The following is a 57,671-nucleotide window of genomic DNA, read 5'->3' on the forward strand; positions in this document are numbered from 1 at the left end:
TCATTATGCAATTACTTTAACTTTATATCGTCAGAAGGTATCTTACATAAAAAGAGCAGCACTCACCAAAATTTTAGTGAATGCTGCTCTTTCAGATTTAAATATTCTTCTCATTATTTTATTTCACCATTCATCTCACGTGTTTTATAGACAATTTTACGAATACTGTCCATCGATAGATTATAGGTTTGTTCCAATTCCTCAAATGAACGGCCTTCTCTGTATAATCGATAGATCTCCTCGTTTCTTTTGTCTAGGGCGATACGCGACCCGTTGGCTTCTCCCCATCCTGCACGCTGACTGGTTTGTTTTGGAATATAGATAAGCTCTCCTTGAATATATTTCTGGAGCTCCTTCAACAAATGAGGCGGAAGCACCTCTTTTCCATTTTTATATGACAAGCAAGAACATCCTTTCTATGAAGATGTATGTGTCGATCTTGCATTATTTTCTCATTCATCATTAAAACTCCTCTCATTTTAATTTATTTTACGAAAGCCTTTTCACTATTAGTATACATTAATTTGGGAAAGAAAAGGAGACCGCAATTTAAATGCGGCCCCGTGTTTTATGATTTCCGCTATGCGGAAATCACCTCATATTTTGTGATCAATTTAAATCAGCCTCCTTTCCGAAATATTATCGGTCCGACACCCTTATTAACTCATATATCCCCTGCCCGAACAAGGGGAAGAACGATTATAATTATTTTTTACCACTAGTAATTACCCGTTATAAGTAAGGATAGATTTACGATTAACAGCACTTAAAAAAGGGTATATAATATGCAATACATTATGAACTATAACATTATAATGACGAAAGCGAGTGATGGACACAAATGAATAAGTGGACAAAAATACTTGTTGCCTTAACGATGATAATCACAATTAACATGGGACTTACACTCACGGCATTTGCGGAGAATCAGATGAACGATATACATATTGAAGTAGAACTGCAGGAAGATGGCTCAGGAGTTGTTACTGAACATCGTCAAATGAATATAGATAATGGTACGGAGTTTTTCATCGATATGACCAATCTTGAGGAATCAGAAGTATTGGATTTTTCCGTTGAAGGATTTACAGAGGAGCCTGATTGGGATTCCGATGCTTCTCTGGAAGAAAAGGCTGGAAAATATGGATCAATATCAACCAGCGATGGAGTTGAATTAGTTTGGGGAATCGGAGAGTACGGAGAAAATTCGTATACCATAACCTACACGCTTTCTAACCTTGTTCGTAATTTAGAGGATGGGCAGGGAATGCTTTGGAACTTTGACACCTTTTCAGATGTTCCTGCTCAAAATTTGACAGTTGAAATTTCAGGTTTTCAGCCGTTTACATCTGAAACGGTAAATTTCTGGGGCTTCGGTTTTGCCAATGACATGCAGCTTGAAGATGGTCGAATTGTATGGAAGTCAAATGATGAAGTCGATGGAGATGTGATTGTTTTGACACAATTTCCAGCTGATTTCTTTCAAGCACAGCAAACAGAGGACATGACGTTATCCGAACAGCAAGAAGAAGCAATGGACGGGTCTGCCTATAATACAAGTGACAATTCCAGGGCAGCTATTATCATCATTAGCGTAGTCGTTGGTTTTATACTATTAATCGGTATTGGAACCCTTCTAATTATCCTTAAAACCAACAAAGCAAAAAGAGAAGCCGGTGCAATGAAGCCACTGCATAAACGAATGGCAGAAAATAAAGGAAAAACGTATGCAGCCATACCTTTCGATGGAGAAGACTATGCAGGTTTAAGTGCCCTTCTAACTCAGATGCGACTGGGTTATTTTGAAGATATTTTCCAGGCTTATCTATTAAAATGGTCAGTGAATAAGAAAATCTCTATTGAAGCAGAAGAAAAAAGTAAGGTTTTCGGGAAAAAATATCGCTCGACCATTGCTATCAATGATTTTAAAAATGAACGTGATAAACATCCAACAACCTTTGGAGAACTAACGGATCAAATTGAGGGCGAAACATATGACGAATCATATGAAACTGGTCTATGGACGATGCTCTTAGACGTTGCTGACAGGAATGGCACCGTTACAGAAAAAGCCATTCAAAAATGGAGTAAACAGTATGCGAAAGAAGTCAGTACGTTTGCTGATTATCTCAAGGACTATTCCGAAGCTTATTTAGACCAGCAAGGACTGTTTTCTTTTACGGAAATTAAAGCAGCTGGATTTTTACAACCTATTACAGTACCAAGTGATGAAGGAGACAAACTGGCGGATCGTTTAATACAATTTAATAACTATTTAAGCGAAGCAGACATAAATCAATTTACGAACGTTTCCAAGCCGCTTTCATTAAAAGATATAATGCTATGGAGTGTTTTGCTTGGAAAAAGTGATAAAGTATCTAAAAAATTAGAGTCTTTAGTACCTGAAAACAGCTATGAAGAAGACCTGGTATACCTTAATTACTGGTATGGGACTGTCCACGCCCGTACAATCATGACTACAGGCTTAGCCAGCGGCGGCTTTCATTCCAGTACTTCATCTATTAGTGGGTCCAGCGGAAACGGCGGGATTACAAGTGTCGGCGGCGGGGGCGGAGCTGGGGGAGGCGGCGGCGGTGGGATCCGCTAGATAAAACCTCTTTAGTTCCCAGCTTTAAAAAATACTATATCAATTATCTAACATAAGAAAAGCTCAAAACTAATTTGAGCTTCTCTTATGTTGATTTTCTTTTAAGTTATGATTGCCCAATAAATTCCTTAAAAGACTGCGCATCAAAGAAAATAGAGGAAGCTGTCAGTTTACCAGCTTCATTAAAAGACAGGAATTCTCCAACATCTAACTGCTTTTCCGCTCCAGATGGAGACTGAAGTGTATAACGGTTTATAGCAGCAGCCTCATTTCCCTGAATAATCAACTGCTTTGTTTCCAATGCTGTACTTAACGAGAAAAATTGTCCTGCTCCTTTTAAATAGAAACCCTTCCCCTTCATAGCATCGGCAGTATCCAACACAACATAGGTTATGTCGTCAGAAACATAGCTTTCCCATCCCCCGTCATGAATCGATTGAAAATATGCTTTGACTAAATTCCCTGTAACCATAAAATTACCTCCTAAGATGATTGTGTTCATTACACAATCATCTTAGCAAAGGCAATATGACTACATATTGTCATATTGCCTGAGATTTTTTTGCAAAATCATTATTATTTTTGTCTTTAAAGAAGATGGACCGAGAATCTTTACATGATTCCCAAAACTGAGAAGAAGGTCAACCAGCTCCTGATCAATTATTCTTTCTGCTGTTACCAGCAAATTGTTTTCCTGCTCTGTGATTTCCTCTGCTTTAAAATAATCATATACCTTTGCAGAAACATCCAGTGAAAACATTAACCGGACAATTTCTTTTTCAACTGATTTTTTCGGATTAATCATTTGCTCCAGCTCTTGATAGTTCAGAATTTTATGTAATGTCTCATCAAAATTCACTGCTGTCATTTCCAAATCCCGGATTCTGGATAGTTTAAAAAAACGCAGCGCTTCTTTTTCCAAACAAAAACCTAATAAGTACCAGGCATTCATTTTAAAGATCAAATGGTATGGAACCACTGTACGTTTGACTTGTTCCTTCTTTTTCGAAGTATAGTCAAATTCGACGATTCGTTTTTGGTGTAAAGCTGCGTCAATCCTGTCCAAATTATTTGTATCCAAATTCCAGGAATTAAAGTCAAAAAAGTAATCACTGCTGACCGGGTTGTCTGATTTATAAGAATCCATCTTTTTTTCAAGCATATCAACACTAGGATAATGAATCATTTGATTAATATTTCTGCTTATATTTTTAATAAATTTCTGCTCTTCTTCCGCAAATAAAGAAGCATTCATTTTGTATTTCTCCGCCAGAAAAAATCCGCCATTATTTCCCCTTTCCGAATAAATTGGAATACCGGCTAAAGTTAATGTATCGATATTTCTGTAAATAGTACGAACAGAAACTTGAAACTTCTCAGCTGTTTCTTTTGCTATGATTCTTTTTTGAGACAACAAAGCAATTAGAATATACATCAGTCTTTCTAATTTCATATAAGAGTTTCCTTTCTAATATATTTTGTTTTACTGTTTCTATTAAACAGTTTATATCATTTAAATATAGTTATAGCACATAGAACACCCTATCAAGTAATGCTATCATTATACCATTATAATTTGAAAACTCCCTGCCTCTTTCCAAAAATCATACTTTATCAAAACTTTATGTAAACTATATTCTCAGCTTATTTTACTTTGCTACTATTTACAGTATCAAAAAGGAGATGAGCAAATAATGCAAGCAAATAAAAAAGAGTCCATTTTAGAAATTAGAAATCTAAACAAAAAAATTGACGGGCAAACCGTAATTGATGATATTCATTTTTCAATTCAAAAAGGTGATATCTATGGCTTTCTCGGACCAAATGGTGCAGGAAAAACAACAACATTAAGAATGATTACCCGTTTGATTTTCCCTCATTCCGGTGACATATTAATTGATGGACATTCCATCAGAAATAATTCCGTTTTAGCCCTTTCCAGAGTAGGAAGTATTATAGAAAACCCTGCTTTTTACCTCCATCTTACAGCAAGGCAAAATTTAAGTCTGAGTGCTAAATTAGCTGCTGTCAAAGTGCCGAAAACAAGGATCAATGAAGTTCTATCCATTGTAGACCTGAAGGAAGCAAAAGATAACAAGGTGAAGACATTTTCTTTAGGGATGAAGCAGCGTCTTGGAATTGCTAATGCCCTATTGTGCTACCCCAGCTTAATTATATTGGATGAACCAACGAATGGTGTTGATCCAATGGGTCTTCGGGAAATGAAAGCATTAATTAAACGACTGGCAGAAAAAGAGAAGATTACATTTCTTATCTCCAGTCATATGCTTCGGGAAATGGAGGATTTATGTCATAAAGCAGCCTTTATTCAGAGCGGCAAGATTGTTGAAGAAGGAGATATTGCCGAATTATTAAACGTCTATCAAGTTACCAATTTAGAGGATTTATTTTTTGCATGTATAAAGGAGAATTTAACATAATGAAGAATATATGGGCACTGACCTCATTCGAGTTTAAACGTACACTGACTTCCAAAATGCTGCTTGTCTATACACTTATTTATGCTGCGATGTATGTTTTAACAGGTGTTATTTTTAAGGTTTACGGTGCAGGAAAAACAGTAGTTGCCGGTTATGGTCAATCATTTCCTGTGGAAATGCTCCAAGCTGGTATTACATTTACAGCTGTTTTTATTGCCATTTATGTTGGAGAGATATTAATACAGGAACGAAATAACGGGACAATCAAATTTGTTCTTTTACGTTCTGTTTCCAGATTTCAATATTATATTTCGAGAATTATATCTATCTTTTTATTTTCACTTCTATTAACAACTATCATCATTTTAATAGGTTATGTCGTTGGCCTCCTGTTCTTTGACTGGGGAGATACGTTTGTCTTTTATTCTGTAACTACGAGTGGCTGGCAGGGTATAAGAGTTACGGTTTTAGCCGGGTTAGCCTTTGCTTTTGCTTATTTTATTTTTGGTTTAATCGCTTTATTGGTTTCGCAGTTTATTCAGCGAATTGCTACTTTAGCTATGCTGATGGGATTGTCTACACTGGTCGGACAATATATCGTTATTTATGATCAAATAAAACAATATGTGATTTATGAACATTTATTATTTTTCCATATTAATCTATTTGAAAAGTCTATTTCCTACAGTGTCACAAGCTTTGGTGTACTCGTTGGTTATCTTATCGTACTTGGAACAGCAGGCTACTTTCTATTTAAAAAACAGGATTTATATGTATAAAGGAGGGTGTATATGATTCAACAATTAAAACATGACATATTTTATTTGTTTTATAATCGTAAATATCGGTTATTGATATTACTTACTATTTTATTAACAGCAGGTTTAAGCCTTTACACAGCGGTAAATGCGAATGCAGGAGAAGATATTCTCATTCAGGTGTTTGGAAGCTTCAGGCAAATGTATTGGATAATCTGTGCTTATTTAATTGCTGATTTGCTATCAACAGACTATCACTCGCAGACAATTAAAAACATTATCCCTAAATTATCCAGCCGTAATCATTATTATTTATCAAAAATAATCGTTGCGACATTATTAGGAATAGTTATCTTATTAATACACGTTGTAATGAGCTGGCTCACAATTGGTTCTCTTGCAGCAGGAATCGAATTAAATTATTTTAACATCTCCTATTTTTTATGTGGAGCTATCCTTTCTCTTCTTTTCTATTCCTCCATGTTGGCTTTTGTTATAGCTATTTCTAGAAAAGAAACCGTCACTATTGGCGTGGCATTAGGACTTATACTCTTGCAGGCGTTGATGGAAGGTCTTGATCCTGTGGTTTCAGCTCATTTTCCAACCATGTACGTCAGCACTTTACATGATCTTGTTTCAGCGAATCTATTAACAGGTATTATTTCGATTAGCTGTTATCTTATTTTCACTTTCTTATTGTTTATTGGTACGATAAAGATATTTAGTAAACAAGATTTATTTACTTAGGAGGTACCAATGGAGCTGAAAAAAATACTTGTAATAGAAGATGATGTAGATTTAGCTAAAATGATGGAAAATTATTTAAATAGAGAAAACTACGATGTGTTGATTTGCCAGCAAGGGGATCGAGCCCTGCATGTTGTCAAACAGTATCAACCTCATATGGTTTTACTAGATTTAATGTTACCAGGACTGGACGGGCTGGAGATATTAAAGCAAGTAAGAGCATTCTCTGTAGTACCTGTCATTATTATCAGTGCAAAAGAAACAGAGGTGGATCGAGTACTTGGGTTAAAAATTGGATCTGACGATTATATTACGAAGCCATTCTCGATTAAAGAACTCGTTGCAAGGGTGGAAGCATTATTCAGACGTTTTGAATATGCTTCTCTCCCCTCTGCTTCCAGTGAAATCATTGCATTTGATGATATTATTATTGACCTGTCTTCGAGAAATGTAACAAAGGGCGGAGCGCTTGTTAACCTGACTATGAAAGAATTTGATTTGCTCGTATTCTTAGCACAATCTCCTAATCAGGCTTTCCGCAAAGAACAACTCTATGACAACGTTTGGGGAATACATGAATATGGAGACATCAATACAGTTACGATTCATATACAAAAAATCAGAGAAAAGCTGGGGAACAGCAGCTACATCACTACTTTACGCGGAATAGGCTATCGTTTCGACGGTGAAATACAATGAAGCAGAGTATTGTAAAAGAACTTATTTGGATGTGTATCATCACTGCTTGTATACCGCTGCTGATTGCTTTTATGATGGCACAGTCTGATATTATCTTTATTATTATCCTGATAACAACCTTGCCTTTTTTTCTATTCTCTTTTTGGATGATTACCTACGTGAGAAAAAGAATGATTGCCCCTCTATCCATTTTAGCTGAGGAAGCTCAAAAAATTTCTCAAGGGAACTTATCACATCGAATCTCATACAAAAAAGAGGATGAATTTGGCCGTTTTATCTCTGCTTTTGATCAGATGAGAAATACATTACATCTGCAAGAGCAGCAGCAGCAATCCTTTGAAAAGGAACGTAAGCATTTTATCGACAGCATTTCCCATGATTTAAAAACACCGATTGCTTCGATTTCTGCTTATATTGAAGCATTACAGGATGGCATGGCAGAGGGTCCGGAAGAAGAACAGCTTTATTTACAAGTCATTCAAAAAAAGGTACATGTATTAAATGACCTTTCCAATCAATTAAGCCTAAGCTATGAAACACCGGACACCATTCATTTGGAAACACAATCAATCAATTGCTATGAATGGGCAGTGGACTGGCTGGAAAATATTCTTGTGGAGTGCCAGACAATGGGTATACATGCCCAATTAGAAAATCAACTTAACAGTAAGGATGCTTCCAATTTCTGCATCGATGTCTATCAACTGGATCGAGCGCTGCAAAATATTCTTAACAATGCCTACCGATATGCGAAAGAATTTTTATCGGTTAAAACAAGTCTCGACGCTGCTTCTTTTAAAATATACATGGCAAATGATGGAGCCCGCCTTCATAACACACAGATCCATAGGATTTTTGAACGGTTTTATACGGAAGAACTGCACAATGCAGATGGTCATCTGGGTTTAGGGCTTTATATAACAGATACACTGGTCCAGGCGATGGATGGGAAAATAACGGCAGTTGTGAAAGATGGCCGGATATATTTTGAAATTACTTTTCCGATTGTAAGTATATAATTTGATTCAGCAATTTTAGTTCTATATAAAATAAAGAAAAGGTAAAGCATTCAATTTATTTTCTTCTAAATGCTTTACCTTATCATTATCTTTTCTTCAGTTCAAGAATAACTTATAGCTATGAAACATTGATAAGGCCTGCTCACCAGTTAAACAATTTATGTTTGTGACCCCGGTATGCTTCAATGTCTTTTTAAACTGATTTTTTGTAAACAGCTTATCATATTCCTTATTTACCAATTTATAAACAAAATATTGATACAAATCTCTATCACTAGAGTGAATTCCAGATTCTTTTCTTCTAAGTCTGATTAAAACAGAATCAACTTTCGGTTTTGGATGAAAATAATCTCTAGGAATTCTTCTTAAAACCTTTATATCAACTTCAGGAAATAGGAATAATCCTAAAGTCCTTCTATAATCTGTCAGCCGCTTCGCAAAACCTGCTTCTACAATCAGAAAACAGTATGCAGCAGCACTTTCAAATACAATCTTTTTTATTATTTTTGTACTTATATTGTAAGGTATATTTCCGAAAATTTTATACGGTTGATTTCCTTTTGAAAATCTATATTTTAATATATCTGCATGCACAACTTGAATGTTTTCAGAACGTTTGATAGACCTCTGCATCATAGATACAAGCTTCGTATCTATTTCAACAGCTGTGAGAAAATGACAGATCTTAACGAGCTCTCTGGTGAAGTGACCTTTCCCCGAACCAATCTCAATAACCGTATCATTTTTCCCAATGTTTGTTTGGGATAATATGTCATTAATATGCTTTTTCGACGTAATAAAATTTTGACTATCTTTTAGATTTATTTTGTTCATTATAACCCTCTATCCTATTGGTTATAACAAACTTTACCTATCGTTCATTATAACCATTTCGTATTTTTCTTGGTTTATAATGAACTTTTTTAACAACAGCAATGCTACAAATCCCCATGTCTACCCTCCTTTTAAATTTTAGAAGAGTAGACTGTTATCTACTACTGCGATAGATGCAATTCCCATTACGATAACCTCCAAATATAATATGACAGATTGATTATAACAGATGCGTGCATCTAAAAACAGCCTAGCTCTATCATTTAGCTGTTGGCAATACAATCTGTACAGCCAAACCTCCATACTGGCTCTGGTCAATAACGACTTCACCGCCATGCGAAGAAATAATCTGTTTTACAATCAGCACTCTCAGACCATGCCGAAACTCTCCAGAACGATTGCTCCTAAGCATATAGTGCGGGGTATTATTTAAATGTTGAATTTGTTCCTTCGTTGCACCTTTTCCATTGTCTTCTACTGAAATAACGCATTTACTCTCCGCTATTTTAATAGATATAAAAATGGTACATCCATCCTCATTATGATTCATGCAATTTTGAACCAGATTGCTGATCGTCCGTTTTAGTAAGGATTTATCTGCCACAATGATACAAGCGGATACCTCTTTATCAGCAATCCATTCTACCGGATATTTTCCATCCAAATCGATATTCATAAATTCTACTGCTACTTCCCGCACAACAGCAACCACATTTTCGTCCTTTAAATGAATCGGCTGCATATTATATTCCAATTTGGAAGCCAAGTTCAAATCATCAATTAACCGCTTCATTTTTTCACTTTGTTTTCTAATGACTGATATTTTTTTCCTGGATTCTTGATTCAGTGTATCTTCCTCTTCCAGTTGCCCGACATAGCCCATTACCATCGACAAAGGAGCCCGTATATCATGCGAAACGCCGGCAATCCAATTCGATCGTGCTTCTTCCTTCCTTTTCAGCATCCGCTGTTGCGATTGTAAAATAGCAGCAGTTTGATTGATATTTGCCGCCAATTCAGATAAAGCGCCCTTCTTTTTCCTGGCGGCTAACCAATGCTTTCTGTATTCTGGATGTTGTCTATCTGCATTCAGACACCTATTTTTGCCACAGGACTCAGACTGGCTTCTGTCGTTCCATCTGTACTAATGATTAATACGAAACTTTGGTTTATTTATCCGATGTGCTACCCGTTTTACGTAATAACCGCCAAATACATTTCGACAGCTCAGGTCAGTCTCTTCCCATGGATACCTGCTGCAGTTGGAATTACAATCGTTTGTTTAGCCATTTCCTGTATCTTTTTTGGGAAAGCGGAAAGGAGGTAGGATTATAAATGAAAAATATTTTTATAAGCATTTGTACAATCATGCTGTTTATCCCCTGGACAATTCTAATTCTCAGGACAAATGATTGGGCACTTGAATCACCAACAGCTGAATTTATAATTTTATCCTATGCTGCATTTATGGTTTTCAGCGGCATATTCACGATATTTACCTATCTAAAAGTAGATAAGGAAGCCTTGATGAAAATCTGTCTGATAATCAATTGTCTATATGCTTTTACCGGGGCAGCAGCAATCTTTCTTATCGTTGCTCCTTCTTAGCGGATGCACATACACTAAGTTTAAAATTAGACATCTATGGGAAGAAACTTAGCATGAAGAATATACAATATGTATGGAGGCAGTACGAATGATTGTTGTTTTTATCATTATCATTTTGCTGAGTTTTTTTGTAAATAAAAGATTTACGAATAGAGATTCAAAACCAAAAATTCCTGTTCAGATCGGAATGGCAGCAGTTTCCATTGCTGCGACGATGCTTATTTTGTTTAATGATCATGCGGGGGATCAGGCTTTTAAATATATTGCTGTTGGTATAGGCATATTTTCTGCAATAGCGATTTTATCTGAAGCATTTATTACAAAAAGAGATTATAAACAGTAATTCTAAAAAATAAAAATAGCAATGGGATGATGTTGTTGCTATTTTTATTCTTTTCAAATAGAGTAATCTGACTGTTTTCTCTCATCATATAATGCTTTCTAAGAAAAAAGTGTCTTATATATTTCTCCTATGATGCCTTCCATTTGATGAACACCTAATTCTGCATTTGTCATGATCACTGCACCTTTTCCTGGATACGGATATGCTACGATCATACATTGAAAACCTACACCCCAGCCTAGAGATGCAATTTCCAGTTTTTCTTCCGAACCTTCCAAAAACACTCCTAACCCAGCCCAGTTTTTACCTTTTTGCGGAGTAATCATTTCTTTTGCTGCATTTTCCGATAGACCAATCTTACTTTTCCTTTTTACAGCATTCATTAATTCCAGTACTACTTTAGCTAAATCGAAAGATGTTGTCCATAATCCAGAAGCTGCCGGATAAGGATATATAGGGTATTTTTCATCTGTGAGTCCACCATTTCTGTTATGTCCGCAAGAAAAATTATCACTATCCAAATTCAAACTTGTCGTATCTAAATAACTGTTTTCCATTCCTAGCAGTTCAAATACTTGCTCATTCATAACCTGATGAAAGGCTTTTGCAGTAACATCTTCTATCAACTGCTGAATAATACAGAAGCCTGCATCTGAATAACGGAATTCACTTTCAGGTTCACGCTTTACTTTAATAGGAGCTCTACAATAAGGTGTTTTTCCTTCTAATAACGCAACTATAGAAGGGGTTCCTGCTTCCGAATCCAGTTCAGAAAAGCTGCCCTCAGGATCTATAATTCCAGATTGATGACTTAATAAATTTCTTAATGTTACTTTCTGATTTTCTGTAAATTCACTTTCCGGTACTTTCCACGAGATAAGGCTTTTATTTACGTCTTCATCTAAATAAAGAATTCCTTCATCTGCCAGTTTCATAGCAAGGATGCCCGTTAAGAACTTGCTGATGGAACAAGCATTAAAAATAGAATTATCATTTACTTTTCTATTGCTTTCAGCTTCCAATAAGCCTTTATTTATCGTTCTGCTGATTTGACCGTTCTCAAACAATGTAATACTCAACCCATTAACATGATAAAACTTCATCCGTTCTTCCAAGTCAATATTTTTTAACTCCAAATTGTTACCTCCTTCTTTTTAGGTTATTTTGAAATGTAATTGCCTATTGTCAGAATTAAGTACACAAATATTCAGACAAATAATCTATATAGAAACTAAAGGAGATATACGTCTTATATAATAAGCATATATCCCCTTAGTTAAGTCTACAGCAGCTCTAATCGGAAAGTATAAGATTAGAAACAACTATTTTTGACCATGACTCCAACGCGTCAAAATGTTGTTTCAACTCCTCTTTTGTCATCCATATCCCCGTAAGCTCTTCTTCCTCTGATTGAATATCTTTACTATTTAATTCTATTTCATAAATAATCCCCAGATGATCACTATCGACACCATCATTCGATTTAATTATACCTTTCATTTCCAGCTTTTTAACCTTTTCTGCTTTTATTCCGGCTTCTTCTTCCAGCTCACGCCAAAGTCCATTTTCGATAGAACTTTGAATATCACCGGGTACTGCATCAATTTCCCCGACGTGTCCTCCCAGAAGTCCTTTTCTTCCGGCAAGTCTGCTTTCTCCGACACCTGCACCGCGTAAAATAAAGAAGTATTCCTCTTCATATCTTACAGCGACGTATGGGATCGGATGTCTTTGATTCGGGTGGTATTCCAATAAACTGCGTTCTTCTATTTCATAGTCTATTAACGGCAGGTTCTTTACTTTACTGAAGCCCCATGGAATACTGTCTAAATCAGCTTCTTTAAAATATAATATTTTTTCCGCTGTACTTGGCTTTTTCTTTTGTAAAATTTCCGATTTAAACTTATTTAAATACTCCCATTCATCTGTTTCAACAGGATACTGCGACCGTTCAGCTAATATTTCTTCCAGACTTTTTTCTTTGAGAAAGTCTTCATCGTTTTTTAGAAATTTGACTGCTTCATTCTTTTTATTAGAAGAATACATCATTTCTTTATTTGTCATAACATCACCTTTTCCCTGAAACTATAGTTCACTTTTCATTTATTTAAAGAAGCTGAAGATACCCGCTCCAAAAATACTATTCTACCAGCTTATTTTGAAAAGCATAAATTACCGCCTGTGTACGATCGTGCACTTCCAATTTTCCTAGGATATTGCTGACATGCACCTTCACTGTTTTTAATGCGATAAACAACTCATCGGCAATTTCCTGATTCGATTTCCCTTTTGCCATTAATAATAATATTTCCCTTTCTCTCCCTGTTAATTGCTCATGTAAAACTGTCTCCTGCTTTGTCCGCATACGATTCATAATTTTCCCGGTAACTTCTGGTTCCAGTATTGATTGTCCTTCGTATGTAGCACGAATTGCTTTGGCAATTTCGCCGGCTTTTGATGTTTTCAGCATATAGCTGGTTGCTCCCGCTTCTAGTGCCGGATATACCTTCTCATCATCTAAAAAGCTGGTAACGATAATAATCTTTGCTTCCGGCCAGGATTCAATAATTTTCTTTGTGGCTTCAATTCCATCCATTTCTTTCATCACAAGATCCATTAAAATAATATCCGGGCGAAGCTCTAATGCCAGGTCAATAGCACGTGAGCCATCATCTGCTTCTGCAACTACATCAATATCCGGCTGTGATGACAGATATGCGGATACGCCGATTCGTACCATTTCATGATCATCAACAAATAAAACTTTAATCATCAGGGTTACGCTCCTTTCTTAAAATAGGGACTTTTACTTCCAAACGCGTGCCTTCATTCGGCAGACTGATAATTTTCAAAGTACCGCCAACCTCATAAGCACGTTCACGCATATTCTGCATTCCATAAGAACTTGTTTTAACAGCTTCTGTCTCGAACCCGACTCCATCGTCAACCACGCGCATAATAATATTTTCATCTCGTTCCAGTAATAATATCTGAAGATTTTCAGCCTTCGCATGACGCAGCGTGTTGGAGATAGATTCCTGAAAGATACGAAATAGCTGGTCTTCTACCCCTTTATCAACTTGAAATGCTTCTATTTTTGCATCGATTTCTAAAGGTACTTTTTGTGTCAATTCTCTTAAAAGCCCCTCTACGCCCTCCTGCAATGTCTTCCCCTTTAAGTCAACCGGCCGTAAGTGCAGAAGAAGTGCACGCATTTCCAATTGTGATTGATGAATCATTTTTTCCACCATATTTAACTGCTTATTTAATGTTGCATCCTCAGCTGATCCTGCCTCATTAATTGCTGACATCAGCATGGAAGCTGCAAAAAGCTGCTGACTCACGGAATCATGCAGTTCCCGGGCTAAACGGTTTCTTTCTTGTACAACTACTTCCTGCAAACTCTGTTCCCTCTCGTTTGCTCTTTCTGTAGCAATCTTTTGCGCATGCTCCGTTTGTGCACGCAACTTCTCCTGAACCTGATTCATTCGCGCAGAGATCGGTTCCAGTTCTTTTGGTATTTCTTCTGTATCAGGAGGTCTTTCTCCTTTAATAATGCCTGTAAGCATTTTTTCAATTTTTTTCAAATTCCCCTTCCAATACCAGCCTATAATTGCACCGACTATGGAACCGAAGATAATCACAAAAGCCAGAACCGTCAAAAGGAAGGAAACACCTCCAATTTGCCCTTCCCAAAGTGCGCTCCAACCCGCTGACTCATTTACAGAGAAAGTAACAAAGGTCGTTAAAACTGCAGCAATTGCCAGAACAAAACTGCAGGCAATAGACAAGAGAACAAAACGGATAATCGTATTCATATGCGTTTCACCTCAATGTCTCCGGAAAATAAAGATGTGACAATCTTTACTCTTTGATGAGCCGTATTATATTTTTTTGTTTCATAATGAAGTGACTTGTTCATTAGCCGGCCGTGGTATTCTCCAAAAATAGATGCCCTGCCGAATATAGAACTATGATGAATACTGACCTCTACTTCATAAGGAACGTAAATCTCAATATTGCCTACAAGATGCCGGATAGAGATAATCGCCGTATCGTAAGGCAGCACTGTATTACTTAAATCAATAACACGATCACCATAAATGCCATGCATATTGACATCTTTCCATTGATAAGCTGTTTCCTCCGTCCGAAAGTCATCAAAAAAGCGTTCATTAAATAAATTATCAACCTGAACAAGAGGTTCTTCATCTTTCAAACTTGCTTTATTCGGAAGCTCCGGTTTTTCTTTACTGGGTTCTTTCGTTGATTTGATATAATTTAAAATAAAGAAAACAATGGCAACGATAATTAAAAATCGAACCGCCAATAAATTGAAAACGTTCAGAATGAAGGATATTGCAGCAATTGCGAACACAATCTTCCAGCCCAGTGAATGCAATCTTTTCCAGCTGAAGTAAACAAAGAAGCCGGAAATTAACGCTGATATCAGTGAACCGCCATGGAAAAAGACGATTTCAAAAACAAGAAGAATGGCGACGGTAATCCATATCCAGTTTAAATTTCTCGTGCTGAGCTGTTTATACATCCTTCCATTCTCCTTTCATTATTATGTAAAATATACAAGGCGCAAGAACAACCTGCGCCAGTATAAGTATATCATGGTTTTCTAATTCACCCTACAAATTCTGAGTTTATTCATTTTCCTTTTCTTCTAATTTCTTTTCGATTGCTGCAATTTTATTATCAAATGTGCTCTGATAGTATGAGCTGTTTACTCGGTATTCCAGATTTTCAATATATTGTTCCATTTCTTCAAATTTGGAGAAAGGTTTTTCCGGTGACTCATCCACGACCCGGTTAATTTGATGATTTGCTTTCGCAATATTTTCACGGCCCATTAATTCCATACGGCGCAGATGCATATCCTTTAAGCGATGCTTCATCTCTTCGTATTTCTGCTCCAAATTTTCAAGCTGGGTAATAGCTTCTTCTCTGGATGCTTTCATGCGATCTGCACGGTTTTGATACTCTTCATGCTCTTTTAGAGCAAATTCATGCATTTCCTCTTCCTGAGCACGTTCTGCGATTTGCGCTTGTTTCAGACGTTTATCAGCAAGGTCCTGTGCTTTCATATACTCACGTGCAAACTCTTCTTTTAATTTATATTGGCGGTCAATCAGCTTTCTTACCTTTTCTTTTTCCTGTTCACTTTGGCGTAAATAATGGTTAAGCGCAGCGATTGGATTGTTTTGTTCCTTTTTGTCCATCATCGTGTGTAAATCTGCTGAAATCGAATCCTTCATTCGAGTGAAAATATTTGTTGCCATTATCAATCTCTCCTTTTAATGTAATTATTTATTTAACTCTGCCCACTGTTTTTCAAAATTTGTAAATGGATCATCATCTTCTTTTATTTCGTGGACAACGGAGCTTTCCGATGTGTTCCAATTCTTATAGATAAGGTAAAGTGCGTATGCTGCTGCAACACCTAAAACGGCATAGATGTTAGAGAATGTGATGCTCAATACGATCAATCCTGCAATCACCCATCCGATTTTTGCAGCAGTTGAATCTGTGCCCATAAATTTTTTAAAGCATATATACAGTAACCATATGCTTAATGCAAGCAATATCATCGGGCCAAGGTTTGCCAGAAGTATCAGCACTGCGACAAGTCCTCCGATAAATAACATGAATTTTTTCATTCCGTTTTCCTCCTTTCGTTATTGTATCTTCATCTTACCGTGTGACTGTTTTTTGTGTAATGAGCCTGAGAAATATCTTTATCTAAGTCTTAGGGTCTATGCGCCTCTAAACCTCCGCAGCAATACTTTTCCAATAGAGAAAAAACATCTGCTAAATTCAAAAATGGAATGGTACCTCTTGCTGAGATACCATTCCATTTCTATTCTAGCTATTCGATTTTAAATGTAATAAAAGTTCTTTTTGCCTTTAATCCTTTCGTTAAGGCCGGCACAATACTGTGTATGAATCCCCCCTAAAATTTAAATTTATTTTTGAATAGAGAGCCTCCTAGACTTTAATGTTAGAGAATAACATTAAAGTCATTTAGTTTACATAATATAATTATGGTCATCTATAAATGCTTCTCCATAATAATTTCTCCTTCCGAATCATGCTGCCCTGTCCGGACAAAGCCATGCCTTTTATATAATTGTTCAGCTGGATTGTTTCCCGGAACAAAGCTTAAACGTATGATTTGCACATCATAATGCTCTATAATGTATTTTTCAATTAATGGGATAAACTGATTTGCATAACCTTGCCCCTGAAAACGACGATCAATCATAAAACGATCAAACCAAATGCTTCTTTTTTCATCAAAATAAAATCCAGTCATGGCATACCCAACCGGTTGATTGTCATCATACAAGCCAAGCGATGTTGTAAGCTGTTCAATAAAGCTTTCTGCTAAACAAAATGATACGCTTTCCATAAAATCTTTTTGATTTTCAGTTACTTCTAATGCAGCAATTTCTCTCCAATTTCCCTTATTTACTTCTTCTATATAAATTGACACTGCTTTCCACCGCTTTTCTTAGTTTAGTGATACATTTAAAAATAATGTTGAATTATTTTTACCCAGCCACTAATAGAAAGGATTAATATTATCAGTAAAAATAAACCGGCACTTAAAATTCTCGGGATAGAGAACCAATACGCTGCTATTTTCAAGGAAGTCTTTTCTTCCTTATTTTTATCATCTTTCATTTTTTCATCCTCTCAAGCAACTGTCCCCTGCTCTTTTCTTGAAACAGATCTTTTTAGAATACAGCTTATAAATCAAAATCCCCTTAATACGATGCAAGGTACCGGCGTCAGGGGGATTATATAATTATTCAGCTAATAATTCTCTAACTTTCTCACGAAAATCTTCCTCATTTACTAATTTATCCGTCAAAGCCTGCACCTGCATAGCTGCGACCTCCAGCTCAGAAAGGTTAAGATCATTTGTAAATAAAATCATCTCTAAACGGTTGCCTGCCCCGTCTTCTGCATATACAGCCTGATTTAATACAAAAGCAGTGCTCCCGCCTTTTTGTGCCGCGCGTTCAATTGCTTCATTTTCTAATTTCAGGCTAAAGATAGCATCCAATTCTTCATAAAAAGCATCGGAGTAATGCTCTTTTTTATTCAGCATAGTCATGATTTTATGGTAATCTTCAGCTGTTGCATGGGTCAATCGATCAGACCAGACCTTTTGAATCGGCATATCCAATAGTGCAACAGCTTTTTCTTTTTCCTCTTCACTTAACGGTTCCTCTTGCCATTCTTCAAAAAGATCGACAGCTATCTGGCGGTATGCATCATCATCTAAATCACGTAATGCTGCTTCTAATTCGTCTTTTTCTAAATTGTTCTCTTCCAATACTCTTTCCGGAATTGCAATGCTTGCTGTTAACGGATAGATCGGATCATGGTTATTTAAATCTAACTCCTCAACCCGATTATTTACTTCCTCCAGCCCCAATCGTTCTATTAAATAATCAGTATTTGCATTAGAGCTGAAATCCATCATTCCTTGTGCAATTTGTTCGAGGGAAACCTCTCCTGCTTCGTTGCTCAAGGTATTTTTCCAGGCGTCATGTGCTCCGCCATCTGTATTAGCAAAATAATACTTATCTACTTCTTCCATAGATACCTTTTCCGAAGGGTCGATTTTCCCTTCCTCCGCTTGACTGGCGAATTCAATCGCAATAATTATTTTGACAACACTGGCAAGCGGCAGGGCTAGATTGGTATTCATTTCTGCTATTGGTTCATCGTTCCATGTAGCTAAAAAAGCAATCCGGTCAGAGTCTTTATTTTCTTTTATAAATTCCATAAAAAGCCCTGTTGCAGGATCCAGATTTTCTTTATTATCCTTTTCTTCCAGATCCTCTTCTTGCTCCGTATCATTTTGATTATCTTCTTGTTCTCCCTCATTCTCATTAGAGCAAGCTCCTAAGAGAAGCAAAAGAAATACAAACAATAAAGTAGAAGATTTCTTCACAATGCCTCTTCCTTCCCAATTAATTTCCAGCTACATCTCTTTTTTTGAAAGTGAGCCATCCTACTATCATAAATATAATGTGATAAACGATAAGAACAGCAATAGAAAACCCAATAGTTGTTCCTTCAATTAAAGGCGCCCCCGCAAAAATACTTTGGAGATCGAGATGTGCCGTTAACAGATATTTTGCAATTTCATAGCGGCTTACCAGCATGGTAATAATAGGTGCAGCAATGAAAATCACAATACTTGCTGCAATCGCCATGGCGCTGCCTTTGAATAAAATTGCAATCATGAAGGACAAGGTTGCCACTATAATTAACGGAACAAGACTAAATAGTATATTTTTACCGATAGAAGTAATGATAGAAACTTCGGTATAACCAGACCCCATGTTATCTACAATGATTGGATTCCAAGCATCAACACCAAAAAAGATAAGCCCAATAATCATGGATAGAATAATGGTGTATAGAATTAATACAACTGCAAAGAGTAAAACAGTAATATATTTGGATGTTAATACGGTTCCCCTTCCTGCCGGGCGAATAAGTAACAATTTAATCGTTCCCCATTTATACTCATTCGAGATAATTTTAGCTGCTGCGACAATGATAAAAATGGTAATAAAACTGATAATCGAGGTATTATCAGCCACGAAAGCCCACATATCATAAGCTGGAATCTCTACCCCAACAGACTGATAAGCTTGAACCAGTTCACTTTGAAAGGTTGCGTCAATAATCATACTCTGGTTAGCTACAAAGTTTGTAATGATAGCCCCGCCAACCAGAAGAACCGCAATAATGATATACATAGCCCACGTAGATTTATAATGATGCAGTTTAATAAATTCGTTTTTTATAAGCTGACTCAGATTATTCAATGACATTCTCTCCAATCAAATCGAAAAATTTGTCTTCTAACGTGCCTTTTGCAGCCTGAACTTCATATACATTGATATTATTATTTAATAATTCTTTGAGTACAGCTGGTATTTGTTCACGTTTCATCGCTGTTTTTAAGATTGTTTCATCTGCTGTCTCTACAAAAAAAGATTCATCCAGACTATCCAGATGCGCTTTCGCAGTCTCCGCATTGCTAACGGAGATAATATATTCTGATATATCACTATCCTCAATCTTCCTGTTCTTTTCTACATCCTCTACAGCGATTAATGATCCATTTTTAATAACTCCAATGCGATCACACATCAGCTCAATTTCAGATAATAAATGACTGGAAACAATGACACTGACATTTTCTTTTTCCGCCAAGGTACGGATATATTGGCGAATTTCCTTCATTCCAGAGGGATCAAGACCATTTGTGGGCTCATCCAAAATGAGAATCGATGGTTTATGTAACAAAGCCTGTGCAATTCCCAACCGCTGCCGCATTCCAAGAGAATATCCGCCAACTCTATCATTGATTACCTTCTTCAAACCGACTAATTGGACTACCTCTTCTATCCTTTCTTTTGTTGTGCCTGGAACCATTCTTGCAAACTGCTCCAGATTTTTTCTTCCTGTTAAAAAAGGATACATCTCCGGGTTCTCAACAATCGCTCCAACCTCTCTGATCGCTTCACTATAATCTGTTTGAATACTTTTGCCAACAATACGGATGTCGCCTTCTGTAATTTTCATTAAACCAACCATCATCCGGATGGTGGTGGTTTTACCAGCCCCGTTCGGCCCGACAAAGCCAAAGACCTCGCCCTGTTTTATTTGGAAGCTGACATCTTTAATAATTTCTTTATTCTTGATACGCTTGCTGACATTTTTTAATTCCAATGCAATTTCAGTCAATTCTAGTCCTCCCCGTTCAACTTATTCTTCTTAATCAAGTTATACGAAATGATTGAAAAAAAGTTTCAAATTCATTTGTATTTTTTAAGTAATTCGTTTATGAATCTGCAGTCTCCATTAAAAAATGTGTTAGCTCCTATTAAGTTTGTCTAATCCCTTTTTTCTTACTAACGTATATTGAATGGGAAAGGGGGGATAAGCTATGTGCGGTCATCATTCATCAGAAGGAAGACGTAAAGACCCTTGTCGCAACACAAGTCGTCCAGGCGCCGACTATCGTCGTAGAAATCATAAACAGGATTGCTGTCATAACAGTCACCAAAATCGCAACAGATGTGAAAACAGACATGAAGGCTGTTGTCACAGCAGAAATAATCACAGAAACGAACACCATCACAGATGTCGTGAATCAAATCGTTGTGATAATAGGCAAAGGAATAGTAACAGAAGGAAATTCTGTTTTTGTTGTAACAGCTTCTACTAATTAAAGCTTGCAGACAGGTCACCCTCATCTTTTGAAAAACACATCAGGCTATCAGGTATTTTATTCTGATAGCCTGATGTGACCTATAGAAAACTTTTTCTCCTAAATAAAATCAATGAAATTTTTTATTTTCCAATACAATAACTTTGGCAGTCATAGAATGACCCGCCTGCTTTGTTTCCTCAACTAACCGGTTAATCTTTACACAGCATTGCTTTGCACCGGCAACCAATAAAGGTTCTCCTAAAAAATTGATATTCAATCCTCTGGATAAGAAGCCTCCCACTGACATCACAAATGGTACAGTAGGAGAAGTATTGGAAATAATAATCTTTTCATTCATCGAAGTTCTTTCATGTAACAAGGCTGCTAAGTCTTTTATAGCTGGCACAACATATTTATTATTTCTTCTTCCTATGGTGTATACTGCATTTCCCTCGTCATCCATACCATGGAAAATCAGTTTACCTAAATCATGCTTTGTTAATTTATTAAAGTATCTGACCTGAAGTATTTCTTCCTTTGTCAGCTTTCGATTCGTTGGAAGTTTATTTAAATGATAGGCTGCTGCAAGTGAAGTGGTATGTGTACCTCCGTAGTCGTTATATATATAAATCAAAATAATTTCCTCCTCTAAAAAGTTTCCTTTTGATACCTTCTGAACGTATATCACCTGCTCCTTGAAATAACCCCAATCCATTAAAATTTCTAATCAAGATTTATTATTATCCAAAAAATATAAAGCAATGCACCCAGGCATATCATTTACTAAAAAAGGATAAACAACACATATATGTATTGTTTATCCTTAAAACTTTATATAAAATTGATTACTCTTTCGTAAAATTCAAATCCCAAACAATCCCGAATTTATCTTTGACTTTTGCATATTTTGCTCCCCAAAATGTATCCTGAAGCTTCATTAATACTTTGCTTTCCTGATGCAGGTTATCATATACCTTCTGAATACTTGCTTCACTTTCAAATTCGAGCACCAACGAAATATGATTCCCTGTTTCAACAGGCTGACCGGGAAAAGTATCTGAGACCATAAAGAATAATGCATCCTTTTTAAATTGTGCATGAATAATTCTGTTTTCCGCTTCAGGAGGAGTTGGATAGTCCGCTTCACCAAACGTTTGTATCGCCAGGATTTCCCCATCGAAAACTTTCTGGTAGTAATTTAAAGCTTCTTTGGCATTTCCGTTAAATGTGAGGTAAGGTGTTGCCTGTTTTTTCATTAAATCACTCCTTTTCATTAGATTACCCGATAATCTTTCTTCCGTTAGTTACTGAAGAAAGTTCTCTGTATAAAACGGCTGGTCACTTTCATTAAAATCAACGCCGATTCCTAAATGACTAAAGCTTTCGTGTAAAATATTTTCCCGGTGTCCAAGAGAATTCAATAGACCCTGATGGGCAAAAATACTGCTGAACTGGCCATAAGCGAGGTTCTCACCCGCGCTTAAGAAAGAAATGCCATCTGCCTTCATCCGGTCAAAAGGAGATTGTCCTTCTAAATTCGTATGACTGAAAAATTGATTGACAGCCATATCAGTACTATGCTTTCTTGCTGTTTCTCTTACATCTTCATCCCATTCTAAAATAGACAGATCCTGTTTCACGCGTGTAGCGTTGGTTAAATCAAATAACTGGTATTCCAGCCCTTCTTTCAGTGCCTCACTGCCGGGAGTATAAAGCGTGCTCTTCGCAGCTTCTAAACCTTCATCTATGATTTGAATGGCAGTTACTTCATCCAATTCATGCAGATCATAAAACATGGTTACGTAAGTACCATCCATATGATAAACATCATATTCGCCTTCACTCTCTATTTTATAATTAAACCAGCCGTTGCGGATCATTTCTTCCGGCTCACCTAATATCTCGTTTACTGATGACTTGGAATCACCAAGCGCAATATCGTGCTTAGATGACAGTAAATCCTGGTTGGTAAAGAGTCCACGGACTACATCCTGTTCATCGTAAGCAACCATCATAAAGTTTTGATAGTTTTCATGATAAGTGGACCACTCTACCCCATATTCATTTTCACTTTTCCGTTCAGGTTCTCCATACGTCTCTTCAACCTGATCTCTTGTATCTCCAATTTCTACATTGCCCACGGAAAAAGATTGCTCCTCGGGTGTAGTGAGCTCCGGTGTTTCCACTTGCTCATACTCTCTATTTGTTTCTGAACCTGTGATGGAATTAAAAAATGAAGCAGCTTGATCTGATACCTGCCGAAAGTAAAAATCATTATCTACCGCATCATTAATAAAATCACCTGCAGAGGAAAATGTATCACTTACAGCATCAGGAATTATATTACGGACTGGATCTTCCCATAATGGTTTTGTCCAAATGGCTAACAGTATAATTAACAGCAAAAAAAATAATCGCTTAAAAATAGCTATCCCAACCTTTTTAATCTCTTTGATGCAACAAAAGGATTACAACTGATATTTTATTATTTACTGAATCAGTCTTTATTAATCCTTGAAATTAGCAGTCTGCCTGCTGACGTATATTAAATTATACTATGTTCAAATTGCTTTCAACAAATCTGAACATTTTTCATAGTAATGCTCTTGAGAACAAAAGCGCAGAGCGCCTGCTTAAAAACGTAGAGATTGGAGCGGCGCAACTGAGATAAAGGAAACGCGGTGAAGTTGACGAACCGATGTTGACTTTCGCCCACAGGGCATAAGTGCGACGTGAAGTCTCTAAAGTTTGGCGCTCGGAGCTGGACACGGCTGCTTTTCTATAAATAGTTATCCACAAGGCAATTATTCTATAATTTCCTGGTGTATGAAATAATGATTTCAAACACAAAAAGTCCCTTTGACTATGCTACGATTGAAATACTTAACCAAGTTTACTCAATCACCCACCCGACAAGGAGGAAATAGTCAATGAGATACTTTAATGGAAACAAGGTTTTAGAAGAAGTCAATTCGCAAAAGAGATTCGAGGTACTGATTTATGCAATAAAAAAATCTGCTTCTGTATTAATGACAGAAGCAGATTTGACTATCTCTACATCATGGTTCCAAACCACACAGCGAGGAAGGTGCCAATATAGTTTCCAATAATATAGCCCAGGGTACCGACGATTAATATTGGACCAACTAATTGCCGCCAGCCTTTTGCAATCGCAAACGCTGCTGCAGTAGTTGGTCCGCCAATATTTGCATTACTTGCCAGCAAAATTTCCTCTAAGCTCATTCTAAATAGCTTTCCAAAAACAAGAGAAAGTATTAAATTGATTGCGACAATAATAAACGCAAAAACAAGCAATAATGGTGCCGTATTAATAATTAACGTGATGGATGCCGGGACTCCAATAACGACGAAAAATATGTGAATCAGATATGTACCAATTTCCTGACTGCCGTTTAATTCAGAAAAATAATTTGGAAAAACTCCTAAGGCAATAAAAGTAAGTGTTGTTAATACCAGATACTGATCACCGATTAAACCGTTTAACAGGTTATTGAAGAAGGATGCATCTTCTCCACTTGGAATAATACTGGCAAAGAAATCGGCAATTTTTAAAGAAACGACTACTAAAAGAAAAGCTGTTCCAACAGAAAGTGCCATATCCTTTAATGAGACTGATTTTCTCTTCCAAAAGCTTTCTGCTAATGTTTTATCACCATCAGCTGATTGATTCTGCTCCACTTCGTCAATATGAGGCGTTGGATAGCGTTTTCTAATAAAGTTCATGGCGGGAATAGCCATCAGCATGATAAATAATAATGCCATCATTAAATTATCAGCAACAACTGCCGCCGAAATGATTTCGCCAGGAGTTTCAAATTTAGCAGCCATTGCTGCAAAATTCACGCCTCCCCCAATATATGTAGCACTGAAAATACCGCTTAATTGGTCTAATAGAGGTATGTAATTCCTTAAAGTGAAAAAGGCAACAATTGTTCCTGCAATCGTACCAATAGAGCTCAGCAGAAAAATAAGCAACAGCCTGCTGCTTTCCTTCCATATTTTTTTAATATTAACATGAAACAACAGAAGCGGTATTGCTAATGGAACAATAATAGACCAGACAGCATCATATACCGGCGACTCCGTTGGAATGATACCAAAATTAGATAAAACCATTGCTCCCACTAATGCAATAATTGCTCCTGTAACCTTGGAAGCCCAGCTATAACGCTGTTCTAAAAAAATACTGACAGATGCCCAGATAATGATAATCCCCCAAAGGGTGATTGTATCATCTGCTTGAATGAATGTTTCTTTCATTAACTCCTCATTCCCTTCTTTTTATGGTTTGTTTCATATTTTACCATTTAAAGTTAATAATTTCGCAGGTATTGTGGAGTATTTTTTTAGAATTATAGTAAATAGTCAGCTGTTACTTAAATGGAAAGAAATTGAAAATACCCTCTCTAAACCGTTTTAGAGAGGGTTCAACAGAAATATTTATTTTACTTTCTCAAATAAATCCAGTTTATGATTTAAGGATTGCAGCTGTTCATCATTTAATGGGAGCAAGGGCAAACGGACGCCTCCTACATGTACGCCAATTCGATTTAATGCTGCTTTGACGGGTGCAGGGCTGGGTGCTGCAAACATTTCCTGCATTACCGGCAGGATTCGCTGGTGAATAGCAGCAGCTTTTTTCACAGCTCCCTGTTCATATGCCGCAATCATCTCTTGCATCTCATTACCGATAATATGTCCAGAAACGGAAACAATGCCTATGGCTCCGACTGCAAGGGATGGTAATGTTATCGCATCTTCTCCGCTGTATACAGAAAAACTTGCATCCGTCTGTGCCACCATCTCTGTCAGTTTATCCATATCACCACTCGCATCTTTAATTGCCACAATATTATCAACTGCAGATAAACGAATAGCTGTTTCAGCTGCCAAATCTACAGAAGTTCTGCCAGGTACATTGTATAGCATTACTGGCAATTGAACCGCGTTTGCCACTGTTTTAAAATGCTCATACAGACCATCCTGAGAAGGTTTATTATAATAAGGCGTTACGAGCATAATTGCATCAACACCTGTTTTTTCAGCAGCTTGTGACAGCTCAATAGAGCCTTTTGTCTGATTGGAGCCTGTGCCTGCAATCACTGAAACCCTTCCATTTACTTTTTGTACCGTATGAGAAAATAATGCCAGCTTTTCTTCATTTGACAAGGTTGGTGATTCGCCCGTTGTTCCTGCTACTACCAATCCATCTGAACCATTATCAATAAGGTATTCAATCAGGTTATCTAATGCATTATAATCAATTTCTTTTTCTTCGTTAAATGGCGTTACCATCGCCGTGACCACTTTTCCAAAATTCATAACAACACACCCTTTGTATAATATCAACATCACTTGATGAAAATAGACGGACAGCGCCTAAGTAAAGTACTAAAAAAACTAGAGGATGGAAAATAATAAAGACAAGCAGAAAAAGTTTTATTTTCTGTCCTTCTGCTTCTGAATTTATTTGATTCTCTTATCATTATTCATTACTTCCATTATTTCCACAAAATAAAAAGCACCAACGGAGACCGCTGCTGCACAAACATTTGAATGTCCTCTCAGCTGATAGCCCTCCACATAGTTTCCTATATGACAGCACCGGATTTATTCAATCCCAGTACCAGTACAATAAGAATACGGCTTATTATACTTCGGCAAATTCCCCTTTCCATATGCTTCATCGCCAGCCTATTCTGCCTCTGCATATTTACTGATGGTCTTTGCACCTCTATCGTTCATCTATGAATAATGAATTTGTTTGTATTATAGCAGGAATACGCAAGAAAAACAAATGAAAAATAGAGATTTTTATGGAGTAAGAAAAGCTTTATAGCGACCGCACCAAGATGCAGAAGCCCAATATTGTTCAACTTCTTTACTGGTAAACTATGCAAAATAAAAAAATAGGTGATTCGCCTGCTTGATTATTAATTCTCTTGCAGAAAGTCCATAGACAAGTATCTTTCTCCAGTATCAGGCGCGATACAAACTATCTTTTGTGAAGGCTTCAGACGCTTGGCGACCTCTCTGGCTGCGTAAATGGCTGCAGCCCCGGACGGTCCGATAAATAACCCTTCTTTTTGGGCAAGCTCCTGCAATAAATTCAATGCCTGATCATCATTGATTTGCATGATTTCATCATAAATGGAGGTATTTAAAATCTCAGGTACGAAGCCTGGACTTGTTCCTACTAACTTATGCGGGCCAGGTTCTCCCCCTGATAAGACTGGAGAGCCTTTTGGTTCAACAACAGTAATATGTAAATCCGGAATAAATTTTTTTAGCGATTCTCCCGTACCTGTTACTGTTCCCCCTGTACCGGCAGTACAGACAAAGGCATCTAATTGATTATTCATATCCTTTAAAATTTCCAGTGCAGTTGTTTTACGATGAGCATCAGGGTTCGAAATATTTTTAAATTGCTGGGGAATAAAACTGTTTGGTATTTCCACCTGCAATTCCAGTGCTTTTTTTATGGCGCCCGGCATTTTTTCATTACTTGGTGTTAAAACTACCTTTGCACCATATGCTTTCAAAAGATTTCTTCTCTCTTCTGTACTATTATCGGGCATCACAAGAATTGCCTGATAACCCTTTGCAGAAGCTGCCATTGCCAATCCTATTCCTGTGTTTCCGCTTGTCGGTTCAATAATTGTATCTCCCGGTTTTATAAGTCCCTCCTGCTCTGCAATATGAATCATATGAGTTGCAGCCCGGTCTTTTACACTTCCGCTCGGATTAAACATTTCCAGCTTCACATAAATTTTTGCTGCATTTTCTGGCTGCAGTTTATTTAGCTCAACCATGGGTGTCTTTCCTACTAATTCTGTAATATTATCTACAACTCTCATAATTGCCGCCTCCTTCTATTCTTTTAATAAACGCTTATCTACTGAAATATCTGGATTTATCTTCATCAGTTCTTCTACAAAGGTAAATTTATCCTTCGGTGAGATTGCAATTAAATCATATTTTCCGCTTCGGATTTGTATACGATCTAGAGATAGCGCCGGGGCAATAATCGGCATCTTCGCCAGGAGAATTAACTCCATATTTTCTATATAAATCGTTTGACGAATCGGCCCATAATAGACAATTAAACGGTCTTTATCAATCTTATACCCTGTACGGAACCAAAACCAAAGCAATATACTGCATAGTATTAGCATAATGATTAAATTAATTATCTGGCCTTTCAGTAATGGAATAAACACACCACTAAGCACAACAGCCCAAAGAATAACCACCATCCAGGTATCTTTTTTCGATTCAAAATACATTATATTCCCCCATTCATCCTAACAATATCTCATCTTCCATTATAGCCACTGAAAGTGTATATACCAAATTTCAACATTATTTCCATATGTTAAATTTATACAATAAGAATAACTTATATCACCCGAACCCTTTCGTTCTTTATAAAGAACATAGGGGTTTTCATCCTTTTTCACTTCTATAAGTATAAATAATCTCCACCTAGGTCTGATATCCTTCAACATAAAATGAAAGGAGGGGGTATGTTCTATACCTACGCCCGGTATAAAGCATACCCCCCCTCACCAAAGAATTAATTAATTTAAAATGATACAGATGGTTTATTTTTTAATGGAGCAAGTAAACGATCCAGATGCTTCCATTCAAGTTTATCTAATTCGGTTATCACTTTATCTTCTTTAAAATCCCATCTGGAACCTTCTAAATCACAGCTAATTGGAACATCACATTTTATTTCCGCTAATTGCCGTGATAAATAAAGCATATCCATATCGGCTTGTAATTTACTTTGTATTCCTTTTGGGAGCCTTTCAATATTCTCTACTAAACCATCGATGGTTTCAAATTCCTGCAGCAATTTTAAGGCTGTTTTTTCTCCAATTCCTTTTACTCCAGGATAATTATCCGAGGAGTCTCCCATCAATCCTTTTAAATCAATGATTTGTGCTGGAGAAAGAGCCTTTTTCTCATAGAAATTATCCTTATCAAAGACCTCATAATTCCCCTGGCCTTTCCGCATAATAATAACACGGATATTTTCTTTTACTAATTGAAGCAAGTCTTGATCACCAGAAAGAATAAACACTTCATTTTCCGGATTATATATATTTGCAAGTGTACCCATGCAATCATCCGCTTCAAAATTTTCTAACCCTATATTAGGAATATCAAAAGATTGTACAATTTCTTTTACCAAATCAAACTGTGGAATTAATTCCACAGGCGGTGCATCCCGATTTGCTTTATACCCATCATACATCTCTGTCCGAAATGTTTTGCTTCCCATATCCCAGCAGCAGACAACATGGGATGGTCCGAAAGTTTGAATGGCATCTGTTAAATAGCGTAAAAATTGGTAAACACCATTAGTCGGAACTCCTTTTGAATTATACATAAAATTCCCCCGGAAAGATGTTGCAAAAAATCCCCGGAACAGGAGTGCCATCCCGTCTACTAATAAAACTTTATTTGCTGTCATGCTTCATTTCCTCCCTCTTTAGTATCGATCTAAAATTAGATCCATTTGTTCTTTTCTATCTGTCAGATCATCCATATCCACTTCCACAAATAAACGGTCAATAAATTGCTGATAAAGTATATCCGCTTCTTGTACAAGGACTGACTTTTCTTGATGAATCCGATTATTCCACTGTTCCTGATAGGACGACTCGATTAATTTAGCACCTTCTTCTACAAAATCCTGGACGTCTGACTCTATGATTGCGTATAGCTGCTCCTTTATCTCTTCCTTTTGATTTTGTACAAAGAACGTTTTTGTATCTTTAAATTTACCAAATAATTTCTGAAGCTCGCTATGCTTTTGAACCGATAGCTTAATCGTTAAATCAGGTGTATCAAAGCCGGAGATATCCCACTCTGATATTGAAAAAACAGGGTCGAATCTTTTAGCTTTTTCTATCATTTCAAGCTGATTGGTTTTTAACAAACCTTTTAAGAGCTGCTCAACCCGTAAAGAGACAGCTAACAGCTCTTGATGCAGCTCCGATTCCATATAAGTGACCAGCTGTTCAAACTGCTTGATCAGCTGCTGCCGGCCAGCTCTGCCTGACTCCGTAATCGTTGTTGGATTATAAATTTCTTTAAATAGATCATGAAAGCGGATCGCAAAGCGCTGATTTAGAAAAAAGGCTTGTTTTTCTAATTTTTGATGCCATCTATTTTTAGTTGAGTCTAGATCTAAATTTTCTACTGTTTGAGCGATTTGCTGATAAGCGTTTTGCAGCACTTTTTTCCGCTTTGTTTTTGCAGACTGGTCCAATTTTAACGATTGAATAAATTGTTCTAATGCTTCACCTGACCGTTCGATATCGCTGATTGCTGCTCTTTTTGCAAGCGCAGTTAAATCATGATGAATAAAATCATAGAAACGGGATTCAAATGACCGCATCTGTTCATTCAGTGTTTTTTGTTCTATTTTTTCTGCTAAAGATATCTTACTCGATACAGGATAAAGACGCGGAAAACGAATTCCTAATTGTGCTAATTGCTCTTTAACGTACATAGTTACCATATTTAATTCTTGCTGATCACTGGCAAGATCTGCAGCATTGACAATAAAAAACATTTTATCAAGCTCAAATACATCCTTTACACGTCCCAGCTGCATCAGAAAATCTTTATCTGCACGGGAGAGTGCATGATTATAGTAGGTAACATATAAAATAGCATCTGCATGCTTAATATATTCAAAGGATACATTCGTATGTCTGGCATTAATCGAATCTGCACCCGGCGTATCAACAAGTGTAATTCCCTGCTTCGTTACTTCACAATCATAAAAAAGATCCATCGATGCAATATAACACGCTTTTTCTTCATCTGTCACGTAGGATCCAAAATTATCAAAGGTGATTTTCTTGGCAGAGCCAATGACAGATCGGACCTCTTCATAGCCTTCAAGCATCGCATTTAAATAAGCCTGATACATTTTTGGCAAACGCGAATCCGTTAACACATTCTTTGTTTTCAGCCATGTAATCAGCTCCTCCAGGGAAGCATTTGGCGGTTCACATACCTTTGCCAGTGTCATTATATCATCTACCAGCATTTTTTCTGATTTAAAGGTGACAATTACATCCCGATGCCGATTTTCATTTGTAACTGGACGAATCCGGTTAACTGCAGCTGTTGTCGGATTCGGTGATACCGGAAGGACATGTTCTCCAAGAATAGCATTAGCAAAGGATGATTTCCCGGCACTAAATGCACCAAACAAAGCAATGGTATAAGAGCGTTCTGTTAAGGATATTTTTCGTTTCTTTAGATCCTGCTGGTAGCTTTCAAACCCGGGTAAATGAATTGCTTGTAAGACATTATCTATATCACAGACAACATGCTGGTCTGTTGCTGCAGGTGACTCGTTCTTTATTTCTTCCTGTACTTCATCTGCATCAGCATATACCTCCTCATCAAGTATTTCCATAGTCTCTGTTCCCTGTCTGGGAATTACTTTTCGCGCTTGGAGCTCTTCCTTCATCTCTGTAATGACTTCCGGTAACACATCAGGATTTTCCTGCTGCTCATCTAAATGGTTGAAATAAGCTGCTTCCTCACTTTCAAGTGCATAATTAGCTTGCTGATCCGCCTCTGCAGCCTGCAGCTCCTCCAATTGTTGCGTCATTTCCTGCAGCTGTTTCTTATTCTTTTCTTCAAGCTCCGTTCTTACTTCTTTTGCCAGCTGTCTCATTTGTTTTTTGAAATGCGTCTTTAAACTGGCAGCAATATCATTCGTATAATTTAAAACATAATCTCCATTTATACTTGCGCCTTTACGCAAACTGCTTTCCAGCAGCTCTTCACTTAAAGACCATTCCAGGAAGGAGATGCCTTTTTCCTGATAAGAGGAATCCAGTTGATTCAATTCAATTTGCTCATACCACTTATCACGGAGCTTCCATTTTAATGTGGTCTCAACATTCTTTTCTAAAGCATTCATAAAGGCTTGCTTCCGCTCTATTTTTGCTTCCTTCGTTTTTTTACTGCTTGTAAGTAAGCCGCCAACCTTAAAGTCAGGCTGTACAGATTCTAAATAAGCCTTTGCAAGCTCTCTTAAATCTGCGGGCATCAGATACGCATTTTTCGCAGTTTGATCTACCTCATTTAAGAACCCATCTGCTATATTTTCCGGATACTGCTGCAGGTCTTCAATCTTTTTCGTTAATGTGTCTATCTGCTCTGTCAATGCCACTTCCTCGACTTCATCTAAAAAAGCTTTTTGATTCGACATTTCCCAATGAACTTTTTCTTTATGATCTTTCACAATTTGTCGAATACTTGCATCCATTGTTGTGTATTCATCTTTAGACCTGAGCATTTGAAATACGGTGTCTTTCAGCTCTGGCCACTCATTATGCGGTGCTTCCGGACTTTTAAGGGATGTGTAGAAAATGGAAGAAGGATGCAGATTCCATTGATCAAACGTTTGTTTAATTTTTTTATCAAATTCGACAAAGGGCAATTCCGTTTCATTATGCTTATCTATCTGATTGATAACAATCATGAATGGAAGGCCATTTTCCTGCATTGCCTGAAGAAATAATAGATTCACTTCAGATTGAACATGATTATAATCGGTTACATAAATAAGATAATCTGATAAGTGAAGAGATGCTTCTGTAAGCATTCTGTCAATATCGTCTGCGGCATCAATTCCCGGCGTGTCTAAAATAGCTGTATGAGGCGGTAAAATATCCTCGCCGGTACTGATATGCATTTTTTTTATTTGATTTTTATTTTTTGAGAACTTTTTAATCTGATCTAAATCATATGGTTCATGGTATTCAATCACTTCACCATTATGAAAAAAAACATTGACAGTGCTTTCCCCAGATGAGATCTTAACAATATTTGCACTGGTAGGGATGGGACTGTTCGCTAAAATCTCCTGCCCTAATAAATGATTTATTAATGAAGACTTTCCAGCAGAAAAATGCCCTGTCAATGTAATAATAAATTCCTGATTAAAGTATTTTTCCAGTATATCAAGCATCTTATCTGCATTAATTTTATCTCCCCTATTTTTCATTTCCTGATAGAGAGATGTAATTTGCTGTTCTGTTACCCTTTTTTCCATATACGTGATCACAAGCCTTTACCCCTTTTTGTCAACTTATTCATACCTGCTAGCTGCTTTATTGTTTTCCCCTTCTTTTGACATAATATCTTTATTATACGGAATATTGGTATCGATTTCTAGGGATTTAAATATTTTAGTTTACATAATAAAATTATGGTTAATTAAATTCGTTGCTGCATGGAATGAAACAACATTGACTCTTCCAAAACTATTATTTTTTTCTATAAACATGTTCCTATTTCCTTCCATTTAGTCAATACCTGCATTGCAAATAAAGACGATACATCAGGAAAATGCATCGCCTTTTTACTATTTATTTAGCTTTTCAATGGAAAGACGGTATTTTTCTATTATACCAGACAACTTTAATCGAAGGTTTATCAGCCATTCAGGATGATCTTCAGCTGCATCAATATCTACAGCTCTTATCAATTTTGCCAGGGAGATTAATTTGTGTAACCTTTCAAAGCCTGAAGATGCACGAAGTATTTCCATATCTAAATTAGTTTCGGTTTTATATCCATCGATAAATGTTGTTATCATCGGATTTTTAACATTAAAATCTCCCACATCTCTCCATGCATAGACAATATCAGCTGCAAACCAATGGAGAGAAGAATCATCAAAATCAAGCATTCCAATTGTGTTATTATCAAAAATCACATTATCCAGTTCAAAGTCATAGTGAATGATTCCAAAGTTTTCTTTCGATAGGCTTAACTCATCCGCCCAGATTAATAGTCTTTCAAATTCTTTATGAGCTGCCAATTCTTTTTTAGGAAGTGCTTCTTTCGCTTCTAGTAAAAGGTCCTTCCAGCTTGGACGATTAACTCGATATTCTTCTGGCAGCTGCTTAAGGTTTGCGTGTAGATTACCTAACGATTTCCCCCAGATATAAGCCTGTTGATCTGAAATTTCTTCCATATTGAGATGCTTACCTTCCAGAGCTTCAAATACGACTGCATAAAAAGTTCCCAGCTTCGTTTCTATGACTTCTATATCATTTCCATTTAATGATGTTATTGGTTGAGCAACGTTTAGTGCCCTATTCCCCAAATACTTTACAATGTTCAGTTCAGCTTCAATCGACGAATAATCCCGTTCTGATGAATCATTAAATCTCAAGAACAATTGTTTTCCTTCTTTATAAAATTCAAAAATAAAATTTGCGCTTGCCCGTAAAATAGTTGCAGAGCCTTTATCATAGCCCCACCGTTCCAAAATTTCTTCTCCCAATGGGCTTCTCCATTCACTGTTAACAGTATTCATTACTTTTTTCATCGTACTTAATTTCATCATAAATATAACTTCCCCTCTTTTGAATATTGATAAAATATTCAATAAGCTGCAGGGCAAAAAAGAGAGCTAAAATTATATGCTTCAGCTCTCCTTTTTATTTTAAAAGATGGTTTATGAAAAAATCTTTTATGATGGAAGCCCTTAATCCAATCCATCCAAAGGGCCGGCCATTAATATTTATCAACCATAAGCCATGAGCAAGGATGGACAAACTAAACTTATTGAATTAGCTGACATCAACCTCACCCCTTTCCATTTAACGTTTCTCTGCATTATATATCAGATAACTTAGATGAACAAGAATACCTTTTATATTTATCAAATATTCTGATCAATGAAATTTGGCTAAATCGAAGCAGACCATTCTCAATTTCTAAAATTATATATATGGTTTACTGTATTTATCTATTTATGTTAAAACGCCCAGGATTCAATCAACCTGAGCGTTTCAAAAATAGCTTTACACTGGATAAACTCCATGCTTTCTTTCCGTAAATTGTTTGTTCTTATTCTGATAAACGGAAAAACGGCTTATCAATGCTTGGCGAAGCTGATCGGGGTTAATTATATCATCAATAATCATCTCCGAGGCTAACCGGTAAATATCAATATTCTCTTTATAAGCAGCCTGCTTTTCCTGAATATAAGCTGCTCTCTCCTCCTCCGGAAGCTTGGCGATTTTATTTGCTTCTACTGCGTTCACTGCCGCTTCCGGCCCCATGACAGCAATCTGTGCATTCGGGAAGGCCAAGCAGCAATCCGGATCAAAAGCAGGACCTGACATTGCATATAGACCTGCCCCATATGCTTTTCGGACAATAACGGATATTTTAGGAACTGTTACTTCACTCATTGCAAACAGCATTTTTGCTCCATGACGGATAATCCCTTGCTTCTCCACTCTTGTTCCAATCATAAATCCTGGTACATCTGTTAAGAACAGCAGCGGAATCTCAAACGCATCACATAGTTGGATAAACTTTGCTGCTTTATCTGCTGAATCTGTAAAAAGGACGCCTCCTTTTACACGAGGCTGATTTGCAATAATCCCTATACTACGGCCATCAATACGTGCCAGCCCTGTGATTAATTCCGGAGCAAACCGTTTTTTTATCTCACAAAAACTGCCTTCATCAATTGTACGGTCAATCAGATCGTACATATTAAAAGCTGCATTTTGATTTTCCGGGATAATTTCACTGATAGGCTTATCAAATGTCTTTGGCTCTACAGGGGCAATTTGTTTTGGTTTTTCCCGAAAATTAGCCGGAAAATAGGTTAAGTACTTCTGTGTAAATTGAATAGCTTCCTCCTCTGTATCTACTAATACATCGCCTACTCCCGAGGTTGTGCAATGCATCTTTGCTCCGCCCATTTCCTCTAAGGAAACCTTTTCGCCAATAACCTTCTCAGCCATTCTTGGAGAACCTAAATACATGGACGCGTTTCCATCAACCATGATAACAATATCGCAAAAAGCAGGAATATATGCTCCGCCAGCTGCTGATGGACCGAATAATATGCAAACTTGAGGAACCCTTCCAGACAGCTTAATTTGATTATAAAAAATGCGTCCAGCTCCCCTTCTTCCCGGGAACATATCTATTTGATCGGTAATCCTTGCACCTGCAGAGTCAACCAGATAAATCATCGGCACTTCCAGCCGTTCTGCCGTTTCCTGAATACGCAAAATTTTCTCTACAGTCCGCTGACCCCAGCTTCCAGCTTTGACAGTAGAATCATTCGCCATTGCACAAACTGTCTGTCCGTTAATTTTTCCTGTGACAGTAATCACACCATCCGCCGGTAAATCTTCAGCCAACGCATTTGCAAATAAGCCATCCTCAAGTATCTCATGAGAATCAAAAAGAAGATTAATTCTTTCTCTTGCGAAAAGCTTGCCCTTTTCAGCATTACTGTCATGATATTTTTGTTTCCCCCCTTTTTGTATTTTTTCAATACGCTGCTCCAGTTCCTTCTCCATACTCATATAAGCATACTCCTTCCAGCTTTAGTTTCCGTGATAATCGGGCTTTCTTTTTTCTTGAAACGCCAGCAGCCCCTCTTTTCTATCTTTCGTTGGTATAACCTTTAAGTAAGATTCATGCTCCAGTTGAATTGCTTTATCCAGCGGAAGATTAACTCCCTGGTTAATAGCTTTTTTAGCCTGTTTCACAGCGATTGGACCATTATTTGTTATTTTCCGGGCGATACTGATTGCTTCATCCTGTAAAAAGGAAGCAGCGACTGACCGCTCAATCAGTCCGATTGCTAAAGCATCATCTGCTGAGATAATTTTGGCAGTATAGATAAGCAGCTTTGCCTGCCCTATTCCTATTAATCTAGGCAGCCGCTGTGTTCCTCCAGCTCCCGGTATAATTGCTAAAGATGTCTCCGTTAATCCCAGCTTTACATGGTTGGCAGCGATTCTCAAATCACAGGCCAAAGCAAGTTCCAGCCCGCCTCCAAAGGAGACACCATTGATTGCAGCAATAACTGGTACATCTATCTTTTCTATGGAATCGCAGACACTTCCAATTTTTTGTACTGCAGCAACAACCTCTTCCTCATTCATTATCTTTCGTTCTTTCAAGTCAGCTCCGGCACAGAAAGCCTTCTCCCCGCTTCCAGTTATAATTACACAACGAATTTTTCCTGAGGCTTTGATTTTTTGAATACATTTCTCTAACTCTGTTAATAAAGCTAAAGATAAAGCATTTGCAGCTTCTGGCCGATTTAATGTGACAACAACTATATTCTCATCAACCGTCTCATAGTTTACAAATTGCATAGGCATACACTCCAGACTAAATTATTCAACAATCGCTATTGTATCTCCCTCATTAACGAAATCTCCTTCCTGCACCTTCCATTCCTTCAGAACTCCCTTTTCCTCAGAAGCAATCGGAATTTCCATTTTCATAGATTCCAGAATAACAACATCCTGTCCTTCTTCTACTGCTTCACCCTGCTGAACTGTAATTTTCCACACATTTCCTGCCATCGATGCTTTAATTTCCATGTTATTTACCCCCTGAGTTTGGTTGATAATATTTGCTTAAAAAGGATGTTTGTGTATTTCCTTTCAGAAATGCTTCATATGTTATAATTTCCTGAAGCATTAGTATGTTCGTTTTAATCCCTTCAATATTAAATTGACGCAGTGCCTCTTCCAGCTTATCTATTGCCTCTGACCGATTTTCTCCATAGACAATCAATTTCGCAATCATCGGGTCATAAAAAGGTGTTACCGTATCTCCAGAAGTAACTGCACATTCATTGCGGACATCTTTTCCTTCAGGCAGTTCAAGCGCTGTAATTTTACCCGGTGATGGAAAGAAACGAATGGGGTCCTCTGCGTAAATCCTGACTTCAATTGCATGCCCTTTTATTGCTATCTCTTCTTGTTTAAAAGAGAGTACTTGATTATTAGCAATATTGATTTGTTCCTTCACAATATCAACACCAGTAATTTCCTCTGTAACTGGATGCTCCACCTGAATACGTGTATTCATTTCTAAAAAGTAAAATTTACCTGATTCATCAACTAGGAATTCAATTGTTCCTGCATTGGAATAATGAATCGCTTCAGCTGCGATAACTGCTGTTCTTCCTAACTGTTCGCGAAGCTGTTCAGAAATGGATGGAGAAGGAGCCTCCTCTAATACCTTTTGGTTCCGGCGCTGTATCGAGCATTCCCGTTCAAATAAATGAATTGTATGATTATGTTGATCTGCTAATATCTGCACTTCAATATGTCTGCTATTTTGTATGTGCTTTTCTAAAAACATCGCGCCATCTCCAAAGAAAGACGCAGCCCGCTTGGAGTTGTTTTCAAAAGCTTTTTTCAGCCCATCGGCTGAATGCACTATCTCCATTCCGATGCCGCCACCGCCAGCTGAAGCTTTCAACATAACCGGATAGCCGATTTCCTCAGCAAACCGGACAGCTTCTTCTGCAGATCCTACAGCACGATCTGTACCAGGAATTACTGGTACACCAGCTTCTATCATCGCTTTTCTGGCTTCAATCTTGCTCCCCATCAGCCTTAATATATCTGCTTCAGGACCAATAAAAATGATATTTTCTTCTCGACAGCGTTCAGCAAATGCCGGGCTTTCACTTAAGAAGCCATAACCGGGGTGGATCGCATCAGCATTTGTCTGTTTAGCAACTTCAATGATGGAATCTAATTGAAGATAGCTTTGTTGTACTTGTGATGGACCGATATGATAAGCTTCATCAGCATCTTTTTTAAATAGTGCATTCTGATCAGCGTCTGAATATACAGCTACTGTTTGAATACCCAATTGTTTACAAGTACGGATAATTCTCCTCGCTATTTCACCTCGATTAGCAATTAATACTTTTTTTATCATTGACTTCCCTCCTTCTCTAGCAGCCTAGAAGCCTCGCAATAACCAGTCGCTGAATCTCTGAGGTTCCTTCTCCAATTTCCAGTAATTTAGCATCTCTTAATAACCTCTCTACCTCATATTCACGCATATAACCATAGCCCCCGTGAATTTGAATCGCCTGGTTTGCAGCACGAAAGGCCATTTCTGATGCATATAATTTGGCATATGCCGCTTCTTTGGAAAAATTTCTGCCCTGATCCTTTAACCATGCTGCTTTATAAACCATATTACGGGCAAGCTCAATCTCCATAGCCATGTCAGCTAATTTAAATTGAATCGCCTGAAAACTGGAAATGGACTTTCCAAACTGCTTCCGGTCTTTGGCATATTGTAAGGAACGATCTAAAGCAGCCTGTGAAATACCAACCGCTAACGCAGCAATAGAAATTCTCCCGCCATCTAATGTTTTTAAGAATTGTTTATGCCCCTCATGCGCTGTACCAAGTAAATTTTCTTTGGGAACACGGACATTATCTAGGATGACCTCTGCTGTATCTGATCCGCGGACTCCCATTTTTTCATAATTACTGCGGATTGTTAGTCCCTCAGCATCTGTTGGAACAATAATGGCTGAAATTCGATTCTTATTGTTTTCATCTTTTTTAGTAACTGCCGTAACGATAATGAAATCTGCGAAGCTGGCATTTGTGATAAAACATTTTTCTCCTTGAATAATATATGCATCGCCATCCAATTTAGCAGTCGTTCTTGTGCCTCCAGAATCTGATCCGGCATTTGGTTCTGTTAATCCAAACGCTCCCAGCGAATGTCCTTCAGCGATCGGCTTTAAAAACGTTTGTTTTTGTTCTTCCGTTCCAAAATAATAAATCGGACTGGCTCCTAAGGACACTGCCGCTGCATAGCTTAGTCCTGTGCTGCCACAACGCCGCCCAATTTCCTCTACGGCTATCGCATATGAAATCGTATCACCGGAAGAACCTCCATAGTTTTCAGGAAAAGGAATGCCTAATAAGCCAAGCTTTCCCATTTCTTGAAAGATGTCTTCTGGAAAAGCTGCATTTACATCGATTTCTATTGCTCTTGGCCGGATGGTTTTTTCCGCAAAATCAGAAACCATTCGTTGAATCATCTTTTGTTCTTTTGTTAAATCAAAATTCATCCCCACGCCCCCTTGACTTAAATATCGCATTCATATTCTTCTTTTTCTTCGAGAAATTAAATTTGTTTTACAGGCAGTTCTAAAAAGATATAGACCCAAATTGAATGCGCTTCCATTTCTATTTTATCAAAAGGTGAGAGTTAGGCAAACAAAAAGATAAAATGTTTTTTTATCATAGACTACGTAAAATATTTTTATTCTTCTCTTAAGCTTGAAAAATAAATTCGCCGATTATCATTTGAGTGCTTTTTTGAACATACTCTTATAATAAAAAAGCTCCTCAGCATTATTATTTCATGCTAAGGAGCTTATATGATTCTCTATATTTCATCGCCCATATCTTCAAAAGGCTTTTTATAGGTTGTCTCTTTGTATACCTCGATTACTTCACCGGCTTGATCCGTATCGACGATAAATGATCCGTTACTATAGCGGTCGGCAATAGACAGCTCAAGTGGGTATACCTGCTGTGTTCCGCCATTCTTCGTTCTATAACAAATGGTTTCTTGTTTACTCACCATAAAAAATCCTACAATCCGATGAGGTTTTTGCTTTAATTCTTTAAGCATGATTAGCCCGCGTTTGGCACGACTTGCTTTTTCAAAGGATTTTAGTTTCATGCGTTTACAAGCTCCACGCTGCGTTATTACAAATAAATCTTTTTGAACTTCCTGATCAAATACTTGTCCATTCACCACATAATCATCATCTTTTAAAGCAATGGATTTCACCCCTGCTGCTCTCTGACCGACAATGGATACTTCAGCTTCTTCATACCATAAACCGTAACCTTTATTTGTTGTGATAAAGATGTCTTTGTTTCCATCTGTACGGCTTACTTGTACAAGTTCATCATTTTGCTTGAGATTTAATGCAATTAATGCTTTTCCCCGACGCTGTGCTTCGTAAAGCTGAAATTCACTTCGTTTAACCATACCGTTTCGAGTAAAGAACACTAAAAATCCTTTCTCTTCTTTAAAATCACGAACAGGAATGACTTTAATCAGATGCTCTTCTTTTTCTAATGGCACAATATGTGAAATGTGTTGTCCCATATCCTTCCAGCGAATATCCGGCAATTCATGAACAGCACATAGTATATATCTTCCCTTATTTGTAAAGATTAATAAATCATCTGTTGTATTAACCTCTAATAAACTTATCGGATGATCATCATCTTTCAGCGGTAAGTCTTGATTATTAGAAGCTGCATAGGAACGCAGACTTGTCCGCTTCACATACCCGTCTCTGGTGACAGAAACCAGCACGTCTTCACTTGCGACAGTAACCTCAATATTAATCTTTAATTCTTCTACTTTGTCTTCGATATGCGTACGCCGTGCATCTGCAAATTTTTTCTTAATTTGTCTTAAGTCACTCTTAATGGTCTGGAGTAATTTCTTCTCACTATTCAGGATTTCAGAAAGTATTTCCATTTGCTTATTTAGCTCGCGTGCTTCTTCTTCTAATTGAACAATATCCGTATTTGTCAATCTATAAAGTTGAAGCGTAACAATAGCTTCGGCCTGCGGTTCTGTAAATCCGTATTTTATCATGATTTGATTTTTGGCATCCGTCTTGTCTTTTGACGCACGAATGGTTGTAATCAATTCATCTAAAATCGAAATAGCTTTAATCAATCCCTCAACAATATGTGCTCTGGTTTTAGCCTTGTTTAAATCAAATCGTGTTTGATTCGTTACAACCTCACGCTGATGACTGATATATGCATCAAGAAGCTGCGGTAATGATAAAAGCTTCGGTGTTTTATCTTTAATAGCAACCATATTGAAATGGTAGGCAATTTGTAAATCCGTATTTTTGTATAAGAAGTTTAAGATACCTTCACTGTTTGCATCTTTTTTTAGCTCTACAACAACACGTAATCCAGTACGGTCTGTATCATCACGGACTTCTGCAATTCCTTCTACTTTCCTATCAATACGAAGCTCATCCATTTTCTTGACCATCGTTGCTTTATTAACTTCATACGGGATTTCCGTAATAACAATTTGTTCACGATTCCCTTTTAAACTCTCGATAACTGCTTTACCGCGGACAATAACTTTTCCTTTTCCAGTCTCATATGCTTTCTTAATTCCTTCGATACCTTGAATAATTCCACCTGTCGGGAAATCAGGACCCTTCAGTACCTGCATCAAATTATCCACACCGGCTTCGGGTTTATCAATCCGCATAATAACTGCGTCGATTACTTCTCCCAAATTATGAGGAGGGATATCTGTTGCATACCCTGCAGAGATCCCAGTTGATCCATTCACTAACAGGTTTGGAAATTTTGCCGGTAAAACAACTGGTTCATTTGTTGTTTCATCAAAGTTAGGAATGTATTCAACCGTCTCTTTGTCTATATCACGAAGAAGCTCTGAAGCAATAGGAGACAGCCTGGCTTCCGTATAACGCATTGCAGCAGGAGGATCCCCATCAATACTGCCGTTATTTCCATGCATTTCAATTAGTCCATTACGCACTTTCCAGCTTTGGCTTAAGCGTACCATTGCTTCGTAAACAGAAGAATCTCCATGCGGATGATAGTTACCGATAACTGTTCCAACAGTTTTGGCAGCTTTTCTGAAATTCTTATCATGTGTATTTCTTTCAACATGCATTGCATAAAGTATACGCCGCTGCACAGGCTTCAATCCATCTCTTGCATCAGGAAGGGCACGATCTTGAATGATATATTTACTGTATCTTCCAAAACGATCTCCGATAACTTCTTCTAAAGGAAGGTCTAAATATTTCTCTGTTTGATCCAAATGGAATCACTCCTTACAATCCGAACTAATCTTCTTTATGAATATTTTCATTTTCTAAAATGGTCCCGTCTTCTTCCAAACCAAATTTAACATGACCTTCAATCCACTTACGGCGCGGCTCTACCTTATCTCCCATCAAGGTGGTTACTCTTCTTTCCGCTCTGGCGATATCATCAATTGACACGCGAATAAGTGTACGGGATTCTGGATTCATTGTTGTTTCCCATAACTGATCAGCGTTCATCTCACCGAGACCTTTATACCGTTGAATATCATAACCATTTTTTAATTCAGTGACTGCTTTTTTCAGCTCTTTTTCATCCCATGCATAAAGCGTTTTTTCTTTTTTTCCTTTACCTTTAGAAACCTTAAACAGAGGTGGAAGTGCGATAAACACTTTTCCAGACTCTACTAAAGGACGCATATAGCGATAAAAGAAAGTTAACAGAAGCACCTGGATATGTGCTCCATCGGTATCTGCATCGGTCATAATAATAATTTTGTCATATTGAACATCTTCCATATTGAAATCTCCGCCGACGCCCGCTCCGATTGTATGAATAATCGTTGAGATTTCTTCATTTTTTAAGACATCCTCAAGCTTTGCCTTTTCCGTATTAATAACCTTACCGCGTAATGGAAGTACCGCCTGGAATTTACGGTCACGGCCTTGTTTTGCCGACCCGCCGGCAGAATCTCCCTCTACCAGGTATAATTCATTCTTTTTAGGGTTTTTCGATTGAGCCGGTGTTAATTTACCGCTTAATAAGGTATCTTTTCTTTTGCGCTTTTTACCGGTACGGGCTTCTTCCCGTGCTTTTCTCGCAGCTTCCCTTGCTTCTTTCGCGCGAATTGATTTCTTAATCAGCACAGTAGAAGTTTCTACATTTTCCTCCAAAAAGTAAGTCAGATTTTCAGACACAACAGAATCAACCGCAGAACGAGCTTCTGTGGTTCCTAATTTTCCTTTTGTCTGTCCTTCAAATTGTAATTTATTCTCTGGAACACGCACGGAAATAATTGCTGTCAACCCTTCCCGAATATCCGTTCCTTCTAAATTCTTATCTTTTTCTTTTAATAAACCAGCTCTTCTTGCATAATCATTCATAGTCCGGGTAATTGCCGCTCTTGCTCCAAATTCATGTGTACCGCCATCACGCGTCCGCACATGGTTTACAAATGAGAGCATGTTTTCAGCAAATCCATCATTGAATTGAAAAGCAAATTCAACTTCAATTTCCGATTGCTCTCCTTCAAACGAAACAACTGGATGAAGAACATCCTTTTCTTCATTTAGCCATTCTACAAAAGACCGCAGCCCTTCAGGATATTCATAAACCTGGTGTTCATTATTATGTTCATCTGTCAGCTCAATTTTTAACCCTTTAAGCAGAAAGGCAGATTCTCTTAACCGCTCTGAAATGGTTTCAAAATTAAATACCGTTGTAGAGAAAATCGCCGGGTCCGGTTTAAAATGAATACAAGAACCTTTCTTTTTGGAAGGGCCTTTGTCCTCTAAACCGGTTGCAGGCCTCCCGCCATCTTCAAAGCGCTGTTCATATTTACGGCCATCACGATAAGTTGTTACTGTCAGCCATTCTGATAGGGCGTTTACAACAGAAGCCCCTACTCCATGTAATCCTCCACTTGTTTTATAGCTGCCTTGACCGAATTTTCCGCCTGCATGCAGAACAGTGAAAATAACCTCTGTTGTTGGTTTTCCGGTTGCATGCATCCCAATCGGCATCCCGCGGCCTTTATCCTCCACAGAAATACTGTCATCTTTATGTATGGTTACTATAATTTGATTGCCATGACCAGCCAGTGCTTCGTCAACAGCATTATCAACAATTTCATAAACAAGATGATGTAATCCACGAATGTCGGTACTCCCAATATACATTCCTGGCCGTTTACGTACTGCATCCAGCCCTTCCAGTACCTGGATAGAACTATCAGAGTATAGATTTTCTTTCTCCACGAATCATCTTCTCCTTTCAAGACTTCCTCTATATACATCATAGAACATTAGTTCTCATTTGGCAAACAGGTAAATATTAAACTGACTTTTGTATAAGTGCTTGTGCAACTATAACATTCTAATAAAAGAAAAAAAGCACAAAGCAATAATTCAGCGGCAAACCAATTTGGTTACAAACTAGAAGTCTGTAAGCAGCTGAATGCTTGGAGCTTCAGGCAGCTGTGCTTATATGACGTTTCTTTTCCACCCTTGTTCTACCTATATAAGAAATTTTAACCTTGTTTATACACTATAGAGCAAAATTTGTTTCTTCGTCTAGTCTGAACATACACGCTTCCAATAAATTAGAAAACATTCCAATTGAAATGCTTGTTATAAATTGTCGTTCCAAAGAGTTTTATCTGATTAGACTTAAACGCACTATATCAATGTTTACATCATTAATATCTTATGGGAAAAACCAAAGAAAAGCAAGGCAATCATTTATTTAAGGTTCTTGAACAGCTGAATTTCTTTCCGTTATTTTATTTAAAACTAAAAAGCTGAGTCTGAATTATGCCTGACTCAGCTTTTAGTATATTTATAATAGATTCTGAACATAACCCAATCATAAATTTTCTACTTCAATAATACAGCATGAACTACTTTAATACAAAGGTCCATCACTACTTCAAAATCATGCTCTTTTAAATAATCATAAGCCTCTTCATTTACAATTCCCTGCTGCGCCCAAAACATTTTACAATCTGTCTGTACAGCATCTTTTGCTACATCCATCAAATGCTCTGGCCGGCGGAAAACATTAATAATATCAATAGGCTCATCTACTTCTGCTAAAGAGCGATAGGCTTTTTCTCCAAGAACCTCATCAAGAGTCGGATTCACAGGAATAATCTTATATCCTTCCTCCTGCATTCTTTTAGCGATTTGATGTGATGTTCTCTCTGGATTGGCGGATAACCCTACAACTGCAATTGTTTTTGCTTCCGTTAGAATTTCTTTTAACCTTTCATTACTTGGATTTTGAACGGACATCATAATTCCTCCTTTATAATTATTCAATAAAACTATTCTCTATCAAGTAGTCTCTGGCCACATCCTCTGCAGATGCATCCTCATAATCCACTTGATAATTCATTTCCTGCATTTCCTCATCTGTAATTTGTCCACTTAACTGATTCAATATATCTTCCAGTTCTGGATACTGTTTTAACGTATCTGCCCGCATTAACGGTGCACCCTGGTATGGCGGAAATAAGTTTTCAGAATCTTCCAGGGCTACCAGCCCTAATTCTACCATATAGCTGTCCGTTCCATAGGCATCAATCACGTCTACTTCTCCACTGGAAATAGCTCCTTGACGCAGACCGGGATCCATTGTGTTTACCTCATTAAAATCTAAATTATATACGTCCTGCATTCCTACATAACCATCATAACGGTCATTAAACTCTAATGTGAAGCCAGCTGTTATTTCATTTTCAATCGATTTCAAGTCAGAGATATCGTTAAGATTGTTTTCTTCTGCAAATTCTTTTGTTACAGCTACCGTATACGTATTATTAAACAACATTGGTTCTAATAGCTCCAAATTATATGCTTCTTTAATACCGTCTCTGGCTTGTACGTATACCTCTTCTGCTTCGTTAGACTCCGCTTGTTCATCAAGCAGTGAAACGATAACGGTCCCTGTAAACTCCGGATAAATATCAATACTTCCCTGCTGCAATGCATTAAACACCATATCTGTTTTTCCAAGGTTCGGTTCTAACTCAACGGTAATATCACTTTCCTCCTCAATTAATATTTTATAGATATTCATAATGATTTCTGGTTCTGCTCCTAATTTTCCAGCAATAACAATTTCACCTTTTTGGCTGTTTGGTATCATAAAAGGAATCGCAATCACAAGTACAACAATCAACAACATTGCTGCAAAAGCCTGCATTCCGTATTTCTTAGACAGCTTCTCAAATAAACGGAGAATAAAATCAAGAATGACAGCTAATAAAGCAGCCGGTATTGCACCTAATAAGACGAGCGGAATATCCCCTCCCCGATCCAAACCTAGTAAAATAATATCTCCAAGTCCGCCGGCACCGATTAAAGCCGCAATCGTTGTAGTACCAACAATAAGCACCATGGAGGTTCGAATACCAGCCATGATTACTGGCATCGCAATCGGCAGCTCTATCTTCATTAACTGCTTCCTGGTATTCATCCCCATCCCTCTGGCAGCTTCCCGTAATGCCGGATCAACCCCGTCTATTCCTGTGTATGTATTTCTGAGAATTGGCAGCAGTCCATATAGTACAAGCGCAACAATAGCCGGTTGAATTCCGATTCCTAAAAATGGAATTAAAAAGGCAAGCACAGCAAGACTCGGTATTGTCTGTAAGACTGCAGATGTGCCGATAATAGGCTCGGCAACACGTGGATACCTTGTCAGCATTATCCCTAATGGAACAGCAATTAAAATAGCAATACCAAGTGAAATTAAAGAAATCTGTAAATGCTCCCAAATTGCCTGGAGGAGCATATCCTGTCGATTCTGGAATACGTTAATAAATGAACTCATAAGATGCCTGCTCCTTCCTTTTCCTGCTGATAGAAGTATTGAAGCAATTCATTACTTGTAATAACACCGACAGCTTTTTGACCATTCTCCACCACCGGGAAATGAGTCTGGTTTACTGAACGAATAATTGCATATGCGTCCTCAACCGTGCTTTCGACAGGAATCGTCACAGCTTCTTTCTGTTCCTTATGATTTTCAAAAATTCCTTTTAAAATCTGATTTTTGTCCACAAGCATGAAAAATGCACTGCCGTATTCCATCACGTCATCAGCATTATCCTCCTTAAAATATGCTGGGTCCTTCTTCATAACTTCTTTAATCGGTTTTAGCCATGGCGACTGCCGATTTCCAATAAATTCTTCTACAAACTCATTTTCAGGATGTCTCATCAATTCTTCAGGAGATCCGCATTGAACAACACTGCCTTCTTTCATCAGGCAAATACGATCACTCATTTTTAATGCCTCGTCCATATCATGGGTAACAAAAACAATCGTCTTTTTGATCTCCGTTTGTAATTTATTTATATCTATTTGTAATTGCTCCCTGCTGATTGGATCGAGTGCGCTAAACGGCTCATCCATTAATACGATATCAGGATCCGCAGCTAAAGCCCGGATAACGCCGATTCGCTGCTGCTGCCCTCCTGACAGTTCTCCTGGATATCGCTTTTTAAAAATGGATGGATCGAGTCCTACCATATCCAATAATTCATCTGTCCGTTTCTGCATTTTACCTTTTTTCCACTTCAGCAAATCTGGAACCACCTGAATATTTTCCTGCACTGTCAAATGAGGAAACAAAGCAATTTGCTGCAGAACATAACCGATATTCCACCGTAACTCGTGAATGGAATATTCGCTTACCGGTTTATCATCTATGTATATTGTTCCTGCAGATGGATCAATCAGACGGTTAATCATTTTCATCGTGGTTGTCTTTCCGCATCCGCTGGGACCAATCAACGTCATAAATTCTCCTTTTTCTACTGTCAGATTAAATCGGTCTACAGCAGTTGTCCCATCTGGATATGTTTTTGTAATATCATCAAATGTAATCATAGTAGATTCCCCCTTCATAAAATGATTCCCGATTGTATGTGTTTAAAAACCTGGCATCGTTTTATTTTTCAGTTTATATATAACTCAACTTTCGCACTTGAGAATAAGCATCTATACCTTCCTATTCCAGGATGAATATGGTCTACATTATCCTGCTACTGGAATGGAGATTGTGTATAGCGCCGCTCCGACCAACCACTACGCTTTCCATGGGGACGGCTTCAGCTAACTTGAAAAGAAAACCGCTTTTCAAGTGGATCTTCAGCTCGCCCTGTTCCCATAGGAGTCTGCGTGGTTGGTCTGCGCTCATATAGGAGGGGGAGTTGGATGAAATCATTGCCTTTTGCTTGATAAAAAGATTATTTTAGTGTTTCAAATGGTTGATTTGGCAATTTAAATGATGACCCAGCATGGATAATAAATATCGGAATTGCTTTCATGAATAAAGAGTAATCATGACAGAATATTTTATCGTTAATCAGAAAAAATGTTTTATCTGATTTAACTTCTATTTAGTCAGCTGTTTCAACCTGTATAGAACATCCCGCTAGCGGAGGCGGACCGTTTTGACTCCTGAGAGAATAGCGGAAAGCGTCGGTTAAAAACGTAATAACTGGACCGAAGCAACTGAGATAAAGGAATCATGCCCCTTTAGGGGTATGCCGACGTTAGGCTTCAGCCTGCTTTTAGTCGACCTTCCTTTACTTTAACGGATGATGACTTTCACCCGCGGGGCATAAGCGCGACTTTAGCTCTGTCTGCGCCTGACGGCTTGCCAGTCGCTAAGTCTTCTTTATCGTAGGGCGCTTTCGGGAAGTTGTCTAGTTTTTGACGCTTGTAGCTGGACAGGGATTAGCATCATCTGAAGATCCACTTTTGCCAAGAAGAGTACTTGGCAAAAGTTAGATGAAGAGCGTGCCCCTAGGAAAGCAAAACGGTCCGCCGTAGCGGTCGCTTTACACTTTACCTTCTATCTTTGTCAACAGATATATGGAAGAAATGATCAACCCCTGTTCCTATGGATAGGAAGTTTCTTTTTAAAGTGCGAAAGTTGAGTAATTTATAAAGATACGTATAGGCAAAAAATAAATTTGCTAAAAGAACAGCTCAGATAAGCTTTTCTAAAAAAATTTGTACTTAAACAGATTGGTTCATGCTAAAATAACCATAGGAGTATTGAAATAAGAATTTGTAAAAGAGAGTTGGGAACGTATGGATTATATTATTTTTGGGATTATCGCATATCTCTTAGGATCTATTCCATTTGCCTTAATTATCGGCAAAATAGGATATAAAATAGATGTTCGTGAGCATGGAAGTGGTAACCTGGGCGCAACCAATGCCTTTCGAGTACTTGGAATAAAAGCTGGAAGCATCGTTATTATCGGTGATATTTTAAAAGGAACTGCAGCTGTTTTATTACCTCAATTATTTGATGCAAACGTCTATCCTTTAATCATTGGTATTATAGCTGTCTTAGGTCATACTTATCCAATTTTCGCTAAGTTTAAAGGCGGGAAAGCTGTTGCAACATCAGGCGGGATGATTCTCGGAATTAATCCGTTTCTGTTTATTATCATGATTGCAACGTTCTTATTATCATTATATTTATCAAAATATGTTTCACTTTCATCCATGATTGCTGGAATTGTTGCCTTTTTTGCTTCCTTGTTTTTCAATGACATCGGACTGACCATTGTTATCTTTTTATTAACTGCTTTTGTAACCTACCGTCATTGGGCAAATATTAAACGAATAAAAAATGGTACAGAGCCTAAAATAACGTGGATGTAGAAAGCCGATAAATTGAATATTTAAGCCGAATTCAGTATACTAGTGGCTAGTTATAATTTTGATTGTTTAAGCATCTAAGGTACCACAGATGTTTACAAGAAAGGGCGTTTTTTTATGCAGCAAATAGACACGATTTCATTAAAAAAGCTTCCATCTAAGGAAGAAAGACATAGATTATTTGGTTCTGTTCCGCCTGGAGAGAAAAAAAAGCCTACTGAAAAAAGCAAAATGGCTGATTTACAAAATGTAAAACGTGATTTTCTTTTTGATTTGGATGCAGTTGGAGTAGCAAATGTAAAGTACCCTGTCCGTGTCTTGAGCGGACAAACACCTTATGAACAAACAACCATTGGGACATTCACATTTTCATCCAGCATCCCTGCCAATAGTAAAGGCACAAATATGAGCCGTTTTATGGAGCTGTTAGAGCAATATTATCAAGGCGGCTTCACCATCTCTATTGATGAGCTGAAACAGTTTACCAAGGATCTGGCAAATAAACTGGAGCAGGATGATGCATCTGTTTCTGTGAGCTTCCCCTGGTTCTATGAACGTGAAGCTCCACAGACTCTTGCCTCAGGACTGAACCATGCTGAAGCATCTGTTTCTGTACGCTATTCAAAACATGAGGATTATCAAATCAACGTTTCTTTAAAAGTACAAATAACGACACTATGCCCCTGCTCAAAAGAAATTAGTGAATACAGCGCTCATAACCAGCGGGGTAATGTGACGATTGAAACAGAGCTGGAGTCTAATTTTTCGAATGCAGATGATGATTGGAAGGTACTTTTATTAGAGGCTGCTGAAAGTAATGCAAGTGCCAGACTTCACCCTATTTTAAAAAGACCGGATGAAAAAATGGTAACAGAGCAGGCTTACGAAAATCCGAGATTTGTCGAGGATATGGTTCGCTTAATTGCAGCAGACCTCTATGAATTGCCTTCTGTTCTTAAGTTTCATGTATCATGCCGTAACGAGGAATCTATTCATATGCATGATGCTATTGCTTCAGTTACGTATGATAAGCGCGACGGACAAGGTTGATTTTAATATGAAATATATATTTATTGGACTTATTCGCTTTTACCAGCTTGCCATCAGTCCTTTTACACCGGCAACCTGCCGCTTCTATCCTACCTGCTCAGCCTATGCTATAGAAGCATTTCGACGTTTTGGAATTTTTAAAGGTGGAATATTGACTATAAAGAGAATTAGTAAATGTCATCCATTCCATCCAGGCGGAGTTGATTACGTTCCAGAGAAATCTGAGAAAAAGCATTAATACAAGGGAGAGAGACAATGGACATTAAAGTATCAGAACAAGTTGCAAAATGGTATAAAGAAGAGTTAGCTTTAGAGAATGAAAAGAATGTACGATTCTTTCCAAGATATGGCGGAGTCGGCGGCAGAATTGCCGGTTTTTCTCTCGGAATTAAAGCTGAAGCACCAAAAAACGAAACTGCTTCAACCACGGTAGAAGGTATCCATTTTTTTGTTGAAGAATCCGATGACTGGTATTTTGAAGGAGCAAATTTATCTGTCTCTTATGATGAATCTAAAAAAGAACCAAAAATTGAATATCCTGAAACAGATTAATGAAATTACTGTAGAGCAGACAAAAAGCGTAGGAGATTGATTTTCCTACGCTTTTTGCTATTTAAATCGCTCTAATTGATCCAGCCTGTTTTCAGTTTTTAAAATCTGCCATTGATGGTCGCCGAATAAATCAAAATGGGGGTATTTAGGTTTTAAATCAATCCAGGATTCATCTAAATTATATTTCCTCCCCCACTCTTTTAGCTTCTCCAAGTCACTGCAGCCGACTTTTGTTACTGTATTACAGCCAGGGAAACGATCATCCAGCCAATAATGTGTTATAAAATCAATCTTTCCAGCTCGCACATTTCGCTTCCACTGGTTTAACTCTTCTCTTTTTAATCCAAAAGCCATTTCTAATCCTCTTTCTTAAGCTGATCTTGATATGCAGCGTGCCAATCAGGAAATTTCCTGCGAATAGATAGCGGTCGAAAGGTGTCTTTATCAACAATTGTGTGAGTTGTTGTACCAGTGACAGCTAAATCTCCAGCTCCATTTAGAATTTCATAACGATAAACCGTACGTAAACCGTCGTAAGTCTCCAGCCATGTTTTTACAACTGGTTTTTCACCATAGCGAACGGCATTTTTATATGAAATTTGCGCATCAATTACAGGAGAAACAACATTATGCTTCTCCATACCTTGATGATAGTTAAGCCCTAAAGCTTCCACAAATTTTGTACGCCCGATTTCAAACCAAACTAAATAATTCGCATGGTAGACGACGCCCATCTGATCGGTTTCCTGATATCTAACTTCTATTGGTGTTTCTGTAATTAACAAGCGTTCTTCCTCCTCTTACTTCCCGCAATCAATCCATTTCTTGAACCATTTCCTCCATAAATTCATAATCCATCGGCCCCATTTTTCTCGGATGCTGTATTTTCCCATCTGTTCCGATAAAATATGTGGTTGGTGCCGCATAGACAACATACTGATCAGACACGGCGTTATCTTTATCTAAAGGTACAGGAAACGTATATCCATGCTCCTGAATAAATTCCTGCGCATCCGATATGCTGTTTTCAACTGTAGTCAGATTTACAGTAACTACCTCCACTTCTTCTTGATAGTCCTCATAGAATTTCTGCAGTTCGGGCATTTCTTCTATACAAGGGGGACACCAGGAATACCAAAAGTTTAAAATTACTTTCTTTCCCTGTAAATCTGAAAGCTGAAAGCTTTCTCCATCTAATGTCTCAAGTTCAAAATTAGGAGCTTGTTCACCAGGTTCCACTCCGGCACTTTCAGCAGGGGCAATGGCAGCACCCTGGCCAGAAGTACCATCGTCTATAAGAACTGGATCTTCTTCTCCATTTGCAGTGTTATCCATGAATCTGTCTTGAACAATATTTGCAATAACAATCCCAACAAGTACTAATAATAAGGTGAGCGCAAATATCCGTTTATACACTTCTTATCTCCTACCATCCAAATTAATTGGTTTCCTTCCTCTATCGTAAAGAGGAACTTGAAATTTGTAAAGGATAGAGCCCTTAAAAATAGCATAGAAAAAGAGCCTTGTCTGATTAAAAACAAAGACTCTTTTTCCATACAAAACAGCTGACTGTTTATGCTTTTACTTTTTCACGCAGTACCATACGTAAGATACCACCATGACGATAATAATCAATTTCTACGTCACTATCAAAACGGGCAACTGCTTTAAATGAAGTTACCTTACCAGCTTCATCTGTTGCAGTTACATTGACTAAATCACCCGGTTTTACAGATTCATCAACATCTACAGCAAATGTTTCTTTCCCTGTTAAACCTAAGCTTTCAGCGTTTTGACCTTTTTCAAATTGCAACGGTAATACACCCATCATTACAAGGTTAGAGCGGTGAATACGCTCAAAGCTTTCAGCAATAACTGTTTTGATTCCTAATAGATTTGTACCTTTTGCAGCCCAGTCACGGGATGATCCCATACCATAATCTTTTCCGCCCATAACAATAAGACCTGTTCCGTCTTGTTGATATTTCATTGCAGCATCATAGATTGGCATTACATCACCAGTTGGCCAGTAGGTAGTGTAACCACCTTCTGTGCCGGGAGCTAATAGGTTACGGATACGGATGTTAGCAAACGTACCACGCATCATGATTTCATGGTTACCACGGCGAGACCCGTAAGAGTTAAAGTTTCTTGGTGAAACTCCTTTTTCCTGCAAGTACTTACCTGCTGGCATATCTTTTGCAATTGCACCTGCCGGAGAAATGTGATCTGTTGTTACAGAATCGCCAAATAATCCGATAGCACGTAATCCGCTGAGTGGTTCAACTGTTCCTGCTTCAGGAGTCAGCCCTTCAAAGAATGGAGGATTTTGGATATAAGTAGAGTCCTCATCCCATTCAAATAATGGCTCATCTGTTGTATCAATTTCATTCCATTTTTCATTGGAATTAAATACATTTTCATATTCTTTGCGGAAGATTTCCGGAGTAACTACTTTCTGAACCTCTTCTTTGATTTCAGTAAGTGTTGGCCAGATATCAGACATATAAACGTCATTGCCCTCTGCATCTTTACCAAGAGCATCTTTTGTTAAATCAACATCCACTGTTCCTGCCAGTGCATAAGCAACTACAAGCGGCGGTGATGCTAAGTAGTTCGCTTTTACAAGCGGATGGATACGTCCTTCAAAGTTACGGTTACCTGATAATACAGAAGACGCAATTAAATCACTTTCAGCAATAGCTTCTTCAATTTCTTCACGTAAAGGTCCGGAGTTACCGATACATGTTGTACATCCGTAACCTACAAGATTAAAACCAAGTTTATCTAAATACGTTTGTAAGCCGGCATCTTCTAAGTAACGTGTTACAACTTTGGAACCTGGTGCCAGTGAAGTTTTTACATATTCAGGAACTTCAAGACCTTTTTCAACAGCTTTCTTTGCAACAAGACCTGCCCCTAACATAACATACGGGTTTGATGTGTTTGTACAGGATGTAATTGCAGCAATAGCAAGGCTGCCGGTTTTCATAACAGAAGTTTTACCATTTGGATGCTTGATTTCAACTTCTTTATCAAATTCAGCTTTATCTAATCCAAATCCCTGATTTCCTTCTTTTGCAGTAATTGCTTTATTAAATTCTTTTTTCATGTTAGACAGTGCAATTAAATCCTGAGGACGTTTTGGGCCGGAAAGATTCGGTTCTAACTCTGAAAGATTAATTTCAATTACTTGTGTATATTCAGGATCAGCATCATTTGCATCGTACCATAAATTATTTTCTTTACAGTATTTTTCAACAGTTGCAATCAGCTCATCGTCACGACCAGTTAATTTTAAATAATCAAGCGATTCCTGATCAATTGGGAAGAAACCACAAGTTGCGCCGTATTCTGGCGCCATATTAGAAATAGTCGCACGGTCAGCTAATGGCATATCCTTTAGACCTGGTCCGAAGTACTCTACAAATTTACCAACTACATTTTGTTCACGCAATACCTGCGTTACTTTCAATGCAAGGTCAGTCGCTGTGGTACCATTCGGGAATGAACCTGTGAATTTCACACCAATTACTTCAGGTGCAGGGAAATAAGAAGGCTGTCCAAGCATACCTGCTTCCGCTTCAATTCCACCAACGCCCCAGCCCAGAATACCTAGACCATTGATCATTGTTGTATGGGAGTCGGTTCCTACAAGCGTATCAGGGAACGTGTCATAAGTGCCGTCTTCATTTTCAAGCGCATGTACAACATCAGCAAGATACTCCAGGTTAACCTGGTGAACAATACCTGTTGCCGGCGGTACTGCACGATAGTTGTTAAATGCTTTCTGAGCCCAGTTTAAGAACTGATAACGCTCCGCATTACGTTCAAATTCTAATTCCATATTTGCACGTAATGCATCTGGTGTTCCATATTGGTCAACCTGTACAGAGTGGTCAATGACTAAATCTACAGGAACTTCCGGATTGATTTTGTCCGGCTCCCCACCAAGATCTACCATTGCCTTACGAAGAGAAGCAAGGTCAACAACCGCAGGCACCCCTGTAAAGTCCTGCAAAATAACGCGGGAAGGTTTAAAAGGCACATCTGCTCCTGTAGCCTTATCTGTTCCCCAGTTTGCCAGTGATTCAACATGTTCATTTTTAATTTGATGTCCATCATGCTGTCTTAGTAAAGATTCTAAAAGAACACGGATAGAAAATGGCAAACGATCCACCTTACCTAATCCTGCTTCTTCCAAATCCTTCAAACGGTAATAATTATACGTTTTACCGTTCAGCTCGAACTGCTTTTTTGCATTGTACGCATTTGTGTTCGACATATTGTGTTACCCCTTTCATTTCCTCTCCTCCTCGACTTTTCGCAAGGAGGTATTACTTTTTTTAATCAATACTGCTATTCAAATAAATAGACTGTTCATAGTATATAATATAGGAATCTAGCAAATAAAACAAATAATTATTGTTAAATAGTAGATAGTAAAAAGTTATGCCAAGAGATAAGCCTAACTTATATAAACCCTAAATTATTGATAGTGAAAATAATATGAATGCTTTAAACCTGATTAGGTTTGTAAAATGAAAACATTACATCAAAAAAATTATATGTCAGGATCACCATCAGCCTTTGGAAAAATAATTTCAAACGTGCTCCCTTTATCTTCATTATTATACATATGAAAATCTGCATCATGATTACTGAGGATTTTTTTAGTAATTAACAGCCCCAGTCCTGTCCCGGATGATTTTGTTGTAAAAAAAGGTTCCCCGAGCCGGTGCAGAACCTCTTCTGGCAGCCCGCAGCCTTCATCAATAACAGAAATTTTTATTTTATCATCATTTTCTTTTGCTTTAACAATGATTTGTCCAGGCTGATCCATTGCTTCAATTGCATTTTTCACCAGGTTAATTAGAACTTGTTTAATTTGAGAACGATCACAAAGAACCGGTGCATTTGTACTGCTCTGCAGCTGAATTTGAATATTCTTTTGATTCGCCTGCGATTGTAATAACATTGCTACGTCCTGCATCATACTTGTTACTTCTTCTTTAGAACGATTATCTGTCAAAGGCTTCGAAATAAATAATAATTCTGATGTAATTGACTCGATTTTTTCAACTTCCTCAATCATCACATTAAAGTATTCCTCCTTATGCTGTGCACCAGCCTGGAGTAATTGCAGGAAACCCTTTAAGGATGTAAGCGGATTGCGTATTTCATGAACCAGGCTTGCAGCCAGCTGACCTGCCACATTCATCTTCTCTGAACGGATCATCAAATCATCCAGCATTGAATCTTCTGTTTTTCTTTCCAGATAAGCCAAAATTCTTTTTTCTGTATCTATATCTTCTAAATCGTAATTTAACTCACAGGAAAAAGAGAACACCTCACCTTTTTTAGTCGGAATATCGATTAACAGATTTTTTTGTTTCACTTTGTCATCAATCAAAAACTGTGATGTAACCTCAGGGTCTATTCTGAGTGGAGCATCCTTCCACGTCTTTCCAATTACTTCTTTTGGTCCATAACCAAGTATCCTATAGACAGAATCACTGATATATTCTATTTCGCCGCTTAATTTGAATACTACCACAATTCCTTCAATATTCTTACTCAGCCATGAAACAATGGCTGCTGAAAG

General features: G+C 37.7%; 56 protein-coding genes and 1 riboswitch (1 of these 57 running past the window's edge). Of the genes, 14 read left to right on the plus strand and 42 right to left on the minus strand.

The window, feature by feature from the left end; genetic code table 11:
- Window positions 1-113 precede the first annotated feature (113 nt).
- On the minus strand, window positions 114-401 hold the full coding sequence (locus tag MKY30_RS19620) for a CD3324 family protein (RefSeq protein ID WP_341085157.1): 288 nt from the start codon (window positions 399-401) through the stop codon (window positions 114-116).
- A 440-nt stretch (window positions 402-841) separates the two neighbouring features.
- Here MKY30_RS19620 and MKY30_RS19625 point away from each other — a divergent pair, with 440 nt between their 5' ends.
- Window positions 842-2,608 (plus strand): DUF2207 domain-containing protein, encoded by a 1,767-nt coding sequence (locus tag MKY30_RS19625; RefSeq protein WP_341085158.1) that lies wholly within the window; start codon window positions 842-844, stop codon window positions 2,606-2,608.
- A gap of 106 nt (window positions 2,609-2,714) precedes the next feature.
- On the opposite strand, the gene MKY30_RS19630 is transcribed toward MKY30_RS19625, so the two are convergent.
- Window positions 2,715-3,080 (minus strand): hypothetical protein, encoded by a 366-nt coding sequence (locus MKY30_RS19630; protein ID WP_147210465.1) that lies wholly within the window; start codon window positions 3,078-3,080, stop codon window positions 2,715-2,717.
- A 60-nt stretch (window positions 3,081-3,140) separates the two neighbouring features.
- Window positions 3,141-4,061, minus strand: coding sequence for a helix-turn-helix transcriptional regulator (locus MKY30_RS19635; RefSeq protein ID WP_341085159.1), 921 nt, complete (start codon window positions 4,059-4,061; stop codon window positions 3,141-3,143).
- Window positions 4,062-4,302: 241 nt separating this feature from the next.
- Between MKY30_RS19635 and MKY30_RS19640 the strand changes: the two genes are divergently transcribed.
- Genes MKY30_RS19640 through MKY30_RS19660 form a run of 5 tightly spaced genes read left to right on the plus strand, consistent with a single transcriptional unit; the run spans window position 4,303 to window position 8,272 of the window.
- Entirely contained in the window at window positions 4,303-5,049 is a 747-nt protein-coding gene (locus MKY30_RS19640) for an ABC transporter ATP-binding protein (RefSeq protein WP_341085160.1), read from the plus strand.
- Entirely contained in the window at window positions 5,049-5,828 is a 780-nt protein-coding gene (locus MKY30_RS19645) for an ABC transporter permease subunit (protein WP_186813634.1), read from the plus strand. The genes MKY30_RS19640 and MKY30_RS19645 overlap by 1 nt, the downstream gene beginning before the upstream one ends.
- Before the next feature lie 12 nt (window positions 5,829-5,840).
- Window positions 5,841-6,554 carry a hypothetical protein gene (locus MKY30_RS19650; protein WP_341085161.1) on the plus strand — a complete coding sequence of 238 codons (714 nt, stop codon included), beginning with the start codon at window positions 5,841-5,843 and terminating at the stop codon, window positions 6,552-6,554.
- A 9-nt stretch (window positions 6,555-6,563) separates the two neighbouring features.
- Window positions 6,564-7,253, plus strand: a complete 690-nt coding sequence (locus MKY30_RS19655; RefSeq protein ID WP_339282285.1) for a response regulator transcription factor — start codon at window positions 6,564-6,566, stop codon at window positions 7,251-7,253.
- Complete coding sequence (locus tag MKY30_RS19660) at window positions 7,250-8,272, plus strand: histidine kinase dimerization/phospho-acceptor domain-containing protein (RefSeq protein WP_156987560.1); 1,023 nt, start codon at window positions 7,250-7,252, stop codon at window positions 8,270-8,272. Before MKY30_RS19655 ends, MKY30_RS19660 begins: the two co-directional genes overlap by 4 nt.
- A gap of 96 nt (window positions 8,273-8,368) precedes the next feature.
- Here MKY30_RS19660 and erm read toward each other — a convergent pair whose 3' ends face one another.
- Together erm and MKY30_RS19670 are read right to left on the minus strand one after the other, a co-directional pair.
- Window positions 8,369-9,106: a 23S ribosomal RNA methyltransferase Erm gene (gene erm, locus MKY30_RS19665; RefSeq protein WP_147210459.1), complete on the minus strand. Its 738-nt coding sequence runs from the start codon at window positions 9,104-9,106 to the stop codon at window positions 8,369-8,371.
- 259 nt (window positions 9,107-9,365) lie between these two features.
- Complete coding sequence (locus MKY30_RS19670) at window positions 9,366-10,121, minus strand: sensor histidine kinase (protein ID WP_341085162.1); 756 nt, start codon at window positions 10,119-10,121, stop codon at window positions 9,366-9,368.
- Window positions 10,122-10,160: 39 nt separating this feature from the next.
- Between MKY30_RS19670 and MKY30_RS19675 the strand changes: the two genes are divergently transcribed.
- The 3 genes from MKY30_RS19675 to MKY30_RS19685 all read left to right on the plus strand — a co-directional run bounded on the left by MKY30_RS19675 (window position 10,161) and on the right by MKY30_RS19685 (window position 11,057).
- Window positions 10,161-10,433, plus strand: coding sequence for a hypothetical protein (locus MKY30_RS19675; protein WP_156987564.1), 273 nt, complete (start codon window positions 10,161-10,163; stop codon window positions 10,431-10,433).
- 8 nt (window positions 10,434-10,441) lie between these two features.
- Window positions 10,442-10,714, plus strand: coding sequence for a hypothetical protein (locus MKY30_RS19680; RefSeq protein ID WP_147210456.1), 273 nt, complete (start codon window positions 10,442-10,444; stop codon window positions 10,712-10,714).
- An 88-nt stretch (window positions 10,715-10,802) separates the two neighbouring features.
- Window positions 10,803-11,057: a hypothetical protein gene (locus tag MKY30_RS19685; protein ID WP_156987568.1), complete on the plus strand. Its 255-nt coding sequence runs from the start codon at window positions 10,803-10,805 to the stop codon at window positions 11,055-11,057.
- Between the two features lie 98 nt (window positions 11,058-11,155).
- On the opposite strand, the gene MKY30_RS19690 is transcribed toward MKY30_RS19685, so the two are convergent.
- From MKY30_RS19690 to MKY30_RS19745, 12 genes are all read right to left on the minus strand, one after another.
- Window positions 11,156-12,193 (minus strand): serine hydrolase domain-containing protein, encoded by a 1,038-nt coding sequence (locus MKY30_RS19690; RefSeq protein WP_147210454.1) that lies wholly within the window; start codon window positions 12,191-12,193, stop codon window positions 11,156-11,158.
- A gap of 157 nt (window positions 12,194-12,350) precedes the next feature.
- Window positions 12,351-13,121, minus strand: coding sequence for an NUDIX domain-containing protein (locus MKY30_RS19695; RefSeq protein ID WP_341085163.1), 771 nt, complete (start codon window positions 13,119-13,121; stop codon window positions 12,351-12,353).
- A gap of 76 nt (window positions 13,122-13,197) precedes the next feature.
- Window positions 13,198-13,830, minus strand: a complete 633-nt coding sequence (locus MKY30_RS19700; RefSeq protein ID WP_147210452.1) for a response regulator — start codon at window positions 13,828-13,830, stop codon at window positions 13,198-13,200.
- On the minus strand, window positions 13,823-14,875 hold the full coding sequence (locus tag MKY30_RS19705) for a sensor histidine kinase (protein ID WP_147210451.1): 1,053 nt from the start codon (window positions 14,873-14,875) through the stop codon (window positions 13,823-13,825). Before MKY30_RS19705 ends, MKY30_RS19700 begins: the two co-directional genes overlap by 8 nt.
- Window positions 14,872-15,606 carry a cell wall-active antibiotics response protein LiaF gene (gene liaF, locus MKY30_RS19710; protein WP_147210450.1) on the minus strand — a complete coding sequence of 245 codons (735 nt, stop codon included), beginning with the start codon at window positions 15,604-15,606 and terminating at the stop codon, window positions 14,872-14,874. The genes MKY30_RS19705 and liaF overlap by 4 nt, the downstream gene beginning before the upstream one ends.
- 106 nt (window positions 15,607-15,712) lie before the next feature.
- Window positions 15,713-16,348, minus strand: a complete 636-nt coding sequence (locus tag MKY30_RS19715) for a PspA/IM30 family protein (RefSeq protein WP_156987576.1) — start codon at window positions 16,346-16,348, stop codon at window positions 15,713-15,715.
- Between the two features lie 24 nt (window positions 16,349-16,372).
- Window positions 16,373-16,726 (minus strand): lmo0954 family membrane protein, encoded by a 354-nt coding sequence (locus tag MKY30_RS19720; RefSeq protein WP_341085165.1) that lies wholly within the window; start codon window positions 16,724-16,726, stop codon window positions 16,373-16,375.
- Window positions 16,727-17,118: 392 nt separating this feature from the next.
- Window positions 17,119-17,562: a GNAT family N-acetyltransferase gene (locus MKY30_RS19725; protein WP_156987578.1), complete on the minus strand. Its 444-nt coding sequence runs from the start codon at window positions 17,560-17,562 to the stop codon at window positions 17,119-17,121.
- A gap of 35 nt (window positions 17,563-17,597) precedes the next feature.
- Window positions 17,598-17,753, minus strand: a complete 156-nt coding sequence (locus MKY30_RS19730) for a hypothetical protein (RefSeq protein WP_156987580.1) — start codon at window positions 17,751-17,753, stop codon at window positions 17,598-17,600.
- 124 nt (window positions 17,754-17,877) lie between these two features.
- The gene (locus tag MKY30_RS19735; RefSeq protein ID WP_339282294.1) at window positions 17,878-19,035 is read right to left on the minus strand and encodes a serine hydrolase; all 1,158 of its coding nucleotides are present in this window, start codon (window positions 19,033-19,035) and stop codon (window positions 17,878-17,880) included.
- A 19-nt stretch (window positions 19,036-19,054) separates the two neighbouring features.
- Window positions 19,055-19,921 carry an ABC transporter permease gene (locus MKY30_RS19740; protein ID WP_341085166.1) on the minus strand — a complete coding sequence of 289 codons (867 nt, stop codon included), beginning with the start codon at window positions 19,919-19,921 and terminating at the stop codon, window positions 19,055-19,057.
- Window positions 19,914-20,846, minus strand: a complete 933-nt coding sequence (locus MKY30_RS19745) for an ABC transporter ATP-binding protein (protein ID WP_341085167.1) — start codon at window positions 20,844-20,846, stop codon at window positions 19,914-19,916. Before MKY30_RS19745 ends, MKY30_RS19740 begins: the two co-directional genes overlap by 8 nt.
- 347 nt (window positions 20,847-21,193) lie before the next feature.
- Here MKY30_RS19745 and MKY30_RS19750 point away from each other — a divergent pair, with 347 nt between their 5' ends.
- A complete protein-coding gene (locus MKY30_RS19750; RefSeq protein WP_341085168.1) occupies window positions 21,194-21,334 on the plus strand; it encodes a hypothetical protein in 141 nt (46 codons plus the stop codon).
- A gap of 108 nt (window positions 21,335-21,442) precedes the next feature.
- On the opposite strand, the gene MKY30_RS19755 is transcribed toward MKY30_RS19750, so the two are convergent.
- The 20 genes from MKY30_RS19755 to MKY30_RS19850 all read right to left on the minus strand — a co-directional run bounded on the left by MKY30_RS19755 (window position 21,443) and on the right by MKY30_RS19850 (window position 48,673).
- Window positions 21,443-21,949, minus strand: a complete 507-nt coding sequence (locus MKY30_RS19755; protein WP_341085169.1) for a DUF3189 family protein — start codon at window positions 21,947-21,949, stop codon at window positions 21,443-21,445.
- A gap of 211 nt (window positions 21,950-22,160) precedes the next feature.
- The gene (locus MKY30_RS19760; protein ID WP_341085170.1) at window positions 22,161-22,571 is read right to left on the minus strand and encodes a VOC family protein; all 411 of its coding nucleotides are present in this window, start codon (window positions 22,569-22,571) and stop codon (window positions 22,161-22,163) included.
- A gap of 48 nt (window positions 22,572-22,619) precedes the next feature.
- Window positions 22,620-23,720 carry a CAP domain-containing protein gene (locus tag MKY30_RS19765; protein ID WP_341085171.1) on the minus strand — a complete coding sequence of 367 codons (1,101 nt, stop codon included), beginning with the start codon at window positions 23,718-23,720 and terminating at the stop codon, window positions 22,620-22,622.
- A 649-nt stretch (window positions 23,721-24,369) separates the two neighbouring features.
- On the minus strand, window positions 24,370-25,596 hold the full coding sequence (locus tag MKY30_RS19770) for a DUF819 family protein (protein ID WP_147210441.1): 1,227 nt from the start codon (window positions 25,594-25,596) through the stop codon (window positions 24,370-24,372).
- A 180-nt stretch (window positions 25,597-25,776) separates the two neighbouring features.
- Window positions 25,777-26,658, minus strand: coding sequence for a 4-hydroxy-tetrahydrodipicolinate synthase (gene dapA, locus MKY30_RS19775; RefSeq protein ID WP_147210440.1), 882 nt, complete (start codon window positions 26,656-26,658; stop codon window positions 25,777-25,779).
- Between the two features lie 242 nt (window positions 26,659-26,900).
- Window positions 26,901-27,081: riboswitch (Lysine riboswitch) on the minus strand.
- A 188-nt stretch (window positions 27,082-27,269) separates the two neighbouring features.
- Window positions 27,270-28,193, minus strand: coding sequence for a cysteine synthase A (gene cysK, locus MKY30_RS19780; protein ID WP_341085172.1), 924 nt, complete (start codon window positions 28,191-28,193; stop codon window positions 27,270-27,272).
- 15 nt (window positions 28,194-28,208) lie between these two features.
- Complete coding sequence (locus MKY30_RS19785; protein WP_147210438.1) at window positions 28,209-28,622, minus strand: PH domain-containing protein; 414 nt, start codon at window positions 28,620-28,622, stop codon at window positions 28,209-28,211.
- A 299-nt stretch (window positions 28,623-28,921) separates the two neighbouring features.
- Window positions 28,922-29,818 carry a 5'-3' exonuclease gene (locus MKY30_RS19790; protein ID WP_147210437.1) on the minus strand — a complete coding sequence of 299 codons (897 nt, stop codon included), beginning with the start codon at window positions 29,816-29,818 and terminating at the stop codon, window positions 28,922-28,924.
- An 18-nt stretch (window positions 29,819-29,836) separates the two neighbouring features.
- Window positions 29,837-33,445 (minus strand): dynamin family protein, encoded by a 3,609-nt coding sequence (locus MKY30_RS19795; protein WP_341085173.1) that lies wholly within the window; start codon window positions 33,443-33,445, stop codon window positions 29,837-29,839.
- 300 nt (window positions 33,446-33,745) lie between these two features.
- Window positions 33,746-34,735: a phosphotransferase enzyme family protein gene (locus tag MKY30_RS19800; RefSeq protein WP_341085174.1), complete on the minus strand. Its 990-nt coding sequence runs from the start codon at window positions 34,733-34,735 to the stop codon at window positions 33,746-33,748.
- Window positions 34,736-35,195: 460 nt separating this feature from the next.
- Complete coding sequence (locus MKY30_RS19805; RefSeq protein WP_147210435.1) at window positions 35,196-36,725, minus strand: acyl-CoA carboxylase subunit beta; 1,530 nt, start codon at window positions 36,723-36,725, stop codon at window positions 35,196-35,198.
- A 21-nt stretch (window positions 36,726-36,746) separates the two neighbouring features.
- On the minus strand, window positions 36,747-37,526 hold the full coding sequence (locus tag MKY30_RS19810) for an enoyl-CoA hydratase (protein WP_186813631.1): 780 nt from the start codon (window positions 37,524-37,526) through the stop codon (window positions 36,747-36,749).
- A 21-nt stretch (window positions 37,527-37,547) separates the two neighbouring features.
- Entirely contained in the window at window positions 37,548-37,757 is a 210-nt protein-coding gene (locus MKY30_RS19815) for an acetyl-CoA carboxylase biotin carboxyl carrier protein subunit (protein WP_147210433.1), read from the minus strand.
- A gap of 1 nt (window position 37,758) precedes the next feature.
- A complete protein-coding gene (locus MKY30_RS19820) occupies window positions 37,759-39,114 on the minus strand; it encodes an acetyl-CoA carboxylase biotin carboxylase subunit (RefSeq protein WP_341085175.1) in 1,356 nt (451 codons plus the stop codon).
- A 16-nt stretch (window positions 39,115-39,130) separates the two neighbouring features.
- The gene (locus MKY30_RS19825; protein WP_341085176.1) at window positions 39,131-40,273 is read right to left on the minus strand and encodes an acyl-CoA dehydrogenase family protein; all 1,143 of its coding nucleotides are present in this window, start codon (window positions 40,271-40,273) and stop codon (window positions 39,131-39,133) included.
- 320 nt (window positions 40,274-40,593) lie between these two features.
- On the minus strand, window positions 40,594-43,053 hold the full coding sequence (gene parC, locus MKY30_RS19830; RefSeq protein ID WP_341085177.1) for a DNA topoisomerase IV subunit A: 2,460 nt from the start codon (window positions 43,051-43,053) through the stop codon (window positions 40,594-40,596).
- Window positions 43,054-43,078: 25 nt separating this feature from the next.
- Window positions 43,079-45,034, minus strand: a complete 1,956-nt coding sequence (parE, locus tag MKY30_RS19835; protein WP_341085178.1) for a DNA topoisomerase IV subunit B — start codon at window positions 45,032-45,034, stop codon at window positions 43,079-43,081.
- Between the two features lie 618 nt (window positions 45,035-45,652).
- Complete coding sequence (locus MKY30_RS19840; protein ID WP_147210543.1) at window positions 45,653-46,069, minus strand: CoA-binding protein; 417 nt, start codon at window positions 46,067-46,069, stop codon at window positions 45,653-45,655.
- Between the two features lie 19 nt (window positions 46,070-46,088).
- Complete coding sequence (locus tag MKY30_RS19845; RefSeq protein ID WP_147210428.1) at window positions 46,089-47,612, minus strand: ABC transporter permease/substrate-binding protein; 1,524 nt, start codon at window positions 47,610-47,612, stop codon at window positions 46,089-46,091.
- Entirely contained in the window at window positions 47,609-48,673 is a 1,065-nt protein-coding gene (locus tag MKY30_RS19850) for an ABC transporter ATP-binding protein (protein ID WP_147210427.1), read from the minus strand. The genes MKY30_RS19845 and MKY30_RS19850 overlap by 4 nt, the downstream gene beginning before the upstream one ends.
- A 1,212-nt stretch (window positions 48,674-49,885) precedes the next feature.
- Here MKY30_RS19850 and plsY point away from each other — a divergent pair.
- The 4 genes from plsY (at window position 49,886) to MKY30_RS19870 (ending at window position 52,066) form a co-directional block, all read left to right on the plus strand.
- On the plus strand, window positions 49,886-50,467 hold the full coding sequence (gene plsY, locus MKY30_RS19855) for a glycerol-3-phosphate 1-O-acyltransferase PlsY (RefSeq protein ID WP_147210426.1): 582 nt from the start codon (window positions 49,886-49,888) through the stop codon (window positions 50,465-50,467).
- Window positions 50,468-50,581: 114 nt separating this feature from the next.
- The gene (gene folE2, locus MKY30_RS19860; RefSeq protein WP_341085179.1) at window positions 50,582-51,514 is read left to right on the plus strand and encodes a GTP cyclohydrolase FolE2; all 933 of its coding nucleotides are present in this window, start codon (window positions 50,582-50,584) and stop codon (window positions 51,512-51,514) included.
- 7 nt (window positions 51,515-51,521) lie between these two features.
- Window positions 51,522-51,752 carry a membrane protein insertion efficiency factor YidD gene (yidD, locus tag MKY30_RS19865; RefSeq protein WP_222595726.1) on the plus strand — a complete coding sequence of 77 codons (231 nt, stop codon included), beginning with the start codon at window positions 51,522-51,524 and terminating at the stop codon, window positions 51,750-51,752.
- Between the two features lie 17 nt (window positions 51,753-51,769).
- Entirely contained in the window at window positions 51,770-52,066 is a 297-nt protein-coding gene (locus MKY30_RS19870) for a HesB/YadR/YfhF family protein (RefSeq protein ID WP_147210423.1), read from the plus strand.
- Window positions 52,067-52,123: 57 nt separating this feature from the next.
- Here the strand turns inward: MKY30_RS19870 and MKY30_RS19875 are convergent, their stop codons facing one another.
- The 5 genes from MKY30_RS19875 to MKY30_RS19895 form a co-directional block, all read right to left on the minus strand.
- Entirely contained in the window at window positions 52,124-52,420 is a 297-nt protein-coding gene (locus tag MKY30_RS19875) for a hypothetical protein (protein WP_341085180.1), read from the minus strand.
- Between the two features lie 2 nt (window positions 52,421-52,422).
- Window positions 52,423-52,851, minus strand: coding sequence for an acyl-CoA thioesterase (locus MKY30_RS19880; protein ID WP_147210421.1), 429 nt, complete (start codon window positions 52,849-52,851; stop codon window positions 52,423-52,425).
- A gap of 28 nt (window positions 52,852-52,879) precedes the next feature.
- Complete coding sequence (locus MKY30_RS19885) at window positions 52,880-53,482, minus strand: TlpA family protein disulfide reductase (RefSeq protein WP_341085181.1); 603 nt, start codon at window positions 53,480-53,482, stop codon at window positions 52,880-52,882.
- A 157-nt stretch (window positions 53,483-53,639) separates the two neighbouring features.
- Window positions 53,640-56,351 carry an aconitate hydratase AcnA gene (gene acnA / locus MKY30_RS19890; RefSeq protein ID WP_147210419.1) on the minus strand — a complete coding sequence of 904 codons (2,712 nt, stop codon included), beginning with the start codon at window positions 56,349-56,351 and terminating at the stop codon, window positions 53,640-53,642.
- 279 nt (window positions 56,352-56,630) lie between these two features.
- On the minus strand, window positions 56,631-57,671 hold the 3' portion of the coding sequence (locus MKY30_RS19895; protein WP_341085182.1) for an ATP-binding protein. Its footprint extends 81 nt past the window's final position; only the last 1,041 of its 1,122 coding nucleotides appear in the window; its start codon lies beyond the right edge, outside the window; its stop codon occupies window positions 56,631-56,633.

It is taken from the genome of Oceanobacillus sp. FSL W8-0428 (genome assembly GCF_038004405.1).
GTDB lineage: Bacteria > Bacillota > Bacilli > Bacillales > Amphibacillaceae > Oceanobacillus > Oceanobacillus sojae.

Coding starts and splice junctions, on each gene's coding strand:
- MKY30_RS19625 (WP_341085158.1), top strand. CDS start 842: ATGAATAAGTGGACAAAAATACTTGTTGCCTTAACGATGATAATCACA.
- MKY30_RS19630 (WP_147210465.1), bottom strand. CDS start 3,080: ATGGTTACAGGGAATTTAGTCAAAGCATATTTTCAATCGATTCATGAC.
- MKY30_RS19635 (WP_341085159.1), bottom strand. CDS start 4,061: ATGAAATTAGAAAGACTGATGTATATTCTAATTGCTTTGTTGTCTCAA.
- MKY30_RS19640 (WP_341085160.1), top strand. CDS start 4,303: ATGCAAGCAAATAAAAAAGAGTCCATTTTAGAAATTAGAAATCTAAAC.
- MKY30_RS19645 (WP_186813634.1), top strand. CDS start 5,049: ATGAAGAATATATGGGCACTGACCTCATTCGAGTTTAAACGTACACTG.
- MKY30_RS19650 (WP_341085161.1), top strand. CDS start 5,841: ATGATTCAACAATTAAAACATGACATATTTTATTTGTTTTATAATCGT.
- MKY30_RS19655 (WP_339282285.1), top strand. CDS start 6,564: ATGGAGCTGAAAAAAATACTTGTAATAGAAGATGATGTAGATTTAGCT.
- MKY30_RS19660 (WP_156987560.1), top strand. CDS start 7,250: ATGAAGCAGAGTATTGTAAAAGAACTTATTTGGATGTGTATCATCACT.
- erm (WP_147210459.1), bottom strand. CDS start 9,106: ATGAACAAAATAAATCTAAAAGATAGTCAAAATTTTATTACGTCGAAA.
- MKY30_RS19675 (WP_156987564.1), top strand. CDS start 10,161: ATGCTTTCTGTATTCTGGATGTTGTCTATCTGCATTCAGACACCTATT.
- MKY30_RS19680 (WP_147210456.1), top strand. CDS start 10,442: ATGAAAAATATTTTTATAAGCATTTGTACAATCATGCTGTTTATCCCC.
- MKY30_RS19685 (WP_156987568.1), top strand. CDS start 10,803: ATGATTGTTGTTTTTATCATTATCATTTTGCTGAGTTTTTTTGTAAAT.
- MKY30_RS19695 (WP_341085163.1), bottom strand. CDS start 13,121: ATGACAAATAAAGAAATGATGTATTCTTCTAATAAAAAGAATGAAGCA.
- MKY30_RS19700 (WP_147210452.1), bottom strand. CDS start 13,830: ATGATTAAAGTTTTATTTGTTGATGATCATGAAATGGTACGAATCGGC.
- MKY30_RS19705 (WP_147210451.1), bottom strand. CDS start 14,875: ATGAATACGATTATCCGTTTTGTTCTCTTGTCTATTGCCTGCAGTTTT.
- liaF (WP_147210450.1), bottom strand. CDS start 15,606: ATGTATAAACAGCTCAGCACGAGAAATTTAAACTGGATATGGATTACC.
- MKY30_RS19715 (WP_156987576.1), bottom strand. CDS start 16,348: ATGGCAACAAATATTTTCACTCGAATGAAGGATTCGATTTCAGCAGAT.
- MKY30_RS19720 (WP_341085165.1), bottom strand. CDS start 16,726: ATGAAAAAATTCATGTTATTTATCGGAGGACTTGTCGCAGTGCTGATA.
- MKY30_RS19730 (WP_156987580.1), bottom strand. CDS start 17,753: ATGAAAGATGATAAAAATAAGGAAGAAAAGACTTCCTTGAAAATAGCA.
- MKY30_RS19750 (WP_341085168.1), top strand. CDS start 21,194: ATGAAGGCTGTTGTCACAGCAGAAATAATCACAGAAACGAACACCATC.
- MKY30_RS19760 (WP_341085170.1), bottom strand. CDS start 22,571: ATGAAAAAACAGGCAACACCTTACCTCACATTTAACGGAAATGCCAAA.
- MKY30_RS19770 (WP_147210441.1), bottom strand. CDS start 25,596: ATGAAAGAAACATTCATTCAAGCAGATGATACAATCACCCTTTGGGGG.
- dapA (WP_147210440.1), bottom strand. CDS start 26,658: ATGAATTTTGGAAAAGTGGTCACGGCGATGGTAACGCCATTTAACGAA.
- cysK (WP_341085172.1), bottom strand. CDS start 28,193: ATGAGAGTTGTAGATAATATTACAGAATTAGTAGGAAAGACACCCATG.
- MKY30_RS19785 (WP_147210438.1), bottom strand. CDS start 28,622: ATGTATTTTGAATCGAAAAAAGATACCTGGATGGTGGTTATTCTTTGG.
- MKY30_RS19790 (WP_147210437.1), bottom strand. CDS start 29,818: ATGACAGCAAATAAAGTTTTATTAGTAGACGGGATGGCACTCCTGTTC.
- MKY30_RS19800 (WP_341085174.1), bottom strand. CDS start 34,735: ATGATGAAATTAAGTACGATGAAAAAAGTAATGAATACTGTTAACAGT.
- MKY30_RS19805 (WP_147210435.1), bottom strand. CDS start 36,725: ATGAGTATGGAGAAGGAACTGGAGCAGCGTATTGAAAAAATACAAAAA.
- MKY30_RS19810 (WP_186813631.1), bottom strand. CDS start 37,526: ATGCAATTTGTAAACTATGAGACGGTTGATGAGAATATAGTTGTTGTC.
- MKY30_RS19815 (WP_147210433.1), bottom strand. CDS start 37,757: ATGGAAATTAAAGCATCGATGGCAGGAAATGTGTGGAAAATTACAGTT.
- MKY30_RS19820 (WP_341085175.1), bottom strand. CDS start 39,114: ATGATAAAAAAAGTATTAATTGCTAATCGAGGTGAAATAGCGAGGAGA.
- MKY30_RS19825 (WP_341085176.1), bottom strand. CDS start 40,273: ATGAATTTTGATTTAACAAAAGAACAAAAGATGATTCAACGAATGGTT.
- MKY30_RS19840 (WP_147210543.1), bottom strand. CDS start 46,069: ATGTCCGTTCAAAATCCAAGTAATGAAAGGTTAAAAGAAATTCTAACG.
- MKY30_RS19845 (WP_147210428.1), bottom strand. CDS start 47,612: ATGAGTTCATTTATTAACGTATTCCAGAATCGACAGGATATGCTCCTC.
- MKY30_RS19850 (WP_147210427.1), bottom strand. CDS start 48,673: ATGATTACATTTGATGATATTACAAAAACATATCCAGATGGGACAACT.
- plsY (WP_147210426.1), top strand. CDS start 49,886: ATGGATTATATTATTTTTGGGATTATCGCATATCTCTTAGGATCTATT.
- folE2 (WP_341085179.1), top strand. CDS start 50,582: ATGCAGCAAATAGACACGATTTCATTAAAAAAGCTTCCATCTAAGGAA.
- yidD (WP_222595726.1), top strand. CDS start 51,522: ATGAAATATATATTTATTGGACTTATTCGCTTTTACCAGCTTGCCATC.
- MKY30_RS19870 (WP_147210423.1), top strand. CDS start 51,770: ATGGACATTAAAGTATCAGAACAAGTTGCAAAATGGTATAAAGAAGAG.
- MKY30_RS19875 (WP_341085180.1), bottom strand. CDS start 52,420: ATGGCTTTTGGATTAAAAAGAGAAGAGTTAAACCAGTGGAAGCGAAAT.
- acnA (WP_147210419.1), bottom strand. CDS start 56,351: ATGTCGAACACAAATGCGTACAATGCAAAAAAGCAGTTCGAGCTGAAC.